This is a genomic window from Caloramator mitchellensis (assembly GCF_001440545.1).
In the GTDB taxonomy this organism is placed as follows: domain Bacteria; phylum Bacillota; class Clostridia; order Clostridiales; family Caloramatoraceae; genus Caloramator; species Caloramator mitchellensis.
In genome coordinates, this window is record NZ_LKHP01000009.1 from 57672 (window position 1) to 102305 (window position 44634).

Annotated in this window: 42 protein-coding genes and 3 tRNA genes (1 of these 45 cut by a window edge); 42 read left to right on the top strand and 3 right to left on the bottom strand. The window is 32.7% G+C overall.

What is annotated here, in order from left to right; all coding sequences use genetic code 11:
• The 20 genes from ABG79_RS08445 to ABG79_RS08545 all read left to right on the top strand — a co-directional run.
• Positions 1-88: transfer RNA gene (locus ABG79_RS08445), tRNA-Ser, on the top strand (it extends 3 nt beyond the left edge of the window).
• A 23-nt stretch (positions 89-111) separates the two neighbouring features.
• Positions 112-203: transfer RNA gene (locus tag ABG79_RS08450), tRNA-Ser, on the top strand.
• Between the two features lie 48 nt (positions 204-251).
• Positions 252-327, top strand: a tRNA-Arg gene (locus ABG79_RS08455).
• A gap of 1001 nt (positions 328-1328) precedes the next feature.
• Complete coding sequence (locus ABG79_RS08465; RefSeq protein ID WP_057979040.1) at positions 1329-2483, top strand: DarT ssDNA thymidine ADP-ribosyltransferase family protein; 1155 nt, start codon at positions 1329-1331, stop codon at positions 2481-2483.
• Positions 2484-2489: 6 nt separating this feature from the next.
• Positions 2490-3176: a DarT1-associated NADAR antitoxin family protein gene (locus ABG79_RS08470; protein WP_057979041.1), complete on the top strand. Its 687-nt coding sequence runs from the start codon at positions 2490-2492 to the stop codon at positions 3174-3176.
• 293 nt (positions 3177-3469) lie between these two features.
• Positions 3470-4234, top strand: a complete 765-nt coding sequence (locus ABG79_RS08475) for a MerR family transcriptional regulator (RefSeq protein ID WP_083490385.1) — start codon at positions 3470-3472, stop codon at positions 4232-4234.
• 218 nt (positions 4235-4452) lie between these two features.
• Complete coding sequence (locus tag ABG79_RS08480) at positions 4453-6249, top strand: GmrSD restriction endonuclease domain-containing protein (RefSeq protein ID WP_057979042.1); 1797 nt, start codon at positions 4453-4455, stop codon at positions 6247-6249.
• A gap of 50 nt (positions 6250-6299) precedes the next feature.
• Positions 6300-8750 carry an Ig-like domain-containing protein gene (locus ABG79_RS08485; RefSeq protein ID WP_057979043.1) on the top strand — a complete coding sequence of 817 codons (2451 nt, stop codon included), beginning with the start codon at positions 6300-6302 and terminating at the stop codon, positions 8748-8750.
• Positions 8751-8972: 222 nt separating this feature from the next.
• Positions 8973-10055 carry a Fic family protein gene (locus tag ABG79_RS08490; RefSeq protein WP_057979044.1) on the top strand — a complete coding sequence of 361 codons (1083 nt, stop codon included), beginning with the start codon at positions 8973-8975 and terminating at the stop codon, positions 10053-10055.
• A 159-nt stretch (positions 10056-10214) separates the two neighbouring features.
• Complete coding sequence (locus ABG79_RS08495) at positions 10215-11477, top strand: magnesium transporter (RefSeq protein WP_057979045.1); 1263 nt, start codon at positions 10215-10217, stop codon at positions 11475-11477.
• Positions 11478-11487: 10 nt separating this feature from the next.
• Positions 11488-12738, top strand: coding sequence for an Nramp family divalent metal transporter (locus ABG79_RS08500; RefSeq protein WP_057979046.1), 1251 nt, complete (start codon positions 11488-11490; stop codon positions 12736-12738).
• A 302-nt stretch (positions 12739-13040) separates the two neighbouring features.
• Positions 13041-15626 carry a bifunctional acetaldehyde-CoA/alcohol dehydrogenase gene (adhE, locus tag ABG79_RS08505; RefSeq protein WP_057979047.1) on the top strand — a complete coding sequence of 862 codons (2586 nt, stop codon included), beginning with the start codon at positions 13041-13043 and terminating at the stop codon, positions 15624-15626.
• A 156-nt stretch (positions 15627-15782) separates the two neighbouring features.
• Positions 15783-16844: a LacI family DNA-binding transcriptional regulator gene (locus tag ABG79_RS08510; protein WP_057979048.1), complete on the top strand. Its 1062-nt coding sequence runs from the start codon at positions 15783-15785 to the stop codon at positions 16842-16844.
• Positions 16845-17021: 177 nt separating this feature from the next.
• Complete coding sequence (locus ABG79_RS08515; RefSeq protein WP_057979049.1) at positions 17022-18269, top strand: ABC transporter substrate-binding protein; 1248 nt, start codon at positions 17022-17024, stop codon at positions 18267-18269.
• A 148-nt stretch (positions 18270-18417) separates the two neighbouring features.
• Positions 18418-19254: a carbohydrate ABC transporter permease gene (locus tag ABG79_RS08520; protein ID WP_057979080.1), complete on the top strand. Its 837-nt coding sequence runs from the start codon at positions 18418-18420 to the stop codon at positions 19252-19254.
• Positions 19254-20078, top strand: coding sequence for a carbohydrate ABC transporter permease (locus ABG79_RS08525; protein ID WP_057979050.1), 825 nt, complete (start codon positions 19254-19256; stop codon positions 20076-20078). The genes ABG79_RS08520 and ABG79_RS08525 overlap by 1 nt, the downstream gene beginning before the upstream one ends.
• A gap of 17 nt (positions 20079-20095) precedes the next feature.
• Entirely contained in the window at positions 20096-22297 is a 2202-nt protein-coding gene (locus tag ABG79_RS08530; protein WP_057979051.1) for an alpha-galactosidase, read from the top strand.
• Between the two features lie 214 nt (positions 22298-22511).
• On the top strand, positions 22512-23771 hold the full coding sequence (locus ABG79_RS08535; protein ID WP_057979052.1) for a double-cubane-cluster-containing anaerobic reductase: 1260 nt from the start codon (positions 22512-22514) through the stop codon (positions 23769-23771).
• 6 nt (positions 23772-23777) lie between these two features.
• Positions 23778-24023 (top strand): putative Se/S carrier-like protein, encoded by a 246-nt coding sequence (locus tag ABG79_RS08540; protein WP_057979053.1) that lies wholly within the window; start codon positions 23778-23780, stop codon positions 24021-24023.
• 10 nt (positions 24024-24033) lie between these two features.
• Positions 24034-24792: an acyl-CoA dehydratase activase gene (locus ABG79_RS08545; protein WP_057979054.1), complete on the top strand. Its 759-nt coding sequence runs from the start codon at positions 24034-24036 to the stop codon at positions 24790-24792.
• 9 nt (positions 24793-24801) lie between these two features.
• On the opposite strand, the gene ABG79_RS08550 is transcribed toward ABG79_RS08545, so the two are convergent.
• A complete protein-coding gene (locus tag ABG79_RS08550; protein WP_057979055.1) occupies positions 24802-25719 on the bottom strand; it encodes a prenyltransferase in 918 nt (305 codons plus the stop codon).
• Between the two features lie 179 nt (positions 25720-25898).
• On the opposite strand from ABG79_RS08550, the gene ABG79_RS08555 reads away from it, so the two are divergent.
• The 17 genes from ABG79_RS08555 (at position 25899) to ABG79_RS08630 (ending at position 39520) form a co-directional block, all read left to right on the top strand.
• Positions 25899-26387, top strand: a complete 489-nt coding sequence (locus ABG79_RS08555) for a C-GCAxxG-C-C family protein (RefSeq protein ID WP_057979056.1) — start codon at positions 25899-25901, stop codon at positions 26385-26387.
• On the top strand, positions 26384-27328 hold the full coding sequence (locus ABG79_RS08560) for a TDT family transporter (RefSeq protein ID WP_057979057.1): 945 nt from the start codon (positions 26384-26386) through the stop codon (positions 27326-27328). Before ABG79_RS08555 ends, ABG79_RS08560 begins: the two co-directional genes overlap by 4 nt.
• A gap of 90 nt (positions 27329-27418) precedes the next feature.
• Positions 27419-28285: a DUF5685 family protein gene (locus tag ABG79_RS08565; protein ID WP_057979058.1), complete on the top strand. Its 867-nt coding sequence runs from the start codon at positions 27419-27421 to the stop codon at positions 28283-28285.
• Positions 28215-28808, top strand: a complete 594-nt coding sequence (locus tag ABG79_RS08570) for a J domain-containing protein (RefSeq protein ID WP_057979059.1) — start codon at positions 28215-28217, stop codon at positions 28806-28808. Before ABG79_RS08565 ends, ABG79_RS08570 begins: the two co-directional genes overlap by 71 nt.
• 12 nt (positions 28809-28820) lie before the next feature.
• On the top strand, positions 28821-29312 hold the full coding sequence (locus tag ABG79_RS08575) for a hypothetical protein (protein ID WP_057979060.1): 492 nt from the start codon (positions 28821-28823) through the stop codon (positions 29310-29312).
• Positions 29313-29331: 19 nt separating this feature from the next.
• Positions 29332-30057 carry a Fic family protein gene (locus ABG79_RS08580; protein ID WP_057979061.1) on the top strand — a complete coding sequence of 242 codons (726 nt, stop codon included), beginning with the start codon at positions 29332-29334 and terminating at the stop codon, positions 30055-30057.
• A 118-nt stretch (positions 30058-30175) separates the two neighbouring features.
• On the top strand, positions 30176-30340 hold the full coding sequence (locus tag ABG79_RS12525; protein WP_160318231.1) for a hypothetical protein: 165 nt from the start codon (positions 30176-30178) through the stop codon (positions 30338-30340).
• Positions 30341-30378: 38 nt separating this feature from the next.
• Positions 30379-30888: a DUF1848 family protein gene (locus ABG79_RS12270; protein ID WP_242859324.1), complete on the top strand. Its 510-nt coding sequence runs from the start codon at positions 30379-30381 to the stop codon at positions 30886-30888.
• 87 nt (positions 30889-30975) lie between these two features.
• Positions 30976-32451 (top strand): threonine synthase, encoded by a 1476-nt coding sequence (gene thrC, locus ABG79_RS08590; protein ID WP_057979063.1) that lies wholly within the window; start codon positions 30976-30978, stop codon positions 32449-32451.
• 6 nt (positions 32452-32457) lie between these two features.
• Positions 32458-33339 (top strand): homoserine kinase, encoded by an 882-nt coding sequence (gene thrB, locus ABG79_RS08595; protein WP_057979064.1) that lies wholly within the window; start codon positions 32458-32460, stop codon positions 33337-33339.
• A 58-nt stretch (positions 33340-33397) separates the two neighbouring features.
• Positions 33398-34159, top strand: a complete 762-nt coding sequence (locus tag ABG79_RS08600) for a dimethylarginine dimethylaminohydrolase family protein (RefSeq protein WP_057979065.1) — start codon at positions 33398-33400, stop codon at positions 34157-34159.
• A gap of 296 nt (positions 34160-34455) precedes the next feature.
• On the top strand, positions 34456-34860 hold the full coding sequence (locus tag ABG79_RS08605; protein WP_057979066.1) for a type II toxin-antitoxin system RelE/ParE family toxin: 405 nt from the start codon (positions 34456-34458) through the stop codon (positions 34858-34860).
• Between the two features lie 6 nt (positions 34861-34866).
• The gene (locus tag ABG79_RS08610) at positions 34867-35247 is read left to right on the top strand and encodes a helix-turn-helix domain-containing protein (RefSeq protein ID WP_057979067.1); all 381 of its coding nucleotides are present in this window, start codon (positions 34867-34869) and stop codon (positions 35245-35247) included.
• Positions 35244-35693, top strand: coding sequence for a protein-export chaperone SecB (locus tag ABG79_RS08615; protein ID WP_057979068.1), 450 nt, complete (start codon positions 35244-35246; stop codon positions 35691-35693). Before ABG79_RS08610 ends, ABG79_RS08615 begins: the two co-directional genes overlap by 4 nt.
• A 256-nt stretch (positions 35694-35949) precedes the next feature.
• Positions 35950-37272 carry a DNA recombination protein RmuC gene (locus ABG79_RS08620; RefSeq protein WP_057979069.1) on the top strand — a complete coding sequence of 441 codons (1323 nt, stop codon included), beginning with the start codon at positions 35950-35952 and terminating at the stop codon, positions 37270-37272.
• A gap of 103 nt (positions 37273-37375) precedes the next feature.
• Positions 37376-38260 (top strand): DMT family transporter, encoded by an 885-nt coding sequence (locus ABG79_RS08625; RefSeq protein ID WP_057979070.1) that lies wholly within the window; start codon positions 37376-37378, stop codon positions 38258-38260.
• A 54-nt stretch (positions 38261-38314) separates the two neighbouring features.
• Positions 38315-39520 carry a DUF401 family protein gene (locus tag ABG79_RS08630; RefSeq protein ID WP_057979071.1) on the top strand — a complete coding sequence of 402 codons (1206 nt, stop codon included), beginning with the start codon at positions 38315-38317 and terminating at the stop codon, positions 39518-39520.
• On the opposite strand, the gene ABG79_RS12795 is transcribed toward ABG79_RS08630, so the two are convergent.
• Both ABG79_RS12795 and ABG79_RS12800 read right to left on the bottom strand, forming a co-directional pair.
• A complete protein-coding gene (locus ABG79_RS12795; RefSeq protein ID WP_341408861.1) occupies positions 39510-39923 on the bottom strand; it encodes a transporter permease in 414 nt (137 codons plus the stop codon). The two genes, ABG79_RS08630 and ABG79_RS12795, sit on opposite strands and share 11 nt — an antisense overlap.
• Before the next feature lie 44 nt (positions 39924-39967).
• A complete protein-coding gene (locus ABG79_RS12800; protein WP_057979073.1) occupies positions 39968-40378 on the bottom strand; it encodes an SLC13 family permease in 411 nt (136 codons plus the stop codon).
• Positions 40379-40505: 127 nt separating this feature from the next.
• Here ABG79_RS12800 and ABG79_RS08645 point away from each other — a divergent pair, with 127 nt between their 5' ends.
• From ABG79_RS08645 to trmB, 5 genes are all read left to right on the top strand, one after another.
• On the top strand, positions 40506-41144 hold the full coding sequence (locus ABG79_RS08645; RefSeq protein ID WP_057979074.1) for a TetR/AcrR family transcriptional regulator: 639 nt from the start codon (positions 40506-40508) through the stop codon (positions 41142-41144).
• 11 nt (positions 41145-41155) lie between these two features.
• Complete coding sequence (locus ABG79_RS08650) at positions 41156-42256, top strand: HlyD family secretion protein (RefSeq protein ID WP_057979075.1); 1101 nt, start codon at positions 41156-41158, stop codon at positions 42254-42256.
• Between the two features lie 10 nt (positions 42257-42266).
• Complete coding sequence (locus ABG79_RS08655; RefSeq protein WP_057979081.1) at positions 42267-43052, top strand: ABC transporter ATP-binding protein; 786 nt, start codon at positions 42267-42269, stop codon at positions 43050-43052.
• A gap of 1 nt (position 43053) precedes the next feature.
• Entirely contained in the window at positions 43054-44184 is a 1131-nt protein-coding gene (locus tag ABG79_RS08660) for an ABC transporter permease (protein ID WP_057979076.1), read from the top strand.
• A 65-nt stretch (positions 44185-44249) separates the two neighbouring features.
• On the top strand, positions 44250-44634 hold a 385-nt coding region (gene trmB, locus ABG79_RS08665), incomplete at its 3' end, for a tRNA (guanosine(46)-N7)-methyltransferase TrmB (RefSeq protein WP_083490390.1).

The following is a 44634-nucleotide window of genomic DNA, read 5'->3' on the forward strand; positions in this document are numbered from 1 at the left end:
GAGGTGGTCGAGATGGTTTAAGGCACCGGTCTTGAAAACCGGCGTAGGGGTGACTCTACCGTGGGTTCGAATCCCACCCTCTCCGCCATATTTTATTTATACGTAAGCCATGGAGAAGTACTCAAGTTGGCCGAAGAGGCGCCCCTGCTAAGGGCGTAGGTCGGGAAACCGGCGCGCGGGTTCAAATCCCGCCTTCTCCGCCAAAGCCGCACTAGTGCGGCTTTTTCACTAAGTAACGCAAATTAATACTTGCGTCCGTAGCTCAGGGGATAGAGTAGCTGGCTACGAACCAGTTGGTCGGGGGTTCGAATCCCTCCGGACGCACCATAGAAAGCCCAGGAAATGCATGTATTCCTGGGTTTTAACTTTTTGAAAATTACCCATCATGCTCATAAAAAAATTATAGGTTGTTTTGGTTAAAGTTGTTTTAAATGAAAATGGAAAAAGCTAAACATATGATAGATGCTATTCCAAAACAATATTCATTTGAATTGAGATACAATCAGGTAAAAAAGGATAAATCGGAAGGTATTTAGGCAAAGGGACAACGAGTATTAATATCTTGAGGTTAATGTGATTATGGAAATCCAATTTTTTGAAGCAACTAAATTTTTTGGCTATAAACTTATTTTAAAGAAGGAATTCAATAATCCGTGTAGAATATATAAATAAAGAAAACAACATCAAAAAACCCAATTTTCATTTTATACGTAGGGGGGGTTTTGTAGGACCATATAAGCTAGTCAAATCAAAGCAAGAGATACAATTTTATTTGTATACAATGCATGTATAAAAATAAATTTAGCAGCTAAAAAAAGTGATTTTGAATAGGTTTTCAAATACCACATTCTCAGCCCAGAATTTTCAATGCCTCGCAAGGGGTGCCGTAGAAATGACATTGACCTGATTGAAGGGATTATCACGATTCCTTTGCAGTCAACAATTGACTGCATAAATTCAGGGTATGTAGAAATGACATTGACCTGATTGAAGGGATTATCACTTTCGTTCACTGTTGTTTCACCTCCAATCCTTGTTATTTTGTAGAAATGACATTGACCTGATTGAAGGGATTATCACTTGCAAATCAAGGAGGGCATGATGTATGTTTACTTCACCGGTAGAAATGACATTGACCTGATTGAAGGGATTTTTATCTGTTGTAAGAAAGAGAAAAAGCCTGTGCTTTATTTAACTAGCACAGGCTAAAATGATATTACTTGAAAAAGTTCGTTGATAAGAGTAGTTAATGTTTTTAACTATTGCTAAGGTAGAGGACCACTGGATAGAATTTATTTATAATTATTTCCTTGCTTGGGGGGATTGAAATGAAGGAATTTATCCAAGTGGGGACTATTTTATACCATAAATATTTGTCTAAAGTAAAAGTTGAAGATATAAATAATGATTTGATTAAGGTAAATGCTGGAACAAAGGGTATATTAGAGTTTCCGCTTCGTGATTTTGGCAAAGTGATTTTTATAGATAAAAAACATCAAAACATGAAATTTGATAGAACAGAGGATTATTTAGATTTCTGTAGAAATGAATACAAGCTCAAAAAAGAACCTCAGATATTTAATTCAAAATTACAAGAGGAAAAATACATAGAATCGAATAGATTTAATAAACATATATATAATACAATGGTTGATTTATGTAATTTTGAAGATATTAAAAATAATAACATTAATTTAGAAATCATTAAAGGAAAAATTAAAATGGAAACAAAATCGGCAAATGGAAATGAAGCTGCTGAACAAATCTCTATCTTTGAACCAGATAAATCTAAATTAATAGTAGATAATAAAAAGGAACAAGAAAAAATAAAGGAAATTATAGAAAGAAGAAAAATCAAACATTTAATTCATTTCACGAGAATAGAAAATTTAAGCAGTATTTTGGAAAATGGACTAATGCCTATTAGCATCCTGTTTGACAAAGAAATATGTTATATTGGAAATGATAGAAATAGGTTGGATGAGATGCTTGATTGTATAAGTTGTTCTGTAACATTTCCAAACTATAAGTTGTTTTTTGCTTTTAGATTGAAAGAACCAAGTGCTAAATGGGTAGTTATTGCTATTAGTAAAGATATTTTATTTTCTACAAACAATACAGCATATTTTTGCAGCACAAATGCTGCAGCGCTTATACCAAAAATACGAAAAGAAATATATACAAAAGCAGAAAGACTTGAAGATATGTTTTGCGACAATTATACAGCCAAGAATGGGAAAATTATACAAAGACGATCCCTGCAAATTGATGACAATTATACTACTGATCCTCAAGCAGAAATATTAATCAGTGGAATTATAGATTATAAATACATTGATTATATTTATTTTAACAATCAGGACGATGTAGATTATTACAGAAAAACATATGATACTTATTTGCTCAGTAAATTCAATTACAAAATAGATCAAAAGTATTTTCAGCCTAGAAAAGATTATGAATTCTGGAAAAAGGAGCTTTGACTAAATATGGCTATAAGACTGTATTTTGTTGCGAAACCATTTGAAGGTAAACTATTTGAAGAACTAGAGATTGAGTTTAAATACTACAATGGATTTTCTATTACTCAGAAACAAAAATCAATAATTTCAATGCATGAAAAAATATATAAAAAGGATCCAACCTTACAAGTTCTTGAGATTTCATCTAAATCAAATAATCCTTTAGGAGTAGCATTAAGTGCTTTCAACTTAAAAGTATATGATGAAAAGATTGGGAAAGAGTATCCATTGGAGAATATATTCCAATCATCAAAAGTATTTGAATTAGGTGGCCCATATAGAGACTTGCTTAATGTTTCACCTAAAGATGCTAAAAAAGATCCAAGGTTGAGAGAATCTGGAGAGTTGATTTATTTTGATTATGATAATGTTATATGGGAGAAAGAACCTAAGACAATGTTTTATGATTGGTTATATATTAATGCATTATATAGGAATAAGTATTTGTCTAAAGAAATACTAAAATATAACGCTTTTACTGACATTGAATTTAATCATGAAAAATCATTTAATTGTCAAGCTAGGGCAGCAGCTATATTTGTGGGCTTGAACAAAATTGGAAAGATAAAGGAAATAATAGATAATAAAGATGAGTTTAAGAAGATTTATATTGATAAGAAAGAAACAAATGAACAATTGACTATGAATTTATAAGATAGTGTAAAAAATTTATTATCGCGAGGTTCTATATTCTCAGCTTAGAATTTTCAATGCCTCGCAAGGGGTGCTGTAGAAATGACATTGACCTGATTGAAGGGATTTTCTTTAAAAGAGCAATTTTGCATGATAAGTTTCTTGAAAACATCTCACACAAAAACTGTATTTGTTCCAAAATCTATGATTATTTGCTATCAGACAATCATAGATTTTTTATTTTTGAATATTTTAAAAAAAAACATTGACTCTAACGTTGCGTTATAGTTTATCATTAAGATGGAGGTGATGAGGTGTATAAGGTTAGGGAAGTTGCCGATATGGTCGGCATAAGTGTGCGCACGCTCCATCATTATGATGAAATTGGTCTTTTGAAACCCGAAACTGTAACATCGGCCGGTTACAGACTTTACTCGCATAAAGACCTTGAAAAGCTGCAGCAGATTCTATTTTTCAAGGAACTTGATTTTGACCTTAAGAAGATTAAGGAAATACTTAATGATCCTAATTTTGATAGGAAAAGAGCTCTTGAACTTCATAGGGAACTTCTTGTAAAGAAGAGGGATAGGTTAAACAATATAATTAAGTGCGTTGAAAATACAATAAATTCAGTTGAAAGGGGAATTGAAATGAATAAAGAGGATATGTTTAGTGCCTTTGATATGAGTGAAATTGAAAGGCATCAGGAAAAATACGCTGAGGAAACCCGTGAAAAATATGGTCACACGGATGCGTATAAGGAGAGCATGAAAAGGACTTCACAATATACAAAGGAAGATTGGGCTAAAGTAATGGCAAGAGCATCTGAGATTTATCTTGAAATCGCATCTTTAATGGATAGGTCGCCTGATGATGAGGATGTTCAAAGGGCAGTTGCAAAGTGGAGACAGCACATTACAGACAGTTTCTACAATTGCACGATTGAGATTTTTAGAGGCTTAGGTGAGCTTTATGTAAATGATGAGCGCTTTACACAAAATATAGATAAGGTAAAACCGGGGCTTGCTGAATTCATGAGCAAGGCCATAAAAATATATTGCGATAGACAAAGTGAATAAATTTTTCAATCCTGTAACTTAATTGTTGCAGGATTTTTAATATCAATTGAGCAACTCAATTCTGACACAAATGAAAGATTCTGCTAAAATGCCAAATAATCAAATAAATTCCAAATTATATTGAATTCTGGCAAAGATTAGAAGGAAATTAATGTTTTATATAGAATAAATTATTAAAATGATTTAATAATCATTAATAGTATCTTGGGGGTGAATTTATGGGGAATCAAAAATATGTAGTTAATCATTATTCTGTTGACAACATTTTGAATTGGGCTAAGTCGGGTGACATTGCTATTCCAGAAATTCAAAGACCTTTTGTTTGGAAAGCTTCTAAGGTTAGAGACTTAATAGATAGTTTATATAATGGATATCCAGTTGGATATATAATTGTGTGGAGCAATCATTCGGTAAAATTAAAAGATGGAAGAAAATCAGATGGTAAGAAAATTCTAATTGATGGACAACAAAGAATTACAGCATTAATGACTTCATTGTTAGGAAATGAAGTGGTTACGAACGAATATAAAAAAATCCCAATAAAAATTGCATTTAATCCAAAAGAAAAGAAATTTGAGGTTAGGAATGCTGCAATTGAAAAAGATGCGGCCTGGATAGATGACATTTCGAAAATTATTTCTAATGATGTAAACCTACTCAAGATTACAAAAGATTATTGTAAAAACAATCAAAATGTTGACGAAGACCAAATCTTTGAAAGTATTAATACTTTAAAAAGTATATTAAATAATCCTATAGGAGTCATTGAACTTAATGCAAATATTGACATTGAAACGGTAACTGAAATATTTATAAGAATTAATTCACAGGGAGTCGCATTAAGTCAAGCAGATTTTGCAATGTCAAAGATAGCATCTAACGAAACCTACGAAGGTAATCTAATAAGGAAATGCATAGATTATTTTTGCCATTTATCAAGGGAACAGGATATATTTAACTTTATTAAGGCTAATGATAATGATTTTACTAAAACAGAATATTTTAATAAAATTAAATGGATTAAAGATTATAACGATATTCTTTACAAGCCTACATATACAGATGTATTAAGGGTAGCTTTTACTTCTGAGTTTAAAAGGGGAAGACTTCAAGATTTAGTTGCACTCTTATCAGGTAGAAATTTTGAAACAAAAACGTATGAAGAGACTGTTGTTGAAGAATCTTTCGGCAAGTTAAAATCTGGAATTTTAAAGTTTGTAAATGAAAATAATTTTAAGAAATTCATAATGATTATATTATCTGCAGGCTTTATTGACTTATCCATGATAACATCAAAGAATGCACTAGATTTTGCATATATTTTATATCTCCATCTTATAAATCAAGGAATGAAACAGGGAGAAATATCTAAATATATTAAGAAGTGGTATGTAATGTCTGTTCTAACGGGTAGATATTCAAGTTCTCCTGAAACGCAATTTGATATAGATATAAGAAGAATAAATGAAATAGGGATTAATCAATATTTATCAGAAATTGAAAGTGCTTATTTATCAGATGCATTCTGGAATATTGCTTTGCCGAGGAGTATGGATAAAGTAGTAGATTCAAGCCCATATTTTAAAGTTTATTTGGCTGCACAAGTTAAAAATAATGATAAAGGTTTTTTGGCTAAGGATATATTAATTAGAGATTTAATTACAAATAAAGGAGATGTGCATCATATATTTCCAAAAGAGTATTTAAATAAAAATGGATTAAACAAATCAAAATATAATCAAATTGCAAATTATGTGTTGATGCAAAGTGAAATTAATATTGCTATTGGTGCTAAAGCTCCAAATGAATACCTTAAATATGTAATCGAACAATGTAATGGAGGGAAATTAACATACGGTTCAATTGATAATATTAAAGAATTAAAGAAAAACTTTAGAATGAACTGTATTCCTGAAAAAATAATAGATTATACTGTAAAAGATTACGAAAATTTTTTAGAAGAAAGAAGATTTTTGATGTCTATGAAGATTAAAGATTATTATTATAACCTATAATTATAGGATATAATGTCTTAAACAAAGGTAAATGGGTGGGGGATTAACTTATGTTTAAAGTTAAATTCAGAATGTTTAATACTTTGCTTCTTTTCTTGTTTATATTTCAATTAACCATTACAACTTCAAATTATAAAGTAAAAGCTGAAACAACAGGAATACAAGTAAGTGGCAATATAACAACGGATACAGTATGGACAAAGGAAAATTCACCATACATATTACAAGGTGATATCCAAATTAAAAATGGAGTAACTTTAACAATAGAACCTGGGGTAGAGGTTAAGGGAAATGATTATAGCATTAGAAACTTTGGCAATTTTGTTGCAGTGGGAACAGAAGATGAAGTGATTAGCTTTAATAATACAAAAATAAACACAGGACATATTAGTGGAAATACTGCAAGATTTGACTTAGAGTATGTAAGAAAGGATGGAGGAGAATTAATAGCAGAACAAAGCAATGTTGAAGGTATAGAAAACTGTGATTTTAGAAATATCGAAAAATTTGTGATATCTAATTCGAAAGATTTAGAGATTAAAAACAATGCTTTTTATAATATAAATAGATTTTATTTGTATAGTAATGGAAAAAGCAATCTAGAGTTTTCATTTAATAAGTTGAAGAATGTAAAAAGTGTAATGCTTCAAGATTTTAATATAATTAGTATTTGTTATAATAAGTTTAGTAAAACAGGACACTTAGGTTTTTATACTAATTATACTATTTCTCAAATCGATATTTTGAATAACTTATTTTATAACATAAATAATATTGAATATTCTTATACAATTAGTAATGGTAATAATGTTGATGTTGTTGAGCATTATTACCCTATTATTGATGTTTCTGAAACTGAGGGTAATCCCATAATTAACGTTAAATATAACTCTTTTTACGATGAAGATACTGTGTTTTGGGGGATCAACAATATAGATGCAAGTAGCAATTTTTGGAATACTACAGATGTGAATTTAATTGAGAAAAGAATTAAAGATAATAATGATGATTATAGTATACCATATACAATCAATTATCTTCCAATGTTAGAAGCACCAAATCCAGACACTCCAAGTTTTGCAACTGTTACAGGAATAGCTTTGAATTACACAGAAAAAACGATGAAGCAAGGTGAAACTATAAAACTAATAGCTAACATTGAACCAGCTGATGCAGATGAGGATGGATTAATTTGGTCATCAGATAATGATAATGTAGCAAGAGTGGATGGTGATGGTAATGTAACAGCAGCAAATATAGGGACTGCAACTATTTCAGCAAAAACAGTTGATGGAGGTTTTACTGATTCTTGCAAGATAATAGTAAAAGAAATTACAAGAGTCGAAGATGTCAAATTGAATTTTAACGAGAAAACAATTAAATTAGGTGAAAATTTTCAACTAGATTTTGATGTTATACCAAGCCAAGCAAGACATTGGACACATAAATGGAGCAGTAATAATCCTGCTGTAGCTATTGTCGGTTTAAGTGGTCAGGTCATTGGGGTAGGTATAGGAGAAGCAGTAATTACATTAACAATAACTGATGGTGAAAATATAAAGAAGGCATCATGTAAAGTAAAAGTAGAATCCAATGGGGCACAATCCAATCCGATAATAGTTAGAGAAGAACCAATAATTATTAAAGTGGATACTAAATATGTTACAGCTTTAACTTTAAATGAAATCAGAAAAATTACAAATGTTGGAGATAGTTTTCAATTAACTGCAAATATATATCCTGATACAGCAGTTGATAAGAGGGTAAAATGGAATAGTAGTAATACAAAAGTAGCAGTAGTTGATGAAAACGGAAAAGTAACAGCATTAGACATAGGGGATGCTGTAATAGAGGCTATGAGTTTAGATGGAGGATATAAAGCTACTTGTAAATTGACAGTAGAACCTATAAGGGTTAATGGGATTAAATTGAATGAATCAAAGAGAACAATCAAACTTGGAGAAAGTTTTAATTTGACTTATGAAATTAAGCCATATAATTCTTCGGATAAAAGAGTTATATGGGAAAGTAGTAGACCTGACGTTGTGAGTGTTGATGAGAATGGTAAAGTTATATCACTTAAATCAGGTGAAGGAACAATAATTGTTAGAACTGTCGATGGAAACTATACAGATATGTGTAAAGTTATTGTGACAGTAAATAATGTTCAGGAGAATAAATCAAACACAACTAATCAGATACAGGAAGGTAAAGATTATAATGAGAATCGGAGAATAAATGAAAAAACAGTTGAAATAACTAATATAAAATTAAATAAAACATCATTAACACTTAAAAAAGGAAGTAGATATAAACTGTTAGCTACGATTTTACCAAGCAATGCAACAAATAAAAAATTAATATGGATATCAAGCAATACAAAAGTTATAAAGGTAGATATAAATGGGAATATATCGACTTTAAATAAGGGAACAGCAATTATTACTGTTAAATCAATAGATGGGAGATATAAAGCGTCCTGTAAAGTAACAGTAATATAGATATAATCATGATATTTGAGTAAATATTTATTTTAGTTTCAAAGCCTAAGAATAACTTTTATAAAGTCTTATTATGCTTATTTCATTATTAGACTTATAAATCTGCAGTTCAAGCTGCAGATTTTTTTATCACAAAAAAGTTTCACTTTTTGTGATAATATAATATAATAATAGTATGATATCTCAAAAAGAACTATATTTTTGATACAAGAAGGTGATAGATTGAAACCTTTCATACCACATAAACTACCGATAGATGAATTGATAGAAGTCAAATACTTTATGAAGGAACTACTTAATAGTGTTGAAAAAATAACTGAATATCAAACTATGTTAAAAAACACGAAAATGAATCCAGATTTATTACTTGCACCGATAACGATAAAGGAAGCGCTTCAATCAACTAAAATTGAAGGCACACAAACTACATTGGATGAAGTGTTAGAATCAGAAGCTGATGACAGGATAAAAAGTAAAGATGTAAGAGAAGTATTAAATTATTATGAAGCTTTGAATAAAGGAAGAGAATTGTTAAATACATTGCCAATAAGCACAAGATTATTCAAAGAGCTTCATAAAACCTTGTTAAGTGGAGATGTTAGAGGCAAAGACAGAAGCCCTGGTGAATTTAGAAAAATCCAAAACTTCATAGGGCCAGAAGGTTGCTCGATAGAGAGAGCTACATTTGTTCCACCAGAACCACAACTTGTTGATGAATATATGTCCAATTTAGAGAACTATATTAATACTGACGATGATATGCATGAATTAATTAAGATAGCAATAATACATGCACAATTTGAAACTATACATCCCTTCTTAGATGGAAATGGAAGAATAGGACGAATATTAATTCCACTGTATTTATATTATAAAGGGAAAATATACCAACCAAACTTTTTTATTAGTGATACTTTAGAAAAAGATAAACATAAATATTATAAATTGCTTAATGAAACAAGAACAAAGAATAATTGGAATGAGTGGATAAAATTCTTTTTAAAAGCAGCTGCTGAGCAAGCTGAAAAAAATATAAAATTAATTAAAGATGTAGAAAGTCTATATGAGAAACAAGTTGAACTGGCTACAAATACAGTTAGAAGCACAAATATCATTAAGGTTGTAGACGAAATATTTAACAGACCAATCTTTACGGTTAAATCTATCAAGAAGAATACAGGACTTAGCGATTCAACTGTAAGACATTATCTAAGTAAACTTGAAGATATAAATATGATTTATGCAGATAACTCATTAAGAGATAAAAGATATTATTTCTATGATTTATTAGATATTATTAGATAATCAAAACAAAAAATTGGAGGTGATATTGATGGAGTGTGGGCCTTATCATAGTTGTATTAACTTGAGCCCAAATTGGAAAATTAAATATGGTAGGGGAACTGCATATTCATTTATATCACCTTATGCACTTCTCCTGCCTATATGGGAGGAGGACAAATTATGGAAAGAGTTAAGGGGTGTTATGTAAGTTATGTTTTAGGTGCTCCTGTTTATGACACAACTGATATTTTTCTTGGAAAGCTAAACGACCTTATTGTAACTTCCGATGAACACCTTCCATCTGTTGAAGGAATCAGAATAAAAAATAGGGATGCTTTAAGGGAAATTGCATTTAAGTCCTTAAGTATTTTCAGAAAGGGAAACAAGTATAAGATTATTGTCGATAATTATTTCGAATATAAAAGGGTTGAAAACTATTATTCCCTTTCAAATGACATACTAGATAAGCAAATAGTTGATATAAACGGAAGAAGGGTTGTTAGAGTTAACGATTTAAGGCTTGCAGAAATTGGTGCGAGCTATAAGGTTGTTGCCGTTGATATTGGATTCAGAGGCCTATTAAGAAGGCTTGGGATACTTGATTTTACAGAAATTATTTTATCAAGATTCAATAGAAGACTTGGTGATAGCCTAATTATTTGGGACAATGTTGAACCAATAAAGGGTCAGATAGATAGATTAACTCTTTCAATGCCCTATAAGAAACTTAAATCCCTTCATCCTGCTGACATTGCAGATATACTTGAAGAGCTTGATGCTAAATACAGAAGCGATATTTTCAAGACATTTGATACAAGGCTTGCAGCAGATACTCTTGAGGAGTTTGAGGATGAATACCAGACAGACCTTGTAGAAAATATAGATGCTGCCCTTGCCAAAGAGATTTTTGAAAACATGCCAAATGATGAAATTGCAGATATTCTAGAGGATGTTGACGAAGAACACGTTGAAAAAATACTTGAAAAAATGGATAAGGAAGATGCCGAAGAGATTAAGGAACTTCTCGAATACGAAGAGGATACGGTTGGAAGCATAATGACCACTGATTATATAGCTTTTAATTTTGAAAAGACTGTTGATGAGGTTATAAAGGAATTAAGGGAAACAAAGCCAAGCTCCGAAATTGCGTATTATTTATATGTTGTTGATGATGATGGCAGGCTCTTAGGCGTTGTATCTATAAGAGACCTTATTGTTTCGCCAGGGGATTCTAAATTAAAGGAAATAATGAAGAGCAATGTTATTTATGTTAAAGACAGCGATACACTTGATGATTTAACCGAACTTGTTACTAAATATGAGCTCCTTGCAATTCCCGTTGTTGATGAAAATAAAGTTCTTGTTGGAATGGCAATACTAAATGATATTGTTGATGAAGTATTGCTTCCCAGATGGAAGAAAATACTAAAAAGGTCAGCATAGGGAGGTCGCCATGGGAAAGATAAAGAACAAAAGATTTAAGGAACTCATATTTATATTAGGAATAATAGGGCCAGGGCTTATTACAGTTAACGCAGGAAATGATGCTGGAGGTATTGCAACCTATGCAGCAGTTGGAGCTCACTATGGATATAAAATGCTTTGGGGACTTCTATTAATAACCTTCAGCCTTGCTGTCATTCAGGAGATGAACGCGAGGATGGCGGTTGTGACAGGAAAAGGGCTTTCGGATTTAATAAGAGAACAATTTGGAGTTAAACTCACCTTTTTTGCAATGGTAACCCTTTTTATTGCTAACTTTGGAGTTTTAGTAGGAGATTTTGCTGGTATTGCAGCAAGTATGGAACTTTTTGGAATTGCAAAATATATTTCTGTTCCTTTGGTAGCAATTTTTACCCTGTTTATTATTACAAGAGGTAACTATTCAAAAACAGAGAAGGTCTTTTTAGCATTTACTTTTGTTTTCTTTTCATATATCATAACCTGTTTTATTGCAAAACCTGACTGGAATGTTGTTTTTAAGGAGATGTTCACGCCGCAGATTGAACTTAACAAGGGCTTTATATTAACCTTTATTGGAATGATTGGAACTACAATTACTCCATATATGCAGTTTTATCTTCAATCATCCATCGTTGATAAGGGGCTTAGTATAGAGGATTATAAATACGAAAAAATAGACGTATATCTGTCGGCAGTCTGGGGTGATTTGGTATCCTTCTTTATAATTGTAACAACTGCAATAACTTTATACAAAAATGGCATTCATATAGAAAATGCTGAACAAGCTGCCCTTGCACTAAAGCCGCTTGCAGGAAACTACGCTTCAGCTCTATTTGGACTTGGTCTATTTGGAGCGTCAGCTCTTGCAATTGCAATAATACCTCTCTCGACCACATATGCAATATGCGAGGCCTTTGGATTTGAGAGAGGACTTGACAATGAATACAAAGAAGCTCCCATATTCTATGGAATATTTGCAGGTATGATAATATTAAGCGCAGTAATAGTCCTTATTCCAAACTTATCCCTTGTTGGAATAATGCTTGCAACTCAGCAGATGGCAGGTATGTTGTCCCCAGTTATATTGATTTTTATGGTTATTTTGACCAATAAAAAAGAGGTAATGGGGGAATATACAAACAGCAAAACACAAAATGTAATCATTTGGATAACAGTTGCGTTTATAGTGACTTTATCCATTATAATTTTCATATCACCTCTTATTGAAAGATTAGTCTGACATTGACCCCATGAAAAGTTTTGACATGGGGTTTTTTCTATGTCTCTTTTAAGCGTTATAAATACTATGTAAAATAAAAAATTTTTACAGAAGGTATTGCATTATTTTAGAATATGTTTTATAATAAGATTGTGAAATAAATAACAAGCAATGCAAATCATTATGCATGGTGTGGCGCCGCATTTTTCCTTAAAAATGGCTGCTTTCTTAGCGAAATACTAATGAAAGCATAATCATATTGGTATTGGTTAACCTTTTTTATTGACCATAATAGTTAAAATATTAACAAAGAGGTGTTGTGTATGTCAATTACAATTCATGAAGATTTACTTCAAAAAATAAATGAAGTTAGAAAATCCCAGGAAGAATACTCAAATTTTTCGCAGGAAAAAGTTGATGAAATATTTAGAGCAGCTGCTATGGCTGCTAATGATGCAAGAATCTATCTTGCAAAAATGGCTGTTGAAGAAACAGGAATGGGAATAGTTGAGGATAAGGTTGTTAAGAATCATTTTGCTTCAGAGTATATTTACAACAAATATAAGGACGAAAAGACTTGCGGAGTTATTGAAAAGGATGAGGCAGCAGGAATAATGAAGATTGCAGAACCTATTGGTGTAATCGCTGCGGTTGTTCCAACAACAAACCCAACTTCCACTACAATATTTAAGGCACTATTAGCGCTTAAGACAAGAAACGGTATTATTTTCTCACCACATCCACGTGCCAAAAAATCAACGGTTGAGGCTGCAAGAATTGTTTTAGAAGCAGCTGTTAAGGCTGGAGCACCTAAAAATATTATAGGATGGATTGAAGAACCATCAGTTGAAAAATCACAGCTTTTGATGAGCGAATGCGATTACATTCTTGCAACAGGTGGTCCTGGAATGGTTAAGGCTGCTTATTCATCAGGAAAACCTGCAATTGGTGTTGGCTCGGGTAATACCCCTGCGATAATAGATGAAACAGCCCATATTAAAATGGCTGTTAACTCGATACTCCTCTCAAAGAGCTTTGATAACGGTGTTATATGTGCTTCAGAACAAGCTGTCGTTGTAGTAGATAAAGTTTATGATGAAGTTAAAAAGGAGTTTGAAGAAAGAGGTGCATACTTTTTAAAGGGTGACGAAGTTGATAAGGTTAGAAAAATAATATTGGTCAATGGTCATATTAATGCAAATATAGTTGGTCAGAGCCCTCTTAAAATTGCTGAAATGGCAGAAATTACTATTCCAGAAGATACAAGAATAATAATCGGAGAAGTAGAAAATATAGGACTTAGTGAGCCGTTCTCATTTGAAAAATTGTCACCAGTCCTTGCAATGTATAGAGCTGAAAACTTTGATGAAGCTCTTAATAAGGCAGTGGATTTAGTAAAGCACGGCGGATTTGGGCACACATCAGTTTTATATACAGACACTATAAAGAGCAAGGACAGAGTTGAAAAATTCAGTGCAGCTATGAAGACGGGAAGAGTTATTATTAACATGCCAGCTTCACAGGGTGCTATTGGAGATATATACAACTTCAGGCTCGAGCCATCATTAACTCTTGGCTGCGGTTCATGGGGCGGAAACTCAGTTTCAGAAAATGTAGGTGTTAAGCATCTTTTAAATATCAAGAGCGTAGCTGAGAGGAGAGAAAACATGCTTTGGTTTAGGGTTCCTGAAAAGATTTACTTTAAATATGGCTGCCTTGCAACTGCTCTTAGTGAGCTAAAGGATTTGAATAAGAAAAGGGCGTTCATAGTTACTGACAAGGTGTTGTTTGATTTAGGATATGTTGATGCAGTAACAAAATTGTTGGACGAAGTTGGAATACAATACAGCGTATTTTCTGGTGTAGAGCCAGACCCAACATTAGCTACTGCTAAAAAGGGTGCAGATTTGATGAAATCATTTAACCCAGATGTAATAATTGCCCTTGGTGGTGGCTCGCCAATGGATGCTGCTAAAATTATGTGGGTTATGTATGAACATCCTGAAGTTAAATTTGAAGATTTAGCTTTAAGATTTATGGATATAAGAAAGAGGATTTACAAATTCCCAGAACTTGGACAAAAGGCTATGATGGTTGCTATTCCAACATCGGCAGGAACAGGTTCAGAAGTTACTCCTTTTGCAGTTATAACTGACGAAAAAACTGGTGTAAAATATCCTCTTGCTGATTATGAATTAACTCCAGATATGGCGATTGTTGACCCTGAACTTATGATGAATATGCCAAAGGGACTTACTGCCGCATCAGGGATAGATGCACTTACACATGCAATTGAAGCCTATGTTTCAGTTTTAGCATCTGAATATACAAACGGCCTTGCACTTGAGGCTATAAGGCTTATATTTAAATATCTACCACTTGCTTATTCAGAAGGGGCTGCAAACCAGAAGGCAAGGGAAAAAGTTGCCTATGCTTCAACAATTGCAGGTATGGCCTTTGCAAATGCATTCCTTGGAATATGCCACTCAATGGCGCATAAATTAGGTGCAACCTTCCATATTCCTCACGGAGTTGCAAATGCACTTTTAATAAGCGAAGTTGTAAGATTTAATGCAGTTGATAATCCAAGAAAGCAGACTGCATTCCCACAGTATAAGTATCCAAATGCTAAGTGGAGATATGCACAGATTGCTGATTATTTAAGACTTGGTGGTAAGGATGAGGATGAAAAGGTTGAACTATTAATCAATGCGATAGAACAATTAAAGGAAAAAGTTAATATTCCAAAGTCCATTAAGGAAGCTGGAGTTTCGGAAAAGAAATTTTATGCAGCTTTAGATGAGATGGCAGAACAGGCCTTTGACGACCAGTGCACAGGAACTAACCCAAGATATCCGCTAATAAGTGAAATAAAAGAACTTTATATAAGAGCTTTTGAAGGAAGATAAAAAGGTAGGCTTTGAGCCTACCTTTTTAAATTTATTAAATTTTCAAAAAAGTATTGATTTTTAGTTAATGTTCCTGATATAATTTACTTAAGTTAACTAAAATAAAGTTAAACAACGAGCTTATTTTAGTAAAATAAAATAGAAAATGGTGATGATATGATAACTATTAGAGATATAGCACGTAAGGCAAATGTATCTATAGCAACAGTATCAAGAATTTTAAACAACGATAAAACTCTCTCGGTATCAGATGAAACAAGAGAAAAAATATTAAAAATAGTAGATGAATTAGGATATAAACCTCTTAGAAAAAGAGATGTAAAAAAGCAAGATGATAAAGTTGAAAATGCATTGAATATAGGCATTTTACTGGCTTATTCAGAGCAAGATGAAGCAAACGACCCTTATTTTTTGTCAATAAGGCAGGGAATTGAAAAGGAATGCAGTGAAAAGTTTATTAATATTTCGAGTATTGTTAGACTCGACGGAAATAAATTTAATTTTGACTTGAATGAATTTGATGGATTGATTGTTGTAGGAGGCATTGAAGCAAAAGATTTCAAAAATTTATATAATAACAGAAACGTTGTATTTGTTGACCATGCATATGAAATAGATGAATATGATTCTGTTATTTCGAGCTTTGAGAAGGCAACAGAAAATGTAATAGATTATCTTGTTAGTATGGGACATAAAGAGATTGGTTATATAGGTGGAAGGAAAACAGTTAAAAGAATTACTTCAAATGAGGTTATAGAAATTGAAGATGTTCGATTGCAAGTCTACAGGAAAAAGATGAAGGAATTAGGGCTATATAGTGAAAGAAATATTTATATTGGGGATTGGAATCCTTCTGGTGGTTATAAAGCAATGAAAGGAGCAATAGAAAATGGAAGTTTACCAAGTGCTTTTATAATTGCAAGCGATCCTATGAGCACAGGTGCATTACATGCACTCCATGAGGCAAATATCAATGTTCCAGACGATGTAGCTATTATAAGCTTTGATGATATTGAATCTGCGGCTTATTTAAATCCTCCTTTGACGACTGTAAAGACATATACTGAAGAGATGGGAAAAGCTGCCGTTAAATTGTTACTAGAAAGAGCAAGGGGTAGAGAAATTCCCATTCAAGTAGTTGTGCCTACAAAACTTATTATAAGAAAAAGTTGCGGTGGTAATGACAGTGATTATTCTGGCTATATTTTCTATAGTTAAAATTAGGCATCTTTATTGATGCTTAGCTATAAACAAAATTAATGGGGGTGGTTTATGAAAGATATAAAAAAAATGCCTTTAAAAAGGCAAAAATAATAAAAAATTATAAAAATTGTGCTTAAGTAATTTTATACCAAAATCAATTAGTTCGCAAGATGTTAATTAGGAGGATTATGTATGAAAAAGATAATGTCCTTAATTATTACATTAATTTTCGTTGTATCCATTTTTAATGGATGCACAAAAAAGAATGCTACAGAAACATCTTCACAAGGAACAGGTGAAAAGGTTAAAATAGAATTTTTTCAATACAAGCAAGAAGCAAAAGAAACTTTTGAAAAGCTCATTCAAAAATTTGAACAGGAAAATCCTGATATTGATGTAGTTCAATCAAATCCACCAGAAGCTTCAACTGTTCTTAGAACACGAATGGCAAAAAGGGATGTCCCAGATATTGTATCTGTAGGTGGAGATGTAACTTATGCAGATCTTGCAAAGGCAGGTGCCTTTGAAGATTTAACAGATTCTCAGGAACTACAAAAAATACATCCACAATATGTTCAAATGCTTAAGGATATAAGCGGTTTAGATAAAGTCTATGCAATTCCATATGCGGTTAATGCAAATGCGGTAATATACAATAAAAAATTATTTAATGAACTTGGACTTACTGTTCCAAAAACATGGGACGAGTTTATAGCTGTTGCAGAAAAAACAAAGAAGGCAGGTAAAATACCTTTTTATTTCACATTTAAAGATTCATGGACAACCCTACCAGCATTTAATGTTCTTGCAGCTGATACACAGGGGGATAGTTTCTTTGCTGAAAGAAGAGAAGGAAAAACAACATTTAAAGAACGTTATAAGGAAGCTGCTGATAAATTCTTAAAATTAGTTGAATATGGACATAATGATAATTTTGGAAAAGGATATGTAGATGGAAATATAGCGTTTGCAAAAGGTGAGTCGGTAATGTATCTTCAAGGAATATGGGCTATTCCTGAAATTAAAAAGGCAAACCCAGATATTGAACTTGGTGTTTTCCCATATCCTGTAACTAATGATCCATCTAAGAATAAAGTGGTTTCAGGGGTTGATTTGCTTTTTGCGATTTCAAAAACATCAAAAAACCCTGAAGCAGCAAGAAAATTTGTTAATTTCCTACTTAGAGAAGATATAGCTAAGGAATATCTTTCAGAACAAAACGCATTTTCAGCTATTCAAGGGGTTGTAAAGGAAGACAAAGATCTTGAGGGGTTGAAGGATAGTTTCAACAATGGATTAATAGTAGATTTCCCAGACCATTATGTTCCAAATTCAATGGCACTTGATAGACAGCTTCAACAGCTTGTGCTTGATAAGAATGTAGACGCATTCTTGACAACACTTGATAATGAATGGGATAAAGCTCAAACCCGCAAATGATTATGCTTTAAAGGAGATCGAGCATTAGCTCGATTTCTTTTAAATAAGGAGGCATTCTATGAATCAGAAAAGTATTACATCGTTAAAAGAGAACACAATTTTACAAAAAAAGCACCATAAAAGAAAAATAGATATTGCAATATATTTAATGACTATACCAGCTGTAGTCTTGTTTGCCGCCTTTCATACATTTCCAGTATTAAAGGGTATATATTATTCCTTTACAAATTGGGATGGACTTAGCCTGGATTACAAGTTCGTTGGTTTGAGAAATTATTTAAATCTTATAGGGGATAAAAACGTATGGAATTCGTATATATTTACATTTAAATTTGCATTGGTTTCAACTATTCTTGTTAATATTATCAGTCTTCTACTTGCAATGGGTCTTAACACAAAAATTAAATTTAAAAATTTTTTTAGGGCAGTGTATTTTCTTCCAAATGTATTAAGCATTCTTATCGTTGGTTTTATATTTAACTACATCTTTGCTTATGTAATTCCAGCCCTAGGAACAAAATTAGGTATAGAACTATTAAAATCAAATATACTTGGAAATCAAAAATTCGCTTGGATTGGAGTAGTCATTGTCGCAGTATGGCAGGCTAGTGCGCTTAATACGATTTTATATCTTTCAGGACTTCAAACAGTGCCTGAAGAGCTTTACGAGGCTGCAAGCCTTGACGGTGCTAATAAATTTCAAGAATTTTGGAATGTTACTTTTCCAGTAATAGCACCCTTCTTTACTATTAACATGGTTCTTGCAATGAAAAATTTCTTAATGGTATTCGACCATGTAATGTCATTAACAAGCGGAGGCCCTGGCCGTGCAACCGAATCAATATCTTTATTGATTTATCGTTCAGGATTTGCAGGAGGAGAGTTCGCATACCAATCAGCCAACTCAGTTATCTATTTTATGTTTATAATTATTATTTCAGTATTTCAAATTAAATTTTTACAAAAACGGGAGATGGATATGTAATGAATAAAAAGACTAACTGGATTGTTACAATTTTAATTGCACTTGGTTCCCTTGTTATTTTGTTACCATTATATTTAGCGATATCAATTGCACTAAAGACACCAAAGGAGCTTGCTGATTCTGTACTTTCCTTTCCTATTGGATTACACTTTGAGAATTTTACTAAGGCAATAAAAGCAACGAATTTTTTTCATGCATTTAAAAATAGTGCATATATTACATTAATATCAGTTGCTTTTACAATAATAACAAATTCAATGGTTGCATATGTAATCGCAAGAAATATGAATAAAAGCAAATTTTTTAAGTTTTTATATTATTATTTTGTTAGTGCTTTATTTGTTCCTTTCCCAATTATTATGCTTCCAATAGTTAAACAAACATCAGATTTAGGAATGAACAATCCTAATGGTTTAGCATTTCTTTATGTAGTTTATGGTATTGCTTTTAATATATTTATTTATGTTGGATATATACGGTCAATACCAAGGGCTCTTGAGGAAGCTGCGATTGTTGATGGATGTGGAACATGGACAACGTTTTGGAAAATAATCTTTCCTCTCATGTCTCCAATAAATGCAACAGTTGCGATCTTAACCTGTCTCTGGGCTTGGAATGACTTTATGCTGCCACTTATAATATTAAACGACCCATCGCATATAACCCTGCCTCTAGCACAATATGTATTTCAATCAGAATTTGGAACAAACTATAACTTGGCATTTGCATCGTATTTGATGGCATTATCACCAATGATTGTTGTTTATATATTTGCTCAAAAATGGATAATAAACGGTGTAACACAAGGAGCTGTTAAGCAATAGATTTCGGGAGGTTAATTATGCTTTCAGAGTTTACTAACATATATTTTGATTCAGAAAAAAAGGTTTTTCATTTAAAGGCAAAAGATACAAGCTATATAATGAGGATTATTAGAGATGGTTACCTAGCCCACATTTACTTTGGAAAGGCCATAAAGGAATATAATATTCCTGATGACTTGATTTATCTTGACAGGGGTTTTTCACCAAACCCATACGAAGATGATAGAACTTTTTCACTAGATACGCTTCCGCAGGAGTATCCTGCTTATGGAAATACAGATTTTCGTTCGCCTGCATATCAAATACAACTTGAAAATGGTTCGACTATAACCGATTTAAGATATAAAAAACACAGAATTTTTAAAGGAAAGCCAAAGCTTGAAGGTCTTCCTGCAACATATGTGGAAAGTGATGATGAAGCTGAAACTATCGAAATTCACATGGTGGATGATTTGATAGAATTAAAAGTTATTTTATCATACACAGTTTATAAGAATTTTAATGTCATAACAAGAACAGCTAAATTTATTAATAATGGAAATGAGAAGTTAAAAATTCTAAGAGCCCTTAGTATGAATATTGATTTTAGAAATGCAGATTTTGACTTTCTGCACCTTCATGGGGCTCACTGTAGAGAAAGGCATATAGAAAGAAGGTCATTGTTTACGGGTATTCAGTCTATTGAAAGCAGGCGTGGTGCTAGCAGTCACCAGCAAAACCCTTTTATTGCACTCTTGAGTAAAAACGCTGATGAGGATCATGGTGAAGTTTATGGGTTTAACCTTGTATATAGCGGCAACTTTATAGCTCAGGCAGAGGTAGACCAATTTCAAACAACGAGAATTCAAATGGGAATTAATCCCTTTGATTTTAGTTGGATTTTAGAGCCTGGTGAGGAATTTCAATGTCCTGAAGTTGTTCTTGTATATTCTTCAAATGGATTAGGAGAGATGTCAAGAATTTATCATGATTTATATCGGACAAGATTATGCAGAGGCGTTTATAGAGACAGGGAACGTCCTATTCTAATAAACAACTGGGAGGCGACATACTTTGATTTTAATGCAGAAAAGATTGAGAACATTGCAAAAAGTGCAAAGGAGTTAGGTATTGAACTTTTTGTGCTGGACGATGGATGGTTTAGCAGAAGGGATGACGATAAATCTTCTCTTGGAGATTGGTTTGTAAATAAACGTAAGCTACCCTATGGGCTTAAGGATATAGTGGACAAGGTTCACAATTTGGGAATGAAATTTGGATTATGGGTAGAGCCAGAAATGGTTTCGGAGGATAGTGAACTGTTTAGGAAACACCCAGATTGGTTTTTACATGTGCCAAATAGAAAACCTTCTGTTGGTAGGAATCAGTTAATTCTTGATTTATCAAGGAAGGAAGTATGTGATGAAGTAATTAAAATGATTTCAGAAGTTTTATCCTCAGCCCCGATTAATTATGTAAAATGGGATATGAATCGTCATATGACGGAAATTGGTTCAAAAACATTGCCAGGTGAAAGGCAAAGAGAGACGGCACATAGATATATGCTAGGGCTTTACAGGGTTTTAGAGGAATTAACATCTGCCTTCCCAAACATATTATTTGAGGGTTGTTCGGGAGGTGGAGGGAGATTTGACCCAGGAATGCTCTATTATATGCCGCAAACATGGACAAGTGATAACACAGATGCAATTTCAAGGTTAAAGATACAATATGGAACAAGCATTGTGTATCCTATAATAACGATGGGAGCACATGTTTCAGCAATTCCAAATCATCAAGTCGGAAGAGGGGCATCTATTGATATAAGAGGACATGTGGCGATGTCTGGCAATTTTGGATATGAACTAGATTTGACAAAGCTTACTGATGAAGAAAAACTAAAAGTAAAAGAACAGATAAAGTTATATAAAGATATTAGAAGACTCATTCAGTTTGGAGATTTTTACAGGATTATAAATCCATTTGAAACAAATGAAGCAGCGTGGATATTTGTCTCAAAGGATAAAACTGAAGCTATTGCTTTTTATTTTAGAGTTCTTGGAGAAGCCAATGTCCCATTGAGAATATTAAGACTTAAGGGACTTGATGGAAATAGAAAATATGAAATTATTGAAACTGGCTCAGTATATGGTGGAGATGAGCTTATGAATGTTGGAATAAGCATACCGTATTTAAATGGTGACTTTAGAAGTCGTGTTTTTAGATTAAAGGAAAAATAACCCCCCTTTGATATATATTGAATTAGGAGTAGGTTAGTAGGTTGACCTACTCTCTTTTTTATATTTTTAAATTTAGTAAGAGATGTGATTTATATAGGTAGAAATAATATAGTTTTTATTAATACTAACACAAATATTCATAGAAAAATCAAAACATTTTGAAATTTTATAGCTGATATAATTTAATTATAATAAAAATTTAGGGGGTATTGTTATGGGAGACTATAGAAAAATGTGGGAGTCACTTGGCATGGACCTTGAAAAGCATGATGCTCTTTGTGCTGTTTTGCCGGAGCTTTATGGAGCAACATATCTTACTCAGGATAACAGGCCTGATGGAATGAACTATTTCAACTTTGTAATTTCAGAAGTTCATGGGCTTAGAATCGAAGAGTTAAGTAGGCACAGAGAAAATGGCGGAAAGGTTCTTGGAACATTTTGCGTTTATGTTCCAGATGAAATAATAAATGCATTAGGAGCAATAGGCGTTGGACTTTGCGGCGGGTCACAATTCTGGATTGAAGATGGAGAGAAGATTCTTCCAAGAAACTTGTGCCCTCTTATAAAAGCACTTGTTGGAGCAAAGATTAGTGCAACCTGCCCATATTTCCAATCATGCGACCTTTTGGTTGGTGAGACAACATGCGATGGAAAGAAAAAGGCATGGGAAATCTTAAACGATTATACACCTGTTCATGTTATGGATATGCCACAAATGAAAAGATCAAAGGACATTGAAAAATGGGAGGAAGAAGTAAAATACTTTATTGAAAAGTTAGAAGAATTAACTGGAAACAAGTTAACTTATGAGAATCTATTAAATTCAATTAAGCTAATCAACAAAAAAAGAAGAGCACTAAAAAGATTATATGACTTAAGAAAATACACACCATCGCCTATTTCAGGGCTTGATGCACTCTTAATTTCACAAATAGCCTTCTATGATGATATAGAAAGGTTTACTGAAAATGTAAATAAACTGTGTGATGAACTTGAAGAAAGAATAAAAAATTTAAAACCTAACAATAAAAAGAGAGTAATGGTTACAGGAACCCCAATGGCTATTCCTAACTGGAAACTGCATTACATTGTAGAAAACCTAGATGCTCAAATAGTTGTTGAAGAAACCTGCACAGGAACAAGATATTTTGAAAGAGAAGTTTCTGAAGAAGGGGAAACTATTGATGATTTAATTTCAAATATTGCTGATAGATATATGGGAATAAACTGTGCATGCTTTACTCCAAACACAGGAAGAGTTGAGGATATTATAAAATATGCAAAGGAATACAAAGCTGATGGAGTAATCTACTACAACTTATCCTTCTGCCAACCATATTCTGTTGAATATAAAAAAGTTGAAGAAGCATTAAAAAAGGAAAACATTCCACTAATTCTGATTGAAACTGATTATTCTACAGAAGATTCAGGACAAATAAAGACAAGAGTTGAAGCATTCCTTGAAATGATTTAAGGTGGTATGATGAGAAATTATATTCTCTTTACTTCTTACAATAACGGACTCAGGTTAAGCTCAATATTAAAAGATTCAGGGATAAAACACACTATTTCTCCAACTCCAAGAGAGCTTTCTACTTGCTGTGGAATTTCAATAATGTATGAAAAAAATGATGAAGATGAAATTAAAAGGCTTGTAGAGGAAAAGAAAGTGGAGGTTTTAGGATTTTTCACCTTAGATAAAGAAATAAAAAGCTTTTATAAGTGAAGGTGACGTTATGTTCTATATAGGAATAGATATGGGTTCAACCGCATCCAAGATTACGGTATTCAAAGAGGATGAAATATTCTACAATTTTGTTATGCCAACTGGATGGAATAGCAAAGAAACGGCAATTCTGATTGAAAATAGGCTTAAAGAGATAGATGTTGATTATTGTAATGCAAAAATAGTTGCAACGGGCTATGGAAGAGTATCTGTTCCTTATGCACATAAAACTGTAACAGAAATAAGTTGCCATGGAAAAGGTGTTCATTATTTAACAGGAGAAGATTTAACTGTTGTAGACATAGGCGGACAGGACACTAAAATAATAGAGTTAAAGGGAGGACAAGTTAAATCCTTTTTAATGAACGATAAATGTGCAGCAGGGACAGGAAGGTTTTTAGAACTCATGGCAAATACACTTGGGCTGTCTCTTGAAGAAATGTTTAGTTTTGCAAAAATGGGTGAAGCTGTAGCGATATCCTCCATGTGCACTGTTTTTGCTGAATCTGAAATAATAAGTTTAATTGGTAACGGAATAAAAAGAGAAAATATTTGTGCTGGTGTAGTTGAATCTGTTGTCAACAAAGTATATACAATGATTCAAAAATCTTCTCCATTTGATAAGTATTTTTTATCCGGAGGTTTGTGTCAAAATGAACTTATAATTGAAAAGCTAAAGAAAAAACTTGGTAAACAAGTATATTCACACAAATTAGGAAGATATGCAGGCTCCATTGGAGCGGCACTATTTGCAAAGAATTTTAGGTAGGCTTTGAGCCTACCTTTTTAATATGTTAGCTATAATCATAATAACCCCTGTCAGCATATATAACTGAACGGTCTTTGCATTTGCTGCTATTAAGTTTGGAATATCATCGTAATACCTTTTAGCAATTTTAACAGCGGTAATTGAAATCGGTAAAGTTAAGAATGCCAGTAAATAAAATGGGTTTTTTAAGACTATGCTTATTGCTATAAATGATAAATATGAAAGTGCAAAAAGAATGGCGTATATAGTTGCAGCCTTTTTCTTTCCAAGCCTTACAACCCAATTTTTCTTTCCGGCCTTAAGGTCTGCTTCATAGTCCGGGAATTCGTTAATCCATAAAACATTAGTGATTAAAAATCCAATTGGAAGAGATAAAAGTATTACTTTATAGTCAAAATTGTGTGCCATTGCAATATATATTCCTGATGTTATCAATGTCCCAAATGTAAATCCAACAGCTAATTCACCAAGACCTCTATAGGCAAGCTTTAGAGGTGGAAGTGTGTAAAAGGTTGCAATTAATACACCGAAAAGCCCTACATATAATACATTAAACTCCCAAAAGAATACTATAATTAATCCTATTATGCATGCAGCTAAAAGAGTTAAACCGGCTATCCATTTAGCTTCACTGACAGTTAATATTCCATCGACGATAGTTTTTTTTCCTCCGCTAAATGGAGTCCTCTTATCGCCCTCAACAAATCTATCGGCACCTGAAAGATAATCTATAACTTCATTTGTTGCGTTTTTGCTGATTTCAATAAGATAAACACCAATTAATGAAACCAAAAACCAAAATAAATTGAATTTTCCTTCTTGAGTATAGGCAAACAAACCACCAACAAGCATAGGGATTGTAGAAGCTATCCAGATTTTAGGATCTGCAAGCTGCCAAAAACCTTTCCAAATTCTTTGTTTTGTCATTTTTTCCACCCCAATCAGATAATATTTTAACAATCTATATTATATTACAATTTAACAAATATTACAATTTAGCAATAGTTTTTATCTATCCTTTAGCATGTATTTATTGATAAGTCAAAAATAATTGTAGTATTTTATGTGATATAATTATTCTTGTGAAAAAATAAGGGGGTATTGATATGGACAAGCAAGTTATAATTGATTTAGTTCGTCAAAAGGCGGAAGGATATTTTCAAAGGGGAGAGTTTTTCTGTTCAGAGTCGGTTGTTCATACTATTAATGAACTATTGGGCTGGCCATATGATAAAAATATTGTAAAAATGGCATCGGCGTTTCCAATAGGGCTTGGAAAATCGGGCTGCCTTTGCGGTGCTGTCAGTGGAGGGGCAATGGCACTTGGAATGGCTTATGGTAGAATACATGGCGAGCCTATGAATGATAAGATGTTCCCAATCTCGGCCGAACTTCACAACCATATAAAAGATTTATATGGAAGCACATGCTGCAGAGTCCTTGTAAAGAATTACGAATTTACAAGTCCTGAAAGAAAGGCTCATTGCGTTAGAATAACAGGAGAAGTTGCAGCTTGGATTGCTGAAAAATTTTTAGAGGATGATGAAATTGCTTTAAATATCAACGAAAGATTTGGCACTGAGGTGGAAGTATGAATCGAATAATCAAAAAAACACCGCTACCTATAGCTGGATTGATGCTGGCTCTTGCTTCTTTAGGAAATTTACTTTCATCATACAATATTTTATATAAAAATATACTCGGCACAATATCTGTTGCAATTTTGCTCTTATTATTGATAAAAATATTAAAGATGCCAAAAGAAATTATAAAAGATTTGGAGAACCCAGTCATAGCGAGCGTTACTCCCACATTTTTCATGGGTCTTATGGTATTATCGACATACATTAAGCCATTTTCAGAAAAGATAGGATTTGTAATTTGGTTGACAGCTATTATGCTTCATTCGGTGTATATAATATATTTTACTAAAAAATATATATTAACATTCAGCATAAAGAAAGTATTTGCAAGTTATTTCGTGGTATATGTAGGAATTGTTGCTGGCGCATTAACATCTTCGTCATTTAAAATGGAGAGTTTAGGTCAAGGACTGTTTTGGTTTGGTTTTGCTGCCTATCTAATATTATTACCCGTTATTATTTATAGATTAATCAAACATAGGGATATTCCAGAGCCTGCAGTTCCTACACTTACCATCATGGCAGCGCCTGCAAACCTCTGCCTTGCAGGATACTTTAATTCCTTCCAAGAAAAAAACATTAGTATCATATTGTTCTTGGCATTTATTTCTATAATAATGTTTGTTTTTGTTTTATTAAATCTTCCTAAAATGTTAAAGCTAAAATTCTATCCCAGCTATTCTTCATTTACGTTTCCATTTGTCATAACAGCTGTGGCTATGAAGATGACAAATGCCTATTTGATGAAAATGGGAAAGGGTATGATGTTCTTATCAAACTATTCTAAATTTCTAGAGATATTTGCAGTGATAATGGTTTTATATGTTTTAATCAGATATACTCAGTTTTTGCTTGAGGATAGTATAAATAAAAAAATTGAGAAAAGTGCTTAGGGTGCAGTTCAAACTGCACCTTTTTGTGAGTGCGTATTGAAACTTTAATTGAATTCTGATAAGGTAAAATTATCAGGAAGAAGGTGGACTATGTTTGGTTATGTAACTCCTATTAAGGATGAACTTAAAGTTAAGGAATTTGAAATATTTAGGGGATATTATTGCGGAATATGCACAGTGCTTGGGAAAATAAATTATCCATCAAAATACCTTTTAAACTACGATGTAACTTTTTTAGCTCTTTTGCTATCATCATTAGAATTTGAAAAGGACTATCCTAAAAGAAGATTTTGTCCATATACTATTAAAAGGGTTAAGTATTATTCAAATGAATTCATAAAATATGGTGCTATAATAAATGTCCTTCTGGCAAACAGGAAGCTGCTGGATAATTATTATGATGAAAAGAACTATTTATACTTAATCCTTTCAAAGATTATCCGCCTTAAAGATGAGGATGGCATAAAGAGTAAAGTTGAGGAAATAGATAAACATCTTTTTGAGATAACTAAGCTTGAAAGACAGAATACATCTGATATAGATAAACTTAGTCATCATTTTGGAAAGATTACTGAAACTTTATTTGATGTTTTTGATGACAAAAGAACTATCGCACTAAAATATTTTGGGTATAATTTAGGAAGATGGATATATGTAATAGATGCACTTGATGACTTGAAAAGAGATTTAAAAAGTGGTGAATATAACCCATTAAAATTAGACTTTGATGAGGATACCGTAAGGTTTACTCTATACAGCTACCTTGAAAATATAACCAAGGCATATGAGTTGTTGGATTTTAAAAAGAATAAAGGAATTCTTGATAACATAGTTTATTTAGGACTTGCAGATAAAACAGAAAAGGTATTAAAGGGGGAAAACAAAAATGAGAAATCCATACGAGGTTTTGGGTGTGAGGGAGAACGCTTCATTAGAGGAGATAAAGAGAGCATATAGGGAGCAGGTTAAAAAATATCATCCTGACAAATATCAGGACAATCCTCTAAGGGAGCTTGCCGAGGAAAAATTAAGGGAAATAAACGAAGCGTATGAATATCTTCTTAAAAATCATGGACAGGGAACATATTCATCAGGAAGTTACTCATACGGTGGATATTCAGAATTCCAAACTGTTAGAGACTATATCATGAGAAACGATTTTTATGCTGCCGAAAGGGAACTAAACAAGATAAACAATAGAAATGATGAATGGTTTTACCTTATGGGGATTATATATGTAAATAGAGGAAACTATTCGCAAGGATACAGTTATATAAAAAGGGCAGCTGAAATGAATCCTTATAACGAAGAATACAGGGATGCTCTAAACAGGTTGAATAACAGTTATAGAAACTACAACACTCAGTATTATAACGCGCCAAGAAGAGATAATGATGATTGCTGCCAGATTTGTGCTTGGCTATACTGTACCGACTGCCTTTGTGAATGCTGTGGAGGGGACTTTATATCCTGCTGCTGAAGGGGTGATGGTGTGAATACAAGAAAATTAACCTTAAATGGATTAATTGCTGCTGCTACTTTAGTTGTTCTATATATCGGGGTTATGACTAAGAGCAAGCTTTCATTCTTAGCATTAGCAAGCTTTGGCCTTTCCATCCCTGTTTTAGTTTCGGGGATAGGTATGGCAGCTTTAACTATAGTTGCAGTTGATATTTTATCCTTCTTACTAATTCCAAATATAAACTACACAATAGCTTTTTTACCTATATCCTTTTACCCAGTCGTAAAATCCTTTGCGGAAGGAAAAAAGCTTCATTGGGTTATAAAATATGGCTATTTTAATTTAAGCATGATTCTGATTTACCTATTTGCAAAAACCACTTTAGCTGAGGGTATATTTATAAGTAACAATACTGTTTTAGCTATAGTATTTTTAGCTTCACAGGTTGTTTTTTACCTTTACGATTACGTTTTTACGCAGGTTGTTTATTATATTGTAAAAAGGGTAAGAATAGGGATGTAAATAATTTGGTGGTGATTATATGTTTGAAAAAATAGATAGTAAAAAGAGATTACTTGACAGCAAAAGGCCGTTACCAGAGCATACTGTTAAAAGCATAAGGGAAAATTTATTGCTTGAATGGACGTATAATTCAAATGCGATTGAAGGAAATACGTTAACATTGATGGAAACCAAGGTTGTTCTTGAGGGGATAACGATTGGTGGAAAATCATTAAGGGAGCATTTAGAGGTAATTAACCATAGGGATGCCATACTTTATCTTGAAGATATTATTAGGAACAATGAGCCTTTAACAGAGTGGCAGATAAAAAATATTCACAGGCTCATTTTAAAGGGCGTAGATGATAAATATGCAGGGAATTACAGAGATCAGAACGTTATAATTGCTGGAGCGAAACACAAACCACCTGAACATTTTCTTGTAAAAGAAAAGATGGAGGAGCTTATAAACTGGTATAACTACGATGCACAAAAACTACATCCTGTTGAAAGAGCAGCAATGCTCCACATTATATTTGTTGGAATTCATCCCTTCATCGATGGGAATGGAAGAACATCAAGGCTTTTATTAAATTTTGAATTGATGAAAAATGGTTATCCACCTGTGGTGATAAGAAATGAAAACAGGGTGGTTTACTATGAGGCGCTTGACAAAGCACACACCACTGGTGATAATAGTGACTTTGTAAACCTTGTTATTGATGAGCTAAACAGGACATTAGATTTGTATTTGAGTTTGGTATGAAAACAAGAAAAAGTAAAACCATAAAGACTTCACTTGCATTATGCAGGTGAAGTTTTTTGTTCTAAATTTTAAACTGGTTTAATAAATAATAATGTAATATTTCTAAAAGGGGATGGTTATGAGGGATTTTATTGAAAGAAAAATGTTTGAGATTTACAATGACCTTATTAAAGAAGTTGACAAAAGGGATAACTTGTGTGACTTGAGGAGCTTGAGGTTTGACAATGAAAAGGCTCCAAACTATCATAATCCTTTAATTCAAATGCTTTTCCTACTGATATAACAGACTTTGAATTTCATATTAGGAATTTTTACAAATTAATTAATGATCTTTCAAATTACACTGAAAGGGCAGTAATAAGTATATTTGACGATTACAGAGGAGCATTATCAAGACTAAAAAAAGCTGGAATAAACTTAATTGAGGATGTTGAACATCATCCTAGATTTAGAAAATTTATCAAAAATATTGCCGAAATAGCTAAAACTAATAATCTTCAAATATATAGCTGTGCTGAAGAAATCAACATGGAAAGTGAAGGAATTTTACATGGAAAATGTATAGATGATGATTATATAAAAAGGGTTTTTGGAATTAACGTAGCCAACAAAAAAGATTCAGGGCAGCGTAAACAATGTGGATGTATTATGAGTAAAGATATTGGTGAATTTGATACCTGCCTTCATAAATGCCTATATTGCTATGCTAACCGTGCAGATTCTATAGTAGAAAAGAAAATTAAAGAGCATAATAAAAACTCCCCTTCACTTATAGGATGGCATGAAGTTGAGGAGGAAACAAATATAAAGCAAATCAGCTTTTTAGATTAATATTTTATTCCCTGTGTAAAATTACATTCTACACAGGGAATATTTTATGTTATAATTTTAAGAAAATTATGAATTTGGAGGGGTAGCATGAAATTTAAGAGCACAAGAAGCAACATCCTTGTTGAGCCATCGGAAGCATTAGTGAAGGGTATTGCAGATGATGGAGGCTTATTCGTTCCAATGGAATTTCCAGAGGTTGATTTAGAAGAAATTCTGAAAATGAATTATAAACAACTTGCTTTTTATATATTAAAAAAATATTTCACCGATTTTTTTGATGAAGAACTTTTACACTGTATAAACAATGCCTATGATGACAAATTCGATTCTCCTTTAATTGCTCCATTAGTTGAAAAGGGAAAGGTATCTTTTCTTGAACTATTTCATGGAAGGACACTTGCCTTTAAGGATATGGCACTTTCCATTTTCCCTCACCTTTTAAAAGTGGCATCTGAAAAAACAGGAGTAAGGGAGGAGATTGTAATACTTACAGCAACATCGGGAGATACTGGAAAGGCTGCACTTGAGGCCTTTAAGGATGTTAAAGGGGTTAAAATTATTGTTTTCTACCCTAAGGAAGGGGTAAGCCAGGTTCAAAGGCTTCAGATGGTTACTCAAGAGGGTAAAAACACATATGTTGTAGCAATTGAGGGTAATTTTGATGATGCCCAAAGGGCAGTAAAAGAGGTATTTAACGATAGGGGGTTTAACAGGGTTTTAAAAGAAAAGGGATATATTTTCTCTTCTGCAAACTCAATTAACATAGGAAGACTCTTTCCACAGATTGTTTATTATTTCTATGCATATATTACTCTTATCAGAAATGGGAGTATACAAAAGGGAGAAGGAATAAATGCAGCTGTTCCAACTGGAAACTTTGGCAATATACTTGCTGCCTATTATGCAAAAAAGATGGGGCTGAAAATTAATAGGCTCATATGTGCATCAAACCAAAACAACGTACTCTATGATTTTATCAAAACCGGGGTTTATGATGTGAGAAGAAAGTTTTATACTACAGTATCTCCTTCTATGGACATACTTGTTTCTAGCAACCTTGAAAGATACTTATACGATATATGCGGGAACGATGAAGAGCTGGTATGCCGCTTGATGAATGAGCTAAAGAGTGGGAAATATGAACTTCCAGAAAAATATAAAGACGAATTAAAGCTGTTTTATGCAGGTTACGCATCGGATGAAGATACTAAAAAAGAAATAAGAACTGTGCTTAATGAACTTGACTATTTAATTGATCCGCACACTGCTGTAGCATATCATGTGTATAAAAACTATGAAGAGGAGACAAGGGATGATTCAAGAACTGTGATTGTTTCAACTGCAAGTCCCTACAAATTTGTAAAAACAGTTTATGAAGCATTAACCAACAATAATGAAGAAAAAGATGAACTAACCTTAGCTGATAATTTAGGAAAATTTACAGGATATGAAGTTCCAAAGGCTATCAGGGAGCTGAAAGAAAAAAATATTATTCATACGAGAACTTGTTCAAGAGATGGAGTATATAGAGCTATAGAGGATATTTTAAACTTAAAGGGGTAGGTTGATATGATAAAGGTCAGGGTTCCAGCAACAACAGCTAATATTGGTCCGGGGTTTGACTGCCTTGGCATTGCGTTAAACTTATATTGCTATTTGGAGTTTGAAGAAATAGAAGAAGGTCTTTTAATTGAGGAATGTGAAGATGAATATTGCGATGAAAATAATCTAATATATCAGTCGATGAAGAAGGTTTTTGGAATGGTAAATTACAAACCAAAGGGAATAAGGATTAGGATAAAGAGTGATATCCCAATTTCAAGGGGGCTAGGAAGCAGTGCAGCCTGTATAGTTGGAGGATTGGTTGGAGCAAATGAAATTTCAGGAGGAAGACTTACTAAGAAGGAGCTTTTGGACATAGCAAATACTATAGAAGGCCACCCTGACAATGTAACTCCTGCTATGTTTGGGGGGATGACTGCCTCAGTATGTGAAAATAGCAAAGTTTATTTTACTAATATGAAGGTTTCGGACAAGTTTCATTTTTATGCACTTATTCCTGATTTTGAGGTCTCAACGGAAAAAGCACGTTCTGTTTTGCCTAAAACAATTAATTATAAAGATGCTGTGTATAACATAGGAAGGGTTTCTCTGCTAATTAATGCACTCATGAATGGAGATGAAAATCTTCTAAAAATATCATGCAAAGACAAGCTACATGAGGATTACAGAAAAAATCTTATTAATGATTATGACTACATCAAGTCAAGAAGCGAAGAGCTCGGCAGTCTTGCTGTATTTATAAGCGGTTCGGGTTCAACTATAATGGCAGTTACAGGCAGGGATAACAACGAACTTGAAAAAGACATGAGCAGCCTTTTAAAGAGCCTTAAGGATAATTGGAGTATAAAAAAGTTAAAGGTTGATTATGAAGGGGTGGTGATATTATAATTTTTGAACGCCATGAATATATTTATTAATAACCTAATAACTGCGGGGAGGGGTAAAAATGTTTAAAAATGCTATTGTTAAGAAGCCAGGGGAATCAATGATTTATGGCATTACAACTGCAAATCTTGGACAACCTGTCTATGAACTTGCTATAAAGCAGCATAAAAACTATGTTGATACATTAAAAAAGTGTGGGCTAGAGGTTGAAGTTCTTGAGGCGGATGAAAACTATCCAGATTCTTGTTTTATTGAAGATGTGGCTCTTTTGACAAAAAGATGTGCAATTATAACTAATCCAGGTGCAGAGAGCAGAAAGGGAGAAATTAAATCAATTCCAGATGTTTTGAAAAAGTATTACGAAAACATTGAGTATATCAAATCACCAGGGACAATTGAAGCAGGGGATATAATGATGGTTGGCGATACATTCTACATAGGACTTTCAAATAGAACGAATCTTGATGGTGCTAACCAGATGAAAGAAATATTGAGAAAATACGGATATGATGCAGTATTTGTTCCTTTAAAGGAAGTCCTACATCTTAAAACAGGGGTATCTTATTTAGAAAATAATAACTTATTAGTTAGCGGAGAATTTATAGAAAGTCCATTATTTGAAGGGTTTAACAAAATTATAGTTCCTCAGGACGAAGCCTATGCAGCAAACTGCATATGGGTAAATGGACATGTATTAGTTCCTGAAGGATTCTCTAAGACTAAAGAAGTGATAGAGAATTTAGGATACATTGTTGAAGTTGTTGATGTGTCAGAGTTCAGAAAGTTAGATGGAGGACTTAGCTGCTTGTCGTTGAGGTTTTAAAAAATAAGAACTTAATTTTAGAAGTGCCTGTGTGTAATACATTGGCACTTATTTATCTTAAAATTAAATTTTTTTATCAATTAAGGTATAGAGAGCAACGTTCAACGTTAATTTGAAGGATGATACAATTAAAATAATTAGAATTATACTTATAATATAATAAATATGAAAAAATATAACAATTTAAATGCATAAAAATATTAATTTTGGACAATATAACTTATAGGCAATAATATTGCACAAAAAAGTTGCAAATATAACCTATAAGTAATATAATATTGGTGAGGATTAAATATATGTATGTTATAGGCAACATTATCTATCCTGAACAATTTAATACCCACAAAATATTAATACACCAAAAGTGCCAAGAGGAGTTAATGGATATTCTTGAAAAAAGTGGATTTAAGCAAAAATTTAATAGCTTATATAGACAAAGATTAAAATTTTTAGAAGAGCGAGGAACGGAGTGTTATCAAAAATTTGATTGGTTTGAGATTTTAAAAAATACTAATGGATTATATGCGATGAGATTTAAAAGCCTAAAAAATTTAAGAATAATTTTCAAATTCACAGATGATAATAGAAAAAATATTGCCATATTATTATGTTCTTTTGAAGAAAAAAGCAAGAAAGATTATAAGGAAGCAATTGTTCAGGCTAATAAGAGGTTTGAAGAAATTAGTGATTTGTTGAGGTGAATAATAATGGGAAACAAGAAACTATCAAATGCTTGGGATTTTATTAATGAAACTGTTGATGAAGAGACAAAGGAAAGATTCGAATTAGACGATATTTTATATGAAATTGCGATGAAAATATTTGATTACAGGATGAACAAAGGATTAACTCAAAAACAGTTAGCTGAAATTTTAGGAATGAAGCAATCTATGGTTTCAAAACTTGAAAGCGGTGAGTATAATCCTACAATTGAACAACTCTGGAAGATATCTAAAAAACTTGGATGGAAATTAGATGTAGTTTTAGAAGAGAAAGATTTAGCTCAAGCTGATGTATGGGATGAAATAACTGTTCAGAATGAAGACATCAATACAGAATTTTTTGAAAAGTTGGTGAAAAATGCATGATTGATTCAAATAATATATTAGCTGATTTTCAGTTTGCTGGTAGTAGGGTTTCTAATTTTTCTCTTGAAACTAAGCAAGTCTCCAAAAAAAATGAAAGGGTTAACTTATCTTATGAATTTGATTACAATATCTTAAATATAGAAGAGGATGAAGAAAAGTTTTTTGGGATTATTGAATTTCTCGTTTGTGTAAAGGCAAAGGCTAAAAATTCAATTCTTTTCAAAATTAATTTGACTATAGAAGGTGCTTTTGTAGGAAATAAAGGAAAAATGAATAATGTCGATTTTGAAAGAATGCTCAAAATAAATGGAACTACAATGTTATCCCAACTTTCAAGATCTTATATTTTAAGTGTGTCGGCACTTTCGGGTATAAATCCGCCAGTTAAGCTGCCAATGATAAATATATTTTCCTTGGTAAAAGAGAAGGAAACAAAAGAGTCCTAGTTTTAGGGCTCTTTTGTTTCCTTTAAAATTTCAAAAACACCCATTTTTAAAACATTATTGTTGTGCTACTATATATTTGTAACAATTTTCAACTTAAGAAAAGTGGGGATGGAAATGAAAAATAAGATTGTTGACAATAGCAGCATTTGTCAGCAGGAAACGTTATTAAGCAAAATATACAAGAAAGGTCAAAAATTTGAATTATTACATAAGAAAAAGAAATAAATAAACCGACAAACTTATTGGGGGTGGGGAAATGGAAACTTTAATAATTATTCTTTTAATCCTTGTCGTTATACTTCAAATTATGCTTCTTACTAGGTCAAAAACAAATGGTTTCGATTCAAATTATTTTAAGCAGATGTTTGATTCTATGCAAAATAGGCTCGAAGGCACCTTCAGAGATGAGATGAGTAAAAACAGGGAAGAAAACAGCAAAATTTCATATCAAAACAGGCAGGAGATAGGGCAGAATATTTTAAATATGACTGATAGCCTTAATAGGCAGATAAGCAGTATTGGCAATCTTCAAAAGGATCAGCTCGAGATGGTTGTAGGAAAGCTTTTGGAACTTCTAAGGACGAATTCTGATGGTCTTGAGAAGATAAGGCAGTCAGTTGAGAATAAACTTCAGGTTATTCAAAATGACAATAATAAAAAGCTTGATGAGATAAGGGCAACAGTTGATGAAAAGCTACATAATACATTGGAGACAAGGCTGGGGCAATCGTTTCAAAATATAAGCGAAAGGCTTGAGGCACTTTATAAACAGCTTGGTGAGATGCAGTCTCTCTCTTCTGGTGTAAATGATTTGAAAAAGGCACTTACTAATGTTAAAACAAGAGGTATATGGGGAGAGATTCAGCTTGCAAATATAATAGAAGAGATTTTGACTAAAGAGCAGTATGATGTAAATGTAGCGACAAAGAAGGGAAGTTCAGAAAGGGTTGAATTTGCAGTAAAACTTCCTTCTAAAGATGAGGATAAAAAATATATATACCTTCCGATAGATGCTAAATTCCCACAGGAAGATTATCAAAGATTATTAGATGCACAGGATTCAGGTGATAAAGATGCTGTGGATGCTGCAAGAAAGCAGCTTGAAGTAAGGGTTAAGGGCGAAGCTAAGGATATTTATGAAAAGTATATTGACCCGCCAAATACAACAGATTTTGCAATTATGTTTTTACCAACCGAAAGTTTGTTTGCAGAGGTTGTAAGAAATACTGGGTTGATTGAAAATTTACAGAGAAACTTTAAAGTTGTTGTGACGGGACCAACTACAATAACGGCCCTTTTAAACAGTCTTCAAATGGGATTTAGAACTCTTGCAATAGAAAAAAGGTCAAGTGAAGTTTGGCAGCTGTTAGGTGCTGTTAAGACTGAGTTTGGTAAATTTGCTGACATTCTTGAAAAGACACAAAAGAAGCTTCAAGAGGCAAGCAATAGCATAGAAAATGCTGCTAAAAAGACAAAAACTATCGAGAGAAAACTAAAGAAGGTTGAGGAACTTCCACAGGAGGAGAGTCAAAGATTAATAGGAATTGAACTAACTGATGAGGATGATGAAGCAGTATAATAAATGCCAGCCTTTTTATGTTTTGATATTTTCTTAATGGCAATAAATATTATTTTTGTTTAAAATAAAAATGACGGAATTATAAAAGATTGGATGGGATAGGATGAAGAAGGCTGTTTTTAGTATTTTGTTTGCCGCGTTTGTTTTTAGCACCCTTGAGGTTGCAGGAAAATTAATTTCAGGTCAGCTTAATGCATTTCAGGTTACATTTGTAAGATTCTTTATAGGAGCTATCGTGCTATTACCATTTGCAATAAGGGATATGAAAAAAAGAGAACTTGTTTTGAAAAAGGATGATTTTGTATTCCTATTAATAGAAGGAATACTCTGTATTCCTGTTTCAATGGCTCTTTTGCAACTCTCGGTTTATTTTACAAAGGCCTCAACTGCGGCTGTTGTGATGAGCACAAACCCTATTTTTATGATTGTTTTTTCATATTTTATATTAAATGAAAGGATAAATAAAAGAACTGCAGTTTCAATTTTCATAAGTTTTGCTGGAGTGCTTTTTATTTTTAATCCGCTTAAACTGAGCTATGATATAAAGGGAATGTTAATTGCCCTTGCTGCCGCTGTTACATTTTCATTGTACAGTGTTCTTAGCAAAAAGAGAATTTCCGTATATGGTGGATATATTTTTAATTTTTTCAGCTTCCTTTTTGGAGATGTGGTGCTATTAATATTGCTTTTAATTTTCAGGGTGCCGATACTTAATGGTATTACAATAAAAAACATTCCTGTTTTAATTTATATGGGTATATTCATAACAGGGCTTGGGTATATTTTTTATCTTTATGCTATTGAAAAAATGTCAGCAGCAATTTCATCCTTTGTATTTTTAATAAAGCCAGCAATTGCACCACTTCTTTCTGTTTTAATTCTAAAAGAGCAAATTTCATCTAATGTTATTCTGGGGATAATGTTGATAATTCTTGGAACAATTTTTGCATTTGGGGATAAAATGAGGTGGCTTTATAACAAACATTGATGTAAAAAATTTTATTTTAGATGAAGAAAAAATAATAGATAAGGAGACAAGCAGATGACTTACTTTGCAATTATATTGATTATTTTATTAAACATTTATCTTTTCAAGAAAAACATAAATGTTGGAATCATAATGCTCATAAATGCACTATTTATTGCGGTATTAACAAAAATGCCTGTTAATTTAATTTATAAATCCATTTATGTAGGTGCTTTTTCTGAAAAGACTATTGACCTTTTGTTTTCACTGGTTGCCATAATGATAATTGAAAACATGATGAGAACAAGCGGCATGATTAGCAAGATGGTTGAGAGTCTTAAGATTTTGATAAATAATAAGCTTTTTTCTGCAATTGCACTTCCAGCTACACTTGGACTTTTGCCATCTCCAGGTGGTGCAAGGTTTTCCTGTCCAATGGTTGAGGAGGTTACAGGGGATGAGATTTCAGGTCTTAATAAGGCATATATAAACTATTGGTTCAGACATATGTGGCTGGATGGATTTGTTCTTTATCCTGGAGTAATACTTGCTGCAAAGCTAATCGATGTTTCTGTAATAAGCCTGTTTTTTCATCTAATAGTTTTCATTATTATATATGCCCTTGTTGGTGTATTTATGGTAAGGGAAAAGATGACAAGTCATGTTGAACATAGCAAGTCTGAAAAAAAGATAGCCATAATAGAATTTTTAATAGGCATATTTCCAGTTGCATTTATGATTATAACCTATATTGCTCTATTGAATTACACGAAATACGCCCTAAACATATCAGCTATAATGACAATATTGATTTTAGTATTATACAAAAGGATTAGCATGGAGAGATTTAAGGAAGTCTTAAAAGAGGCATTCAATGGTAAATATATTGTAATAATCCTGGGAGTTATGATATTTAAGGAGTTTTTGACCAATTCAGGTTTAGTTGCTGAATTTTCAAAGGCTGTTACGGAATATAATATTCCTAAGGAAGTTTTGTTTGTTATCATTCCTTTGATTTCGAATTTCTTTTTTGGCGTTACAGTAACATTTGTTTCGCTTACATTTCCAATTTTGATTTCCTTTGGGGTAGACCAAAATATATGGTATGCCGTTGCAGCCTTTGTTTCGGGATTTATAGGTGGAATGATAACACCCGTTCACCTTTGCAGCGTAATGACTGCTGAATATTTTGGCATAAAGGTAGACAAACTACTTATTAAGATTGCAGCATCGGCGGCGTTTGTCCTTGCAGGGGTTATAGGATTGCTGATTATATTATAAACCAAAATATTAGTGAAAAAAGTAATAATGCTGCAAAGTTATATATTGAAAACTTTAATAGATACTTTTTCTTATCCTGCTTATATTCATTTGCGTAAAATTTATATGAAATAACGCTGGCAAGTGATGCAATCAATGTTCCCATACCGCCTATATCCACTCCAAGAAGAAGCTCCTTGTAGTTGTGGCTAAAGCCTGATAGAAGTATGGCACATGGAACGTTGCTTATAAATTGGCTGAGTATAATAGAAGACAAATATGTTGCTTTAGGCCTTTTTAGTATACCTTCAAATATATTTTTAATAACTTCAAGGTTTGAAAGGTTACCTATGAATATAAAGAAGAAAACAAATGTAAATAAAAGAGCATAGTCTACTTCTTTAAACAGCTTTTTATCTAGCATTAAAGTAGATATAACTGTGATTGTGAATGCTATATAGTAGTTTATTATGTTGAATATGGATAAAATAATAATTGCGGACAGGGCAATGAAAATAATTGCTCTTTTGGGTTAATTTTTGTCTTCCTGGCAATTATTAGTGCTAATGGAACAAATGTTATAAGGGCAACATCGTTTGTGACAAACATAGAAAATATAAATGTAATTATTATTAAAACAATAGATACTTTTCTTTCGTTGCTGAACCTGTCAAGAATTTTTATTGAAACCATTTCCAATAGTTTTTGCTCTTCAAAGGCCTCAACAACAATCATAAGGTTAAAAAGTGAAATTAATACTTTAAAATCTATGTATTCTATTTTGGGAATTGAAATAAATGAAGTAATTATTGCAAGAAAAAAGGAAATCAATAAAACAACATCTTCTTTTGTTTTGTTAACGAATTGGTTAATCAACATAAATCCCCCTTTTGCAGTCTTACATACAACATTATATATCAATTTGAGCAAAGTTCAAATATTGCAAAGTAAAATAAACAGAGTTAAAATATATAGTGAGTGAATACTCACTTATGGAGGTGAGATTATGGATGAGAAGAATTTTAACGAATATAATCAGGAGGAGATGACTGAAAAGCAAATCAGAATTCTTGAAGCTGCAATCAAGGTTTTTTCAGAAAAAGGATTTGAAGGAAGTAGAACAAGCGAGATAGCAAAAGAGGCGGAAGTTGCAGAAGGGACAATTTTTAAATACTTTAGAACTAAAAAGGATTTGCTTTTAAGCCTTCTTTTTCCACTGTCGATTAAATTTTTAAAGCCATTTGTTATGAAATCAGCGGAAGAAATTATTGAAAGAGGAAAGGATAAGCCGCCTGATGAAGTTTTGAGAGAACTATTAATGGATAGATTAAAACTCATTAAAAAGAATATACCGTTAATAAAAACTGTTGCAATTGAATCATTTTACCACGATGAACTTTTAGAGCCTATAAAAGATAAAATAGCACCACAGGTAATAAATATACTTGATAATTATGTTGATGCACATAAAGATAATGGTGATTTTAAAGATTATGATACAAGGTTAATCTCAAGGTCATTAATGAGCATGCTTATGGGATATATTGTTTTATCGAGTATTTTACCTGAGTATTTTTCGCTGTATGATGACGAAGAGGAAATAAAAAAAATAGTTGATATTTTATTAAATGGTATAAAAAGATAGGGGGACTTTTTATGGACAAGAAGAAGTTTATTCCAATAGTGTTGGTGGTAGCTGTTTTATCATACTTAGGATATATTAAGATAATGGCTAAAGAGGCAAATGGAAATGTTTATTATGGAACTGTTGAGGCAGAGACGATAAATGTATCTGCGGAAACGATGGGGAAAATAAGTGAAATAAATGTTCAAGAAGGACAAACTGTCAAGTTGGGGGATTTAATTGCAAGTTTGGCAGGGGATGAGAGCAGGATAAAACTTGATATTGCAAATATAAATAAAGAAAACGCAAAAAATGAGCTTTCTAAATTAGAAGAAGGAAATAGAGTAGAGGAGATAAACGCACAAAGGGCGATTGTTAATCAAGCACAATCTCAGGTTAACCAAGGGGAAGCCCTTTTAAAGCAGGCAAAGAATAATCTTGATAGTGCAAAGATTAATTTAGATTATAGAAAGAAGATTTATGAAGATTATAAGAATTTGTATGATAATAATTCAATTTCTAAATATGAATTTGAGGCTGCAAAGAATCAATATGATTTAGCTAATGTAAATTATAAGAACGCTCTTGAGCAGGTTAACCTCGTTAAATCACAGCTTGAAGCATCTAAATTTCAGCTAAAGGCTGCTGAAGAGAGGCTTAACCTTTTAGTAAATGGTGCAACTGATAAGACAAAGCAAAGTGCAAAGCTTAACTTACAAAGTGCAGAAAAGTCATCAGAGCTTTCAAAGATAAATTATGATAAAAATAATATTACTGCACCTGTTGATGGCATTGTAGAAACTATTAATTTTAATAAAGGTGAGTTTGTAAATGTGGGAAGCCCGGTTGCAACTATTCTTGATATTAATAATGTTTATGTAAATATATATGTTCCTGAGAAGGCATTGCCGGAAATTAAATTAGGACAAGATGTTACTCTAAAGAGCGATTTTATAAAGGATAAAACTATTAAAGGAAAAGTTGTATATATTTCACCTGAAGCAGAATTTACTCCTATGAATATTGTTACAAAGGAAGATAGGACAAAGCTTGTTTTTAAAGTTAAGGTAAAAGTAGTCGATAATTTGGATTTAGTAAGGCCAGGAATGTTAATGGATGTTGTATTGGATTGAAGGTGATTATATGGAATTAGCGATTTCTATAAAAAATTTGACAAAGAAGTTCGGACATTTTACTGCAGTTGATAATATATCATTTGATATTCCAAAGGGAAAGATTTTTGGTTTTTTAGGGCCAAATGGTTCAGGGAAATCAACTACTATAAGAATGATATGTGGAGTTATAACTCCAACATCAGGCGGTGGAACAGTTCTTGGATACGATTTGAAAAAGGATTCAGAAAAGATAAAGCATAATATTGGATATATGTCCCAGAGATTTAGCTTGTATGAGGATTTGACTGTTGAGGAAAACCTTGATTTTTACGGGAGCATATACCTTCTTGAAAAGGATGAGTTAGAGGAAAGGAAAAAAGAACTTATTGAAATGGCTGGACTAAAGGGAAAGGAAAAGAGCCTTGCAGGGACATTATCGGGGGGCTGGAAACAGAGGCTGGCGCTTGGATGCTCTTTAATTCACAGGCCAAAGCTGTTAGTTCTTGATGAACCAACAGCAGGGGTTGATCCTGTATCAAGAAGGGAGTTTTGGCACCTTGTTAATGAGCTTGTAAAAGAAGGAATTACTGCACTTGTGACGACACATTATATGGACGAGGCATCGATTTGTGATATTATAGGATTTATTTATAACAGTAAGTTAATTACAATAGACACACCAGAAGGTTTATACAAAACACATGCTATGGATAACTTGGAGGATATATTTATTAAATATGTTAAGGAACTTTCAAATAAGGACGTGGTTTCTTCGTTTAAGGATATAAAGGCATCAAGGAATGGGGTTGAGTAATATGAACTTAAAGAGAATGTTTACTATTACTAAAAAGGAATTCATTCACATAAAAAGGGACAAGGCAAGCCTTGCAATTGCAATAATGATGCCCATAATGATGCTAATTTTATTTGGATATGCAGTAACAAGCGATGTAAAGAATGTGAAGCTTGTAGTTTATGATGAAGACAGAACGGTTGAGAGCAGGAATTTAATTGAAAAATATGCTAACTCTAATTATTTTAAGTTGTATAATATTGTAGATTCTTATGATGAAATTGAGAAGGCAATCGGGGCAGATGAGGCAAAGGTTGGGCTAATAATACCCTATGATTTTGCAAAGAGTATTAGAAGGGGAGAGACTTCTCAAATACAGATACTTGTTGACGGCTCGGACCCAGGGATTGCAAGGACAGCAGCAGCCTATTCTGTGATGATTGCAAACAACTATTCTTTAAAGGTTAAAGAGGTTGTATTGAATAAAATGGGACAAAAACTTGGAACAACTGCAATCGAGGCAAGAACATTGGTATTGTATAACCCGATGCTCAAAAGTGCTCTATTTAATGTTCCTGGTATAATAGGGCTTATACTTCAGAATATAACGGTAATTCTGACGGCTTTTGCTATGGTTCGTGAAAGAGAACGTGGGACAATTGAGCAGCTAATAATGACTCCTGTCACCTCACTTGAGCTTATTATTGGTAAGCTTATACCTTATGTAATTATTGGATTCATGGATTTTATGCTTGTATTAATATTGGGATATCTGATTTTTGATGTGGCAGTTAAGGGAAGCCTGTTGCTATTGATTTTATTTGGGACAATATTTCTGATAAGTGCCCTTGCTATGGGGATGCTTGTATCAACAATAGCCAAGACTCAACTGCAGGCAATGCAGGCAGCCTTTGCACTGCTCTTGCCAAGCATACTTCTTTCAGGATTCATATTCCCAAGAGAGTCCATGCCAATGATAATATACTACATTGGAAACATATTCCCAATAACATACTTCCTTGAAATATTAAGAGGTATCATACTCAAGGGAATCGGCATTGACCTTCTGTATAAGAACATGTTATATTTACTTGTATTAACTGGAATAATAGTATACATCACAATGCACAAATTCAAAAAGACTCTTGATTAATAGGTGACATTCACTTGATTTCTTGAGTTCTTGAATTGTTTGACAATTTAAATAGGAGGAAAAGTATGAGATTAAGGCATAAACCCTGGGCAAGACCAGAGCTTGAAGCGTGTGATTTTGTAATTATCAATCCAAAGGAATATAAGGGTAGGTGGAAGGATGCTTTTGGCAACGACAACGATATATATTTGGAGTTAGGCTGCGGAAGAGGTAAATTTATTTCTGAACATGCCCTTTTAGAGCCCGATATAAATTTTATTGGCATTGAGATAAAGGATGAGGTTATTATTTATGCTAAAAGAAGGGTTGAACAAGTATTTAAGGAGAAAAACAGTGAGGTTTCAAATGTAAGGCTTGTTGTTGCAGACATTGCCCATATCGAGGAAATGTTTGATAAGGATGAAATATCAAAGATATATCTTAATTTCAGCACGCCATGGCCAAAGAAAA

What these genes read in the sequence shown, in the direction of transcription:
- ABG79_RS08465 (WP_057979040.1), top strand. Translation starts at nt 1,329, where the DNA reads ATGAAGGAATTTATCCAAGTGGGGACTATTTTATACCATAAATATTTG.
- ABG79_RS08470 (WP_057979041.1), top strand. Translation starts at nt 2,490, where the DNA reads ATGGCTATAAGACTGTATTTTGTTGCGAAACCATTTGAAGGTAAACTA.
- ABG79_RS08480 (WP_057979042.1), top strand. Translation starts at nt 4,453, where the DNA reads ATGGGGAATCAAAAATATGTAGTTAATCATTATTCTGTTGACAACATT.
- ABG79_RS08485 (WP_057979043.1), top strand. Translation starts at nt 6,300, where the DNA reads ATGTTTAAAGTTAAATTCAGAATGTTTAATACTTTGCTTCTTTTCTTG.
- ABG79_RS08495 (WP_057979045.1), top strand. Translation starts at nt 10,215, where the DNA reads ATGGAAAGAGTTAAGGGGTGTTATGTAAGTTATGTTTTAGGTGCTCCT.
- ABG79_RS08500 (WP_057979046.1), top strand. Translation starts at nt 11,488, where the DNA reads ATGGGAAAGATAAAGAACAAAAGATTTAAGGAACTCATATTTATATTA.
- adhE (WP_057979047.1), top strand. Translation starts at nt 13,041, where the DNA reads ATGTCAATTACAATTCATGAAGATTTACTTCAAAAAATAAATGAAGTT.
- ABG79_RS08510 (WP_057979048.1), top strand. Translation starts at nt 15,783, where the DNA reads ATGATAACTATTAGAGATATAGCACGTAAGGCAAATGTATCTATAGCA.
- ABG79_RS08515 (WP_057979049.1), top strand. Translation starts at nt 17,022, where the DNA reads ATGAAAAAGATAATGTCCTTAATTATTACATTAATTTTCGTTGTATCC.
- ABG79_RS08520 (WP_057979080.1), top strand. Translation starts at nt 18,418, where the DNA reads ATGACTATACCAGCTGTAGTCTTGTTTGCCGCCTTTCATACATTTCCA.
- ABG79_RS08525 (WP_057979050.1), top strand. Translation starts at nt 19,254, where the DNA reads ATGAATAAAAAGACTAACTGGATTGTTACAATTTTAATTGCACTTGGT.
- ABG79_RS08530 (WP_057979051.1), top strand. Translation starts at nt 20,096, where the DNA reads ATGCTTTCAGAGTTTACTAACATATATTTTGATTCAGAAAAAAAGGTT.
- ABG79_RS08535 (WP_057979052.1), top strand. Translation starts at nt 22,512, where the DNA reads ATGGGAGACTATAGAAAAATGTGGGAGTCACTTGGCATGGACCTTGAA.
- ABG79_RS08540 (WP_057979053.1), top strand. Translation starts at nt 23,778, where the DNA reads ATGATGAGAAATTATATTCTCTTTACTTCTTACAATAACGGACTCAGG.
- ABG79_RS08545 (WP_057979054.1), top strand. Translation starts at nt 24,034, where the DNA reads ATGTTCTATATAGGAATAGATATGGGTTCAACCGCATCCAAGATTACG.
- ABG79_RS08550 (WP_057979055.1), bottom strand. Translation starts at nt 25,719, where the DNA reads ATGACAAAACAAAGAATTTGGAAAGGTTTTTGGCAGCTTGCAGATCCT.
- ABG79_RS08555 (WP_057979056.1), top strand. Translation starts at nt 25,899, where the DNA reads ATGGACAAGCAAGTTATAATTGATTTAGTTCGTCAAAAGGCGGAAGGA.
- ABG79_RS08560 (WP_057979057.1), top strand. Translation starts at nt 26,384, where the DNA reads ATGAATCGAATAATCAAAAAAACACCGCTACCTATAGCTGGATTGATG.
- ABG79_RS08565 (WP_057979058.1), top strand. Translation starts at nt 27,419, where the DNA reads ATGTTTGGTTATGTAACTCCTATTAAGGATGAACTTAAAGTTAAGGAA.
- ABG79_RS08570 (WP_057979059.1), top strand. Translation starts at nt 28,215, where the DNA reads ATGAGAAATCCATACGAGGTTTTGGGTGTGAGGGAGAACGCTTCATTA.
- ABG79_RS08580 (WP_057979061.1), top strand. Translation starts at nt 29,332, where the DNA reads ATGTTTGAAAAAATAGATAGTAAAAAGAGATTACTTGACAGCAAAAGG.
- ABG79_RS12525 (WP_160318231.1), top strand. Translation starts at nt 30,176, where the DNA reads ATGAGGGATTTTATTGAAAGAAAAATGTTTGAGATTTACAATGACCTT.
- thrC (WP_057979063.1), top strand. Translation starts at nt 30,976, where the DNA reads ATGAAATTTAAGAGCACAAGAAGCAACATCCTTGTTGAGCCATCGGAA.
- thrB (WP_057979064.1), top strand. Translation starts at nt 32,458, where the DNA reads ATGATAAAGGTCAGGGTTCCAGCAACAACAGCTAATATTGGTCCGGGG.
- ABG79_RS08600 (WP_057979065.1), top strand. Translation starts at nt 33,398, where the DNA reads ATGTTTAAAAATGCTATTGTTAAGAAGCCAGGGGAATCAATGATTTAT.
- ABG79_RS08605 (WP_057979066.1), top strand. Translation starts at nt 34,456, where the DNA reads ATGTATGTTATAGGCAACATTATCTATCCTGAACAATTTAATACCCAC.
- ABG79_RS08610 (WP_057979067.1), top strand. Translation starts at nt 34,867, where the DNA reads ATGGGAAACAAGAAACTATCAAATGCTTGGGATTTTATTAATGAAACT.
- ABG79_RS08615 (WP_057979068.1), top strand. Translation starts at nt 35,244, where the DNA reads ATGATTGATTCAAATAATATATTAGCTGATTTTCAGTTTGCTGGTAGT.
- ABG79_RS08620 (WP_057979069.1), top strand. Translation starts at nt 35,950, where the DNA reads ATGGAAACTTTAATAATTATTCTTTTAATCCTTGTCGTTATACTTCAA.
- ABG79_RS08625 (WP_057979070.1), top strand. Translation starts at nt 37,376, where the DNA reads ATGAAGAAGGCTGTTTTTAGTATTTTGTTTGCCGCGTTTGTTTTTAGC.
- ABG79_RS08630 (WP_057979071.1), top strand. Translation starts at nt 38,315, where the DNA reads ATGACTTACTTTGCAATTATATTGATTATTTTATTAAACATTTATCTT.
- ABG79_RS12795 (WP_341408861.1), bottom strand. Translation starts at nt 39,923, where the DNA reads ATGCTAGATAAAAAGCTGTTTAAAGAAGTAGACTATGCTCTTTTATTT.
- ABG79_RS12800 (WP_057979073.1), bottom strand. Translation starts at nt 40,378, where the DNA reads ATGTTGATTAACCAATTCGTTAACAAAACAAAAGAAGATGTTGTTTTA.
- ABG79_RS08645 (WP_057979074.1), top strand. Translation starts at nt 40,506, where the DNA reads ATGGATGAGAAGAATTTTAACGAATATAATCAGGAGGAGATGACTGAA.
- ABG79_RS08650 (WP_057979075.1), top strand. Translation starts at nt 41,156, where the DNA reads ATGGACAAGAAGAAGTTTATTCCAATAGTGTTGGTGGTAGCTGTTTTA.
- ABG79_RS08655 (WP_057979081.1), top strand. Translation starts at nt 42,267, where the DNA reads ATGGAATTAGCGATTTCTATAAAAAATTTGACAAAGAAGTTCGGACAT.
- ABG79_RS08660 (WP_057979076.1), top strand. Translation starts at nt 43,054, where the DNA reads ATGAACTTAAAGAGAATGTTTACTATTACTAAAAAGGAATTCATTCAC.